General features: G+C 53.6%; 48 protein-coding genes, 2 pseudogenes and 1 riboswitch (1 of these 51 cut by a window edge). Of the genes and pseudogenes, 19 read left to right on the forward strand and 31 right to left on the reverse strand.

What is annotated here, in order from left to right:
- Nucleotides 1-121 precede the first annotated feature (121 nt).
- On the forward strand, nucleotides 122-730 hold the full coding sequence (locus AC2A1E_RS05790) for a transglycosylase SLT domain-containing protein (RefSeq protein WP_484382976.1): 609 nt from the start codon (nucleotides 122-124) through the stop codon (nucleotides 728-730).
- Between the two features lie 366 nt (nucleotides 731-1,096).
- Nucleotides 1,097-1,432 (forward strand): nuclear transport factor 2 family protein, encoded by a 336-nt coding sequence (locus AC2A1E_RS05795; protein ID WP_484382977.1) that lies wholly within the window; start codon nucleotides 1,097-1,099, stop codon nucleotides 1,430-1,432.
- 346 nt (nucleotides 1,433-1,778) lie between these two features.
- On the opposite strand, the pseudogene AC2A1E_RS05800 reads toward AC2A1E_RS05795, so the two are convergent.
- Nucleotides 1,779-2,226, reverse strand: a pseudogene (locus AC2A1E_RS05800) (tyrosine-type recombinase/integrase); the annotation flags it as partial.
- Nucleotides 2,227-2,394: 168 nt separating this feature from the next.
- On the opposite strand from AC2A1E_RS05800, the gene AC2A1E_RS05805 reads away from it, so the two are divergent.
- The 4 genes from AC2A1E_RS05805 (at nucleotide 2,395) to AC2A1E_RS05820 (ending at nucleotide 7,494) form a co-directional block, all read left to right on the forward strand.
- Entirely contained in the window at nucleotides 2,395-2,964 is a 570-nt protein-coding gene (locus AC2A1E_RS05805; protein WP_484382978.1) for a hypothetical protein, read from the forward strand.
- Nucleotides 2,965-3,494: 530 nt separating this feature from the next.
- The gene (locus AC2A1E_RS05810; RefSeq protein ID WP_484382979.1) at nucleotides 3,495-4,577 is read left to right on the forward strand and encodes an AAA family ATPase; all 1,083 of its coding nucleotides are present in this window, start codon (nucleotides 3,495-3,497) and stop codon (nucleotides 4,575-4,577) included.
- A complete protein-coding gene (locus tag AC2A1E_RS05815) occupies nucleotides 4,570-6,768 on the forward strand; it encodes a S8 family peptidase (RefSeq protein ID WP_484382980.1) in 2,199 nt (732 codons plus the stop codon). Before AC2A1E_RS05810 ends, AC2A1E_RS05815 begins: the two co-directional genes overlap by 8 nt.
- 168 nt (nucleotides 6,769-6,936) lie before the next feature.
- On the forward strand, nucleotides 6,937-7,494 hold the full coding sequence (locus tag AC2A1E_RS05820; RefSeq protein WP_484382981.1) for a hypothetical protein: 558 nt from the start codon (nucleotides 6,937-6,939) through the stop codon (nucleotides 7,492-7,494).
- Nucleotides 7,495-7,716: 222 nt separating this feature from the next.
- Here the strand turns inward: AC2A1E_RS05820 and AC2A1E_RS05825 are convergent, their stop codons facing one another.
- The 4 genes from AC2A1E_RS05825 to AC2A1E_RS05840 form a co-directional block, all read right to left on the reverse strand.
- Nucleotides 7,717-9,051: a type II toxin-antitoxin system HipA family toxin gene (locus AC2A1E_RS05825; RefSeq protein WP_484382982.1), complete on the reverse strand. Its 1,335-nt coding sequence runs from the start codon at nucleotides 9,049-9,051 to the stop codon at nucleotides 7,717-7,719.
- Nucleotides 9,051-9,320 (reverse strand): type II toxin-antitoxin system antitoxin HipB, encoded by a 270-nt coding sequence (hipB, locus tag AC2A1E_RS05830; protein ID WP_484383019.1) that lies wholly within the window; start codon nucleotides 9,318-9,320, stop codon nucleotides 9,051-9,053. Before hipB ends, AC2A1E_RS05825 begins: the two co-directional genes overlap by 1 nt.
- 352 nt (nucleotides 9,321-9,672) lie before the next feature.
- A complete protein-coding gene (locus tag AC2A1E_RS05835) occupies nucleotides 9,673-11,841 on the reverse strand; it encodes a YgiQ family radical SAM protein (protein WP_484382983.1) in 2,169 nt (722 codons plus the stop codon).
- A gap of 88 nt (nucleotides 11,842-11,929) precedes the next feature.
- Complete coding sequence (locus tag AC2A1E_RS05840; RefSeq protein WP_484382984.1) at nucleotides 11,930-12,664, reverse strand: GntR family transcriptional regulator; 735 nt, start codon at nucleotides 12,662-12,664, stop codon at nucleotides 11,930-11,932.
- A gap of 214 nt (nucleotides 12,665-12,878) precedes the next feature.
- Between AC2A1E_RS05840 and AC2A1E_RS05845 the strand changes: the two genes are divergently transcribed.
- From AC2A1E_RS05845 to AC2A1E_RS05855, 3 genes are read left to right on the forward strand one after another with little or no spacing between them, the layout of a single operon-like run.
- Nucleotides 12,879-13,895 carry an ADP-ribosylglycohydrolase family protein gene (locus AC2A1E_RS05845; RefSeq protein ID WP_484382985.1) on the forward strand — a complete coding sequence of 339 codons (1,017 nt, stop codon included), beginning with the start codon at nucleotides 12,879-12,881 and terminating at the stop codon, nucleotides 13,893-13,895.
- A gap of 6 nt (nucleotides 13,896-13,901) precedes the next feature.
- Nucleotides 13,902-15,299 (forward strand): purine-cytosine permease family protein, encoded by a 1,398-nt coding sequence (locus tag AC2A1E_RS05850; protein WP_484382986.1) that lies wholly within the window; start codon nucleotides 13,902-13,904, stop codon nucleotides 15,297-15,299.
- On the forward strand, nucleotides 15,296-16,225 hold the full coding sequence (locus tag AC2A1E_RS05855; RefSeq protein ID WP_484382987.1) for a PfkB family carbohydrate kinase: 930 nt from the start codon (nucleotides 15,296-15,298) through the stop codon (nucleotides 16,223-16,225). Before AC2A1E_RS05850 ends, AC2A1E_RS05855 begins: the two co-directional genes overlap by 4 nt.
- A 37-nt stretch (nucleotides 16,226-16,262) precedes the next feature.
- On the opposite strand, the gene AC2A1E_RS05860 is transcribed toward AC2A1E_RS05855, so the two are convergent.
- Both AC2A1E_RS05860 and xapA read right to left on the reverse strand, forming a co-directional pair.
- A complete protein-coding gene (locus tag AC2A1E_RS05860; RefSeq protein WP_484382988.1) occupies nucleotides 16,263-17,522 on the reverse strand; it encodes a nucleoside permease in 1,260 nt (419 codons plus the stop codon).
- An 83-nt stretch (nucleotides 17,523-17,605) separates the two neighbouring features.
- A complete protein-coding gene (gene xapA, locus AC2A1E_RS05865; RefSeq protein ID WP_484382989.1) occupies nucleotides 17,606-18,427 on the reverse strand; it encodes a xanthosine phosphorylase in 822 nt (273 codons plus the stop codon).
- 141 nt (nucleotides 18,428-18,568) lie between these two features.
- On the opposite strand from xapA, the gene AC2A1E_RS05870 reads away from it, so the two are divergent.
- On the forward strand, nucleotides 18,569-19,471 hold the full coding sequence (locus tag AC2A1E_RS05870) for a LysR family transcriptional regulator (RefSeq protein WP_484383020.1): 903 nt from the start codon (nucleotides 18,569-18,571) through the stop codon (nucleotides 19,469-19,471).
- Here the strand turns inward: AC2A1E_RS05870 and ftsP are convergent.
- The 3 genes from ftsP to parC all read right to left on the reverse strand — a co-directional run bounded on the left by ftsP (nucleotide 19,468) and on the right by parC (nucleotide 24,423).
- Complete coding sequence (gene ftsP, locus AC2A1E_RS05875) at nucleotides 19,468-20,883, reverse strand: cell division protein FtsP (RefSeq protein WP_484382990.1); 1,416 nt, start codon at nucleotides 20,881-20,883, stop codon at nucleotides 19,468-19,470. The two genes, AC2A1E_RS05870 and ftsP, sit on opposite strands and share 4 nt — an antisense overlap.
- Nucleotides 20,884-21,210: 327 nt before the next feature.
- Nucleotides 21,211-21,945, reverse strand: coding sequence for a 1-acylglycerol-3-phosphate O-acyltransferase (locus AC2A1E_RS05880; RefSeq protein ID WP_484382991.1), 735 nt, complete (start codon nucleotides 21,943-21,945; stop codon nucleotides 21,211-21,213).
- Between the two features lie 204 nt (nucleotides 21,946-22,149).
- Complete coding sequence (parC, locus tag AC2A1E_RS05885) at nucleotides 22,150-24,423, reverse strand: DNA topoisomerase IV subunit A (protein ID WP_484382992.1); 2,274 nt, start codon at nucleotides 24,421-24,423, stop codon at nucleotides 22,150-22,152.
- A gap of 356 nt (nucleotides 24,424-24,779) precedes the next feature.
- Here parC and AC2A1E_RS05890 point away from each other — a divergent pair, with 356 nt between their 5' ends.
- On the forward strand, nucleotides 24,780-25,361 hold the full coding sequence (locus AC2A1E_RS05890) for an NAD(P)H-dependent oxidoreductase (RefSeq protein WP_484382993.1): 582 nt from the start codon (nucleotides 24,780-24,782) through the stop codon (nucleotides 25,359-25,361).
- A gap of 78 nt (nucleotides 25,362-25,439) precedes the next feature.
- Here AC2A1E_RS05890 and AC2A1E_RS05895 read toward each other — a convergent pair whose 3' ends face one another.
- From AC2A1E_RS05895 to nudF, 6 genes are all read right to left on the reverse strand, one after another.
- Nucleotides 25,440-26,336: a LysR substrate-binding domain-containing protein gene (locus AC2A1E_RS05895; RefSeq protein ID WP_484382994.1), complete on the reverse strand. Its 897-nt coding sequence runs from the start codon at nucleotides 26,334-26,336 to the stop codon at nucleotides 25,440-25,442.
- A gap of 81 nt (nucleotides 26,337-26,417) precedes the next feature.
- Nucleotides 26,418-28,313, reverse strand: coding sequence for a DNA topoisomerase IV subunit B (parE, locus tag AC2A1E_RS05900; RefSeq protein WP_484382995.1), 1,896 nt, complete (start codon nucleotides 28,311-28,313; stop codon nucleotides 26,418-26,420).
- 85 nt (nucleotides 28,314-28,398) lie between these two features.
- Nucleotides 28,399-28,974 carry an esterase YqiA gene (yqiA, locus tag AC2A1E_RS05905; RefSeq protein WP_484382996.1) on the reverse strand — a complete coding sequence of 192 codons (576 nt, stop codon included), beginning with the start codon at nucleotides 28,972-28,974 and terminating at the stop codon, nucleotides 28,399-28,401.
- Nucleotides 28,974-29,801: a 3',5'-cyclic-AMP phosphodiesterase gene (cpdA, locus tag AC2A1E_RS05910; RefSeq protein ID WP_459400039.1), complete on the reverse strand. Its 828-nt coding sequence runs from the start codon at nucleotides 29,799-29,801 to the stop codon at nucleotides 28,974-28,976. The genes yqiA and cpdA overlap by 1 nt, the downstream gene beginning before the upstream one ends.
- 153 nt (nucleotides 29,802-29,954) lie before the next feature.
- The gene (locus tag AC2A1E_RS05915; RefSeq protein WP_484382997.1) at nucleotides 29,955-30,380 is read right to left on the reverse strand and encodes a DUF1249 family protein; all 426 of its coding nucleotides are present in this window, start codon (nucleotides 30,378-30,380) and stop codon (nucleotides 29,955-29,957) included.
- Nucleotides 30,381-31,013 (reverse strand): ADP-ribose diphosphatase, encoded by a 633-nt coding sequence (gene nudF / locus AC2A1E_RS05920; RefSeq protein ID WP_459400041.1) that lies wholly within the window; start codon nucleotides 31,011-31,013, stop codon nucleotides 30,381-30,383.
- A 285-nt stretch (nucleotides 31,014-31,298) separates the two neighbouring features.
- Between nudF and tolC the strand changes: the two are divergent.
- Nucleotides 31,299-32,663, forward strand: a pseudogene (gene tolC / locus AC2A1E_RS05925) (outer membrane channel protein TolC); the annotation flags it as partial.
- Between the two features lie 109 nt (nucleotides 32,664-32,772).
- Here tolC and dhaM read toward each other — a convergent pair.
- Genes dhaM through AC2A1E_RS05945 form a run of 4 tightly spaced genes read right to left on the reverse strand, consistent with a single transcriptional unit; the run spans nucleotide 32,773 to nucleotide 37,066 of the window.
- Entirely contained in the window at nucleotides 32,773-34,203 is a 1,431-nt protein-coding gene (dhaM, locus tag AC2A1E_RS05930) for a dihydroxyacetone kinase phosphoryl donor subunit DhaM (RefSeq protein ID WP_484382998.1), read from the reverse strand.
- Nucleotides 34,200-34,838 (reverse strand): dihydroxyacetone kinase subunit DhaL, encoded by a 639-nt coding sequence (gene dhaL / locus AC2A1E_RS05935; RefSeq protein WP_484382999.1) that lies wholly within the window; start codon nucleotides 34,836-34,838, stop codon nucleotides 34,200-34,202. The genes dhaM and dhaL overlap by 4 nt, the downstream gene beginning before the upstream one ends.
- 9 nt (nucleotides 34,839-34,847) lie before the next feature.
- Nucleotides 34,848-35,915, reverse strand: a complete 1,068-nt coding sequence (gene dhaK, locus AC2A1E_RS05940; RefSeq protein WP_484383000.1) for a dihydroxyacetone kinase subunit DhaK — start codon at nucleotides 35,913-35,915, stop codon at nucleotides 34,848-34,850.
- A gap of 50 nt (nucleotides 35,916-35,965) precedes the next feature.
- Nucleotides 35,966-37,066, reverse strand: coding sequence for a glycerol dehydrogenase (locus tag AC2A1E_RS05945; protein WP_484383001.1), 1,101 nt, complete (start codon nucleotides 37,064-37,066; stop codon nucleotides 35,966-35,968).
- Between the two features lie 345 nt (nucleotides 37,067-37,411).
- Here AC2A1E_RS05945 and AC2A1E_RS05950 point away from each other — a divergent pair, with 345 nt between their 5' ends.
- Nucleotides 37,412-38,071 carry a DUF1190 family protein gene (locus AC2A1E_RS05950; protein WP_459400047.1) on the forward strand — a complete coding sequence of 220 codons (660 nt, stop codon included), beginning with the start codon at nucleotides 37,412-37,414 and terminating at the stop codon, nucleotides 38,069-38,071.
- 3 nt (nucleotides 38,072-38,074) lie between these two features.
- Entirely contained in the window at nucleotides 38,075-39,235 is a 1,161-nt protein-coding gene (locus tag AC2A1E_RS05955) for a glutathionylspermidine synthase family protein (protein WP_484383002.1), read from the forward strand.
- 49 nt (nucleotides 39,236-39,284) lie between these two features.
- Here the strand turns inward: AC2A1E_RS05955 and ygiD are convergent, their stop codons facing one another.
- Nucleotides 39,285-40,067 (reverse strand): 4,5-DOPA-extradiol-dioxygenase, encoded by a 783-nt coding sequence (gene ygiD, locus AC2A1E_RS05960; RefSeq protein WP_484383003.1) that lies wholly within the window; start codon nucleotides 40,065-40,067, stop codon nucleotides 39,285-39,287.
- A 209-nt stretch (nucleotides 40,068-40,276) separates the two neighbouring features.
- Here ygiD and zupT point away from each other — a divergent pair, with 209 nt between their 5' ends.
- Complete coding sequence (zupT, locus tag AC2A1E_RS05965; RefSeq protein ID WP_473189851.1) at nucleotides 40,277-41,044, forward strand: zinc transporter ZupT; 768 nt, start codon at nucleotides 40,277-40,279, stop codon at nucleotides 41,042-41,044.
- 57 nt (nucleotides 41,045-41,101) lie between these two features.
- Here the strand turns inward: zupT and ribB are convergent, their stop codons facing one another.
- The gene (gene ribB / locus AC2A1E_RS05970; RefSeq protein WP_484383004.1) at nucleotides 41,102-41,755 is read right to left on the reverse strand and encodes a 3,4-dihydroxy-2-butanone-4-phosphate synthase; all 654 of its coding nucleotides are present in this window, start codon (nucleotides 41,753-41,755) and stop codon (nucleotides 41,102-41,104) included.
- A 110-nt stretch (nucleotides 41,756-41,865) separates the two neighbouring features.
- Nucleotides 41,866-42,026, reverse strand: a riboswitch (FMN riboswitch).
- Between the two features lie 127 nt (nucleotides 42,027-42,153).
- On the opposite strand from ribB, the gene ubiK reads away from it, so the two are divergent.
- A complete protein-coding gene (ubiK, locus tag AC2A1E_RS05975; protein WP_459400052.1) occupies nucleotides 42,154-42,429 on the forward strand; it encodes a ubiquinone biosynthesis accessory factor UbiK in 276 nt (91 codons plus the stop codon).
- A gap of 27 nt (nucleotides 42,430-42,456) precedes the next feature.
- Here ubiK and yjeH read toward each other — a convergent pair whose 3' ends face one another.
- The 4 genes from yjeH to AC2A1E_RS05995 all read right to left on the reverse strand — a co-directional run bounded on the left by yjeH (nucleotide 42,457) and on the right by AC2A1E_RS05995 (nucleotide 49,422).
- Nucleotides 42,457-43,710, reverse strand: coding sequence for an L-methionine/branched-chain amino acid transporter (gene yjeH, locus AC2A1E_RS05980; RefSeq protein WP_484383005.1), 1,254 nt, complete (start codon nucleotides 43,708-43,710; stop codon nucleotides 42,457-42,459).
- 18 nt (nucleotides 43,711-43,728) lie between these two features.
- Nucleotides 43,729-45,159 (reverse strand): bifunctional D-glycero-beta-D-manno-heptose-7-phosphate kinase/D-glycero-beta-D-manno-heptose 1-phosphate adenylyltransferase HldE, encoded by a 1,431-nt coding sequence (gene hldE / locus AC2A1E_RS05985; RefSeq protein ID WP_484383006.1) that lies wholly within the window; start codon nucleotides 45,157-45,159, stop codon nucleotides 43,729-43,731.
- Between the two features lie 67 nt (nucleotides 45,160-45,226).
- Nucleotides 45,227-48,064, reverse strand: coding sequence for a bifunctional [glutamate--ammonia ligase]-adenylyl-L-tyrosine phosphorylase/[glutamate--ammonia-ligase] adenylyltransferase (gene glnE, locus AC2A1E_RS05990; protein ID WP_484383007.1), 2,838 nt, complete (start codon nucleotides 48,062-48,064; stop codon nucleotides 45,227-45,229).
- Between the two features lie 50 nt (nucleotides 48,065-48,114).
- Complete coding sequence (locus tag AC2A1E_RS05995) at nucleotides 48,115-49,422, reverse strand: CYTH domain-containing protein (RefSeq protein ID WP_484383008.1); 1,308 nt, start codon at nucleotides 49,420-49,422, stop codon at nucleotides 48,115-48,117.
- 279 nt (nucleotides 49,423-49,701) lie between these two features.
- Here AC2A1E_RS05995 and AC2A1E_RS06000 point away from each other — a divergent pair, with 279 nt between their 5' ends.
- Both AC2A1E_RS06000 and AC2A1E_RS06005 read left to right on the forward strand, forming a co-directional pair.
- Nucleotides 49,702-50,319: a TIGR04211 family SH3 domain-containing protein gene (locus AC2A1E_RS06000; protein ID WP_459400057.1), complete on the forward strand. Its 618-nt coding sequence runs from the start codon at nucleotides 49,702-49,704 to the stop codon at nucleotides 50,317-50,319.
- Between the two features lie 117 nt (nucleotides 50,320-50,436).
- Nucleotides 50,437-51,672, forward strand: a complete 1,236-nt coding sequence (locus tag AC2A1E_RS06005; RefSeq protein ID WP_484383009.1) for a multifunctional CCA addition/repair protein — start codon at nucleotides 50,437-50,439, stop codon at nucleotides 51,670-51,672.
- A gap of 52 nt (nucleotides 51,673-51,724) precedes the next feature.
- On the opposite strand, the gene lldD is transcribed toward AC2A1E_RS06005, so the two are convergent.
- The 5 genes from lldD to folB all read right to left on the reverse strand — a co-directional run bounded on the left by lldD (nucleotide 51,725) and on the right by folB (nucleotide 57,155).
- Nucleotides 51,725-52,867 carry an FMN-dependent L-lactate dehydrogenase LldD gene (gene lldD / locus AC2A1E_RS06010; protein WP_484383010.1) on the reverse strand — a complete coding sequence of 381 codons (1,143 nt, stop codon included), beginning with the start codon at nucleotides 52,865-52,867 and terminating at the stop codon, nucleotides 51,725-51,727.
- Nucleotides 52,868-52,883: 16 nt separating this feature from the next.
- The gene (lldR, locus tag AC2A1E_RS06015; RefSeq protein ID WP_484383011.1) at nucleotides 52,884-53,654 is read right to left on the reverse strand and encodes a transcriptional regulator LldR; all 771 of its coding nucleotides are present in this window, start codon (nucleotides 53,652-53,654) and stop codon (nucleotides 52,884-52,886) included.
- The gene (lldP, locus tag AC2A1E_RS06020; protein WP_484383012.1) at nucleotides 53,651-55,306 is read right to left on the reverse strand and encodes an L-lactate permease; all 1,656 of its coding nucleotides are present in this window, start codon (nucleotides 55,304-55,306) and stop codon (nucleotides 53,651-53,653) included. Before lldP ends, lldR begins: the two co-directional genes overlap by 4 nt.
- 346 nt (nucleotides 55,307-55,652) lie before the next feature.
- Nucleotides 55,653-56,477, reverse strand: coding sequence for an undecaprenyl-diphosphate phosphatase (gene bacA / locus AC2A1E_RS06025; RefSeq protein ID WP_484383013.1), 825 nt, complete (start codon nucleotides 56,475-56,477; stop codon nucleotides 55,653-55,655).
- Nucleotides 56,478-56,795: 318 nt separating this feature from the next.
- A complete protein-coding gene (folB, locus tag AC2A1E_RS06030; protein WP_484383014.1) occupies nucleotides 56,796-57,155 on the reverse strand; it encodes a bifunctional dihydroneopterin aldolase/7,8-dihydroneopterin epimerase in 360 nt (119 codons plus the stop codon).
- 107 nt (nucleotides 57,156-57,262) lie between these two features.
- On the opposite strand from folB, the gene plsY reads away from it, so the two are divergent.
- Nucleotides 57,263-57,671, forward strand: partial view of a glycerol-3-phosphate 1-O-acyltransferase PlsY gene (gene plsY, locus AC2A1E_RS06035; RefSeq protein ID WP_484383015.1) — the 5' portion only. 230 nt of this gene lie beyond the right edge of the window; 409 of the gene's 639 nt are visible here — the first part of the coding sequence; the start codon lies at nucleotides 57,263-57,265; the stop codon falls past the right edge of the window.

The raw sequence follows: 57,671 nt of genomic DNA on the forward strand, positions 1-57,671 counted from the left end.
AATTTCTGCCTGTTTGGCATCACGGGTTACACTGGCAAACATGTTTAACCGTTTTTATTGCACTACACTGACGTTATCATGCTGTCTCAACGCACCCACTGAAACAACCGCATGGAGCACCATGAAACTCACCCTCTTAGCTCAGTCTCGCCTGATTATGATAAGCCTGGTGCTGCTTCTGGCAGGCTGTGCGGGCGAAAAGCCCCGCAGCAGCTATCACTACGAGCCACGCTCCTATCAAAGCGCGATTGAAGAGGCTGCGGCGCAATACGGTGTCGACAAGAAGCTCATTACCGCGATGATTCAGGTGGAATCGAGCTTTAACCCTGGCGCTGTGAGCAAATCCAACGCCATCGGTCTGATGCAGCTCAAGGCCAGTACCGCTGGCTGCGATGCTTACCGTTTCAAAGGCAAGAGCGGTTGCCCGGATGACGATGACCTGCGGGATCCGCAAATCAATATCGATCTCGGCACTGCCTATCTGGCCTCGCTACAGCGCCAACTCAGCGGCATCGATAATCCGGTCACGCTGCGCTATGCCACCGAAGTGGCCTACGTCAACGGCGCAGGTGCCCTGCTGCGTACTTTCTCCAGCGATCGTCAAAAAGCGGTCAGCATGATCAACAACCTGTCCCCAGAAGCCTTTAACTGGCACGTGCGCCAGCACCATCCTTCACCGCAGGCACCGCACTATATGGCCAAGGTCGAAGCGGCGTATGGGGGTTTGTAGCAGAAAGGGCTGTCTCTACAGTTTGATAAGCTTGAACTACTGGGAAAATCCATAAATTGGATAAGTCGTTGCTGAATCTGTCAGGCGGTTAAGGGCCTAGGCTGTGTGAAAACGTTTTTGATCGCATAAGCGGCCAAAAACAGAGCTGAAAACCGCGCTTGTATGTAAAATTTAACTCTACTAAGCAGTCGTTCAACTTCAGATTTTGCATAGGCGTGCGTACTTCAGTTTTGGTCAGAGTTTTCACACAGCTGCCTGAGCCAAAAGCGGACGGGGTTGAATGCAGATTGAGCTTTGGCTTGCACTTACTTTTTTTTGGTTTATATGCTATAAAATTGCATTAATATTCACTTTAAGGATGTTAACATGTCGGCAGAGTCGCTCGTTAAAGCACAGTTTGAAGCATATAATGCTCGTGATATTGAAGCGTTCCTATCTTGTTTTTCAGATGAGTTTAAAGGATATCGGATGCCAACCGAAAGCCCTTCAACCACAGGAAAAGAATCATTACGTGAATTTTACGTTAACAATCGTTTTAACAATCCGAAACTTAGAGCAGAGCTTATTTCCAGAATCGTACTGGGTGATAAAGTTTTCGACCACGAATTGATATATGGCTTGTCTCCTGACCCTTTGGAGAGCGTAGCAGTTTTCGAAGTTAAAAATGATCTCATTTCAACAGCATGGTTCTACTTCCCGTAACTAAAATTTTTACCGAGAACTCAATAAGGATCAGGTTAAAACGCATTATATCCCAGTAGGTTAGAGCTATGACAGGTCCGCCTCACGCTCATAGCAGCCCTATGACGGATTCGAGCGAGGCAGCTTTACATTGTGGTATGTTAGGTAACACTGAGCAGTTTGATTTGAAAAAACAGGATGTCCTCCCAGTGGAAACTAACAACTGCCTGACCTGCGGTCAGCCAATGAGCAAAATACCAGAAACTCTCAATCTTGATTGTGGAGGAGATTGTTTAAATTGCATGGCCTGGCATGGTGACCCTAACGCAATTGAGGTTATTGAGAGACTTACTGGCGATGAATGTGATGGAATATGTGCTGTAAAGCGAATCTTCGAGACCAAGCTTTGCTATCCACTCATGAAAAATTCTGTTGTATTACCGAGTTGATATATGTTGGCAAGAACCGACGCGTGATTGGAATAAATAGTCTTTATTGTGCAGCTTGCCCAGCTTTATCAATGCGGCAACAAATTCTCTCGTCCCTTTAGTTAACTCGAACTGAACAGGGTCACCGGTCTTCTGTTGCAGCACCGTCGCTCTGCTTGAAACAGAATTACCATATGAAACATCTGACACTTTTAGTTTAACCAGATCACAGCCACGCAGCTTGCTGTCCAAAGCCATGTTGAACAGAGCCAGATCGCGTATTTTACCTTCCAGTTCAAGTCTGATTCTGATTCCCCAGATATGAGATATCTGAAGCGGTCTTTTTTGGCCGATGGTACAATCTTTGTTCCAGGGTGATGTGTTCATACTCAAATCTCCTGCAATATCGGAGATCTGAGTATGGTTGTCCCTAAAGAGCGTGAAGCGGACGTTTAAAAATCAAGTCGAAAAAGATGGCATGCTCAGATTAATAAGTTAAAATAGCCGTGCACGGCAAGGCTATTATCATCTTTTGATACATACAAAAATATAATCATGAATAAAAGTTATTATTTCGAAAATAAATATAAGAAATGGTCCATTACAGCCGTGATATGCATCATTATGGGTGGATGGTTCTGGTATATGTTGTGGGCATCAAGTATCTCCCATAATACCATTTTACAAAAATCGGTACCTGAATGGATAACGTATATTTCTTTTGGCGCATTGATTGGAAGCTTCTCTTTTATACGCGCTTTTTATCTTCGCACTTTTAACAAAACATTAAAGTATCTTTGTAATGCATTTTTTGGCGGTTTTTGCCTGGGATTTGTATTGAGCTTAAACTGTTACGATGTCTATGTTTATCTCTTCCCAGACAAAATAATTGGCTATGAATCTGAATATGAGGTTGTCTTTCCAGGGCCATCGAGAGGTAAGCATGGGCATTGTGAAGCAGGTATCTGGTTAAAAGATCAGAACACCACCAGATGGATACAGCTTTGTACAAACAAAGAATTTCTGCGCAGCCATCGTAAGCAAGGAATGACAGGAGTATGGGTAACAGCTCGTGTAAATAAAATTGGAACTTACATTGTAAAATACGAATTTATTTATATTTAAATGAAAAAAATATTAATATATTACAATTACTTAGATCATTATCTTTTTTTTGCACCTGTGAAAATGAATGATAGCCAACACCTGCTCATCGCTCATAGCTGCCCGAACACCTTGCTATGGCAGCTTCGAGCGAAAAGCGGAAGTTGGCGTATAGGAACTCGGAGCGAGGAGCGGGCATCAGCAATGATCCTCACAACTAACGGAAGCATTACTAACATCACGATGCATTCGTGGTCATAAATGCTACCAAATACCCCGCATTCGTTTTGAGCTATCTCAGTAGGGGATTACTCCGCAACTCTGGGAGCTTAAGGTGTTAGCTCGCGGGGCTAAAGTGTGCCAGGCGATAGGTGCTTCGCTTACCCCGCCAAACTGAATGGGATTGCATTTCCAGAGAGAGTGCGAGTGGTCATAAAAAGCCATTTCCTGGTAAATATTCCTCCCTTATCTGGTAATTTTACTGGATAAATGGACAGGATGGTATATCATTCAGTGAGTTTTGGTTTGATTTTCCTTTGGAGTGGTTTTTTATGATTAACATCACTAAAGATTTATTTGTAGAAGTGATGAATGATGCATTACAGGGAAAGCGTGAAAATCTCGAAATGCGTTTACGCATCATGATAAAGAAACTTAAGAAAGACTCTCCGGAGCTGGCGTCTGAGCTTAGTGATGCACTTTTGAGAAATGCCGATTCTGTCAACGTAATGCGGGGAGCTACGGCAAACCGACAACCAGCGCCTGTTGATGCAGATACAAGGCAAAAATTATTGGTTGAGACTTACCCAGTCAGATTGACAGTTACTCCTCTTTGGCCTGAGCACATTTCTACCTCACTCAACCGTTTTGCGGCTGAATGGGATAAAAGGGATCAGCTTATCGAGAAAGGGTTGTTACCTTCTAAATCACTATTAATGGATGGCCCGCCTGGAGTGGGGAAAACGCTCGCTGCTAAATGGCTTGCAGAAAAAATGAATTTACCGCTTTTGACATTAGATCTTGCAAGTGTTATGAGCAGTTTCCTTGGAAAAACAGGGAACAATATACGAGCGGTGTTAGATTATGCTCGCTCTTTCCCGTGTGTTTTGTTATTGGATGAATTTGATTCAATCGCGAAAAAGAGAGATGATTCTTCCGATGTAGGGGAGCTAAAAAGATTAGTAACTGTATTATTGCAAGCCATTGATGAATGGCCTGCTACTTCAATTTTAGTTGCAGCTACTAACCATGGAGAGTTATTAGACCCTGCCGTGTGGAGACGTTTTGATCGAGTAATCAGTTTTGACTATCCATCACAAGGTCTTATAAAAGAATTTTTGCTTAGGAGCGATTTACCGCCTGGGTTGGCAATGTATATTAGCGAAAGTTTGGTTGGTAAGTCTTTTGCCATTATTGAACGTTCAATTAACCAAGCTAAGCGCAACTCTGTTCTGGAGAACATACCCGTTAATAAAGCTGTCATGGAAGAAGTTTTTGAGGGTAAACCCATCGCGGATTTAATTAGGTCAATGAATGAAAAGGGGCTATCGCAGAGGCAAATATCCGCTGAGCTTGCTATCTCAAGACCGCTGATTAAAAAAATAATTGATGCAGAAGGATTGAGTGATGAATAATAAAAACATGTTATTGGGTTACGGCGAAACTTTGACTGGTGAGGTTAAAGTTAAAAAAGGTAATGGCCCTAAAAATAAGCCATATACATACGAAGAGAACGCCCCCGTAATAATGCGTGAACTACAGGGCGTGTTAAAGAGTATGGATGCACTTCCTGATGAGGTTATGCCAAATGGCGAGGCTGTTGCGAAGATCACGCTGCATCCTGCATTTTTAGCAAAATCATATTTCCCAGTCTTACTTTTTAAAAAATTTGCTTTGCATAGCGTGGGTAGCAAATCAGTAAAAGTAAAACCACGGAAAATAGTTGAGGGGCGAGGCAAACCTAAGGATGAATTTTCTAGCGCTTGTATTTATGTATCTGGGAAAGTTAAAAACTTTTTAGCTCTTTATAATGCCTTAAATAGCGATCGTTTGAACAAGGGCGAAAAGAAAGAAATCATTACTTTCGAAGCTATTTCATTCTTTGATTCGAATGATAAGATAAAAACCATTGAGCCATCGCAGAACACGAGAAAGCTTGAAGTTGCACTGCACACCCCAGAGAGTAATAAAGATGTTTTACGTAGCTTTATTAATTACGCATTATCATGCGGCGCAACCATTAATGAAAATAAAATAATAAACATGAATGGGTTGACGTTCATGCCGATTATTGCCAATGCTCACGAAGCCACAATGGTCGCAGAATTCTCATTTTTAAGGGCTATTCGTGACTTACCTAGTCTGAGAATTAACAACCCCGTTTTTACACGCACATTAACTGAAAATAATGAATTAAAATTACCTACGGAGAAAGCGATTAATGATAATATTAAAGTCGCTATATTTGATGGAGGGATAGGTAACACTGACTTTGAACAATGGGTAGAAGAATACGCATTTAGTCAAAATTCAAAGACAAGTGGACAACTACTTTCACATGGTCAAGATGTTACCTCTACGGTATTGTTTGGTGCAATTGTTGAAGGGCAGAAGGAACTTCCCATTCCTTATACAAAAATAGATCACTATCGTGTTCTAGACAATTCGATTGATGGACAAGATGAAGATTTATTCGATGTCTTGTTAAGAATTAAATCTGTTCTAGATGATGAGGACTATGATTATATCAATCTGAGTCTGGGACCAAGATTCCCTGTTGATGACGATGATGTACATGTGTGGACATCAACATTAGAACAATATCTCTCATCCGGTAAAACATTATGTACTGTAGCTGTTGGTAACGATGGTTGCTTAGGTGATGGATTAAATCGCATTCAACCACCTTCTGACTTAGTAAACGCATTGGCTGTTGGTGCGGCTAACTCTTTGTCTGATAAATGGATGAAAAGTGATTATAGTTGTATTGGCCCAGGGCGAAGCCCCGGATTTGTTAAACCTGACGGTATAGCATTTGGGGGGTCAAAAGAAGAGCCATTTAAGCTTTATAGTCCATTTTTAGGGGGAGTAGTACAAACTGCGGGGACAAGTTTCTCTTCGCCATTAGTTTTACGCCAAGCTATTGGCTTGGCTGCAAGTTTGCAATATGACATCACTCCACTTACGGCTAAAGCACTGTTAATTCATCATGCAGAAAATAACGGTTCAGAACGTAGCCATGTTGGCTGGGGACGATTCCCTCACAACTTAGCTGATGTTATTTACTGTGATGACGATGAAGTAAAGGTTATTTACCAAGGTAAATTAAAACCATCTCAGCATCTGCGGGCTTCCATTCCATTTCCTGATATTCCCGTTAATGGGGGTATCGATTTAAAAGCTACATTCTGTTTTACTACTCCGGTTGATGTCGAGCACCCAGTTAACTACACCAAAAGCGGATTAGTTGTTACAATGAGGAAAACTCCAAAAGACAAAATTGGTGCAACCTTCCCTCTATTTAACAGTAAAAATATTTATGCAACAGAAGAAGAACTTCGTGAAGACTCCCATCGGTGGGAGACCACGTTAAGAAGTGAACATACGTTCAACAAAGACACTCTTAAAGACCCTTGTTTTGATGTGATCTATTATGGTCGTGATTGCGGTATGCCTGTAGAAGTTGAGGATTTACCAGAACTAGCTTATGTTCTAATCGTTTCACTCAAAGCGAAAGATACTCCTGAATTATATAATAATATTCGTCAACGTTATCAAACTTTACAACCAATTCAAATCAAACAACAAATTAGGCTGCGATCTTAATTCAATCGTAAAAATAATGTATTTTCGTGCATAGCAAAAAAATTAGCGTTTTGTCAAAGCTACGCCAGAACTGGCGCGGCTTTGATGCACTTGCATTAAAACTGCCCTATAATGCGGGCAGGTGTGACGGGGATATCAACTTTCGCTCTTGGTGCAAAGGAGAGAAAAATGGAAAGTAGTAGTCGACTTGCAATAACTAGCCTGATTGTATCGATATGCGGTGCCATCATCGCGCTCTGTGCGCTGGGACTTTCAATTTACATGGGCTGGCTACAAAAAAATAATTATGAGGTTTCAGTTCAACCTTACATTACACTTGTGCCAACTATTGATCCGGGAAAGAATGAGTATGGTTTTTATCTTTACAACGCAGGCATGGGAAAAGGGTATATTGAAAATATTGAATATTTTCTCGATGGAAGACAAGTTGAAGGTAGTAATTCAGATGTCCTGATACAGGTCGTTAATTTCTTTGGTTTAAATAAAGACTGTTTTGCTTATGGGAATCCAAGGAAGGGAGATTCGGTATCGCTGGATGAGATGAATATTCTTCTAACACTTGGCACGGGAGTGACTTCATTAGCGCAGTGTAAAAAAACGTATGAAGATTTTTATAAAGTATTAAGGGGCCAAAATAATGCCTTTACGATCAAGCTAAGATATAGATCAATTTACAATATATCTTATCTTTATGATTCCTTCAATAATTCTCAGGGAAAAATATGATGATTGCCATAGGGTTGCACGCTCCCGGGTCGTGATGCCGGTCATCCTCTGGTAGGCTTGTGGTTGAATGAATGTTTACGGCTTGCTTTCGATTTTGATTTTAAATGATAGATGAAACACACTGAATCGCCACGACTTAGGCAGCCATCTTATCGGTTGGCAGATAATCTCTGACTTCCGCTTCTGGCACTTAGCTGAAAGACAAGCTAATGAAGAACAGCCTTACTCCGGGCCAGAATAATCAGTAAGCCCCCTTTGTAGCCTGCCGTGGAGTTTCTGCAAGTTTGTCACTATTGAGCGATAAACATGTGTTGAAAAATCGCTAGGTAAGGATTTTGTTACAGCGTCGATTGCTCTCGGAATGTTTTCGGCAAAATAATGCAAGATCTCCATCATTTGCTCTTCAGGAAAGTGCACCTCTTTTGCCGTCGCCAAAAAGTGGCGGGGATAGAGAGTATTAACCTCGGTTTTCCTTCCCTTGCTCGCTTTCAGGCTCATTGCTAACTTAAGATCACTCATATGCAGACCTTGCCCACCCAGCACAGGAAATGCAGAAATAATATCGTAGAAGGGGGTTAATCTATAACTACCGCCAGCCTGGATAAAAATGGAGAAGTTTTTCGCATGCCCATCTGTTGCACCAAGCAACCATTGAAAAACCTGAAACTTCATAAAATCATATCGGTCTTTTAACGCAGCGCTGGAACCGAGCAAAAAGTCCATAATCCTGGGGATCCCTGGCCCCCCATCTGATTCATACTTGGCTGACGAGGGAAGACCAAATACTTGGCAAAGATCTTCTTGCGGTAATCGAAGCAATACCGATCCGCTCCCGGCCCAACGACGGTCAAACCGTTCAAGGGCCAAAGCCCTGATTGCCTCAGTTCTGATGATTTCTGTATCAGGAACCTCCAATCCCAGCTCACGAGCCAACGCTAAGCATAAATACTCATTATCAACACTCTCACGCAGATCCAGCGTAGCATTAGGCTGCTTTATTTCACCTATCGGCAGTTTAATAATATGAGTCGTCGGCGTAATCCCTCTCGGGATACACCAATCCGCATTGATCTTCAGCAGAGCCGTTTTTTCCTGGGCACCAGCAACCGATATTCTAAAATCATCGTCTTCATCAATCATGCCAAGCGGAATATCTGATTGGTATGCTGTCAGTAACGTTTCCAGTCTCTTTTCATCTAGCCGTTCCCAAGTTAATGCCTGGTTGGTAACACTCTGGCCTGGAAGAAGTAACGTCACCGCACCCACACTATCTCTTCCTATCTCAGCAAGAAGATCAAAGGGTTGCTTAGATTTGGCCTGAAACCTTTTAACAATACGATCCCGAACCTTCGGGCTGTCTGGCAACAGATTATCAAAGTAATTAATCACCGCGTCAGATGTAATGTTTCCATACTGCAAAGGTAGCGATAATGAAAGGGGTCTGGCACGCACATTCCGCATCCAGCTATCATCATATCTGAACGTATGCGCCCCGGTTGTCTGCTTCGTTAGCTCACCGACCAGCTCGTTGTTCATCCACGCAATAAGTTTTGCCATTACCAGTCAAGATCCTGTTGGCTATCCTTTTCACAGGTGGTTGTCACATCATTCTTTTCGAAAACAACTATAGACGTTTCAAGTGATTGCAATATTTTAAACAAGGTAGTCAGTGTTGTCTTTTCTGGGTTGTTTTCGAAGTTAGAAATCGTTGCCTGTTTAATACCAATCCGAGCTGCAAGATCACTTTGTGTCCAATGGTTTCTCTGCCGCACAAGTTTTAGATAGTTTGCCAGTTGGCCTGGACTATAAATCTTGGGTGGATTCATCACATTGCCTCCTCGGTAGCCACCGTTTGTGCAGTGGTGATTAGCCAACCGTATGGTCTGCACTCAGCATAATTATCCCTTTATGGGGATATGAAGGTTATTATACCCTTGTGAGGATAATGTCAATCTGAACCGTAAAGGGCAATGACTGGAGTATTCCCTGTAAGGATAAAAATCTCATTATCCGCACTAAAGGATAATTTATGATTTATACCCTCTAAAGGATAAATCGTGGATTCAAGATTCAATAGGCGGGATGAAGTTCTTTTATTTACGTTATCTCCCACCCGGATCAACCGCGATATGGAGATACATAGTAAGGGGGCTGTAGGCCACCAGCCCCCTCTGAATATTACGCCTTGCCGCTACGCGTTGGTTTACGCACTGGCGGTTTGTTCGATGGCGTGCGCTGGCGGGTGATATCGGTATGCTTGGTCAGCGCCGGGCGCGTATTGCGCTGCAAGCGTCTAGCCTCGCGCTGCTCGTCAAGGCTTGGCGCTGGCACCAGGCATTCACGGCGGCTACCGATCAGGTGTTTCAAGCCCATTTCTTCCAGCGCGCTGCGGATCAACGGCCAGTTGGCCGCATCGTGATAGCGCAGCAACGCCTTATGCAGGCGGCGCTGGCGATCGCCACGCGGGATATACACGTCTTCACTCTTATAACCCACCTTGCCCAACGGGTTTTTACCGCTGTAATACATGGTGGTGGAGTTAGCCATTGGCGAAGGATAGAAGTTCTGCACCTGATCGAGGCGGAAACGGTTTTTCTTCAGCCACAGTGCCATGTTCACCATGTCCTCATCGCTGGTGCCTGGATGCGCAGAAATGAAGTAAGGGATCAGGTACTGCTCTTTACCCGCCTGCTTGGAATACTGATCGAACAGTTGCTTGAAACGATCGTAGCTGCCCATACCCGGCTTCATCATCTTCGATAATGGCCCTTCTTCGGTATGTTCAGGTGCAATCTTCAGGTAGCCGCCCACGTGATGGGTTGCCAATTCTTTGATATAACGTGGATCTTCCACCGCCAGATCGTAACGCACGCCGGAGGCAATCAGGATCTTCTTGATACCGGTTAATTCACGGGCGCGGCGGTAGAGCTTGATGGTCGGCTCGTGGTTGGTATCCATGTAAGTACAGATTTCTGGATACACGCACGACGCACGGCGGCAGGTCTGCTCCGCACGCGGGTTGGTGCAGCGCAGCATATACATGTTGGCGGTAGGGCCGCCCAGATCGGAAATCACCCCGGTAAAGCCCGGCACTTTGTCGCGGATCTCTTCGATCTCGCGCACGATAGAGTCTTCGGAACGGCTCTGAATGATGCGCCCTTCATGCTCGGTGATCGAGCAGAACGAACAGCCGCCGTAGCAGCCGCGCATAATGTTCACCGAGAAGCGGATCATGTCATAGGCTGGAATACGCGCTTCACCATACGAAGGGTGCGGGATACGCTGGTAAGGCAGGGCAAAAACGCTGTCCATTTCCGGCGTGGTCAGTGGGATCGCCGGAGGGTTGATCCACACGTAGCGATCGCCATGCTTTTGCATCAGCGCACGGGCACAGCCGGGGTTGGTTTCGTGGTGCAGAATGCGCGAAGCGTGGGCATACAGCACTTTGTCCGCCTTCACCTTTTCAAAGGAAGGCAGCAGCACGTAGGTCTTTTCCCACGGCTTGGGCTTGGCGGCACGCACAACAACCGGTTTAGCCTCTGGCTCCGGCACGCTGCCGTCGGCACAGGGCAAATCTTCACCGTAAGGATTAGGGATCGGCTCAATGCGGCCCGGTTTATCCAGGCGGGTGGAATCCACCCCGCTCCAACCCGGCAGCGGCTGCTTGCGCATCACCGCAGTGTTGCGGATATCATGGATATCCTGAATATTTTCGCCTGCCGCCAGGCGGTGCGCCAATTCCACCAACGGGCGCTCGCCGTTGCCGTAAATCAGGATATCGGCTTTGGAATCCACCAGCACCGAGCGGCGCACGGTATCCGACCAGTAATCATAGTGCGCAATACGGCGCAGGCTGGCTTCGATACCGCCCAACACGATCGGCACGTCTTTATAAGCTTCTTTGCAGCGTTGGCTGTACACCAGCGTGGCACGATCCGGGCGTTTGCCCCCTTCGTTACCCGCCGTATAAGCATCGTCATGGCGCAGTTTGCGATCGGCAGTGTAGCGGTTGATCATCGAATCCATGTTGCCCGCGGTAATACCGTAGAACAGGTTCGGTTTGCCCAGGCGCATAAAGTCGTCTTTACTGTTCCAATCCGGCTGGGCAATGATCCCAACGCGGAACCCCTGCGCTTCCAGCATGCGGCCAATGATCGCCATGCCAAAACTTGGGTGATCAACATAAGCGTCGCCACTGATAATGATCACATCGCAGCTGTCCCAACCCAGTTGGTCCATTTCTTCTCGCGACATCGGTAAGAACGGCGCAGGGCCAAAACATTCCGCCCAATAGGGCTTATAGGAGAACAATTCACGTTCGGGTTGGATCAGGCTGGTGGTGCTCATTGCGGGTACTCTTGTGCAGGTTAATTTATCGCCGGGCGGCGATTATACGCACTCGTTGCCAAAAGAGCATGGTTATTTATCAGTTTGATTAGCTATTGACCTCAAACTCATACACATCGCTGCGGCACAGAGTTTCGCTGAGTTCAAGAACCTCGCCTTGGGCATTGCGACTGGTCTGCACAATCCGCAACAGCGGCATACCGCTGTGTACGTTGAGCAACTCGGCGATCTCGTCAGTGCTGGCAATGGCCTTTAAGCGAAAATGCCGCCCTTCTGGCACAATGCCGCGCGACTGCCACAGCGCATAAAGCGAATGCTCCAATACTTCAGGATCGGGCAGAAAACGCTGTGGGATATAGGTGGTTTCCAGTGAAACCGGGTTACCATCGACCAATCGCAGGCGGCGCAGCTTGATCACTTCGCTGTGATTGACCACTTCCAGCGTTTTGGCCACATCGGCAGGAGCCTCCATGCGGATACGCAGCAACCACTGGTTGCTGACGTTACTGCCATTACGCAGCACCTGAGCGGTAAAGCCGTGATCCTGATTGAGGGAGTAACCGATATGCATCGCCACCCGCGTGCCGATACCCTGCTGGCGCGAGATCAGCGCTTTTTCATCCAGCAACTTCATGGCATTGCTGACCGTCACGCGTGACACGTCCAGCGATTCAGCGATCAGGCGTTCCGGCGGCAGAAAATCCCCGACGGCCAGCACATGCTGTTTAATCGCCGCTTCAATCGTTGTGGCCAACTGGATATAACGTGGTGCCGCCGCAGCCTGCAAAAACTGTTGACGCAGCCAGGTAATAAAATCACTCATTGGATCCGCCTCTGCTGTCTGTACCCCTCTTCCAACCTCATTTTTACCATATTTGCCACCTTCAAGATAACCGCCTGACCTAGGTTTACAGTGGAGTTGGATTGGTATCACAGTTTTCACCAATTGGACTGCAATTGGCTTTATTTCGACTATAATGTCACTGCATTGATGTTCTATATCAATACGCACCAACACCAGGGAACAAAATAATTAAATGATAAATAAAAATAACACCTACCAAGCCATTCTCGGCGCGCTTTATGGGCAGGCCGTAGGTGATGCAATGGGGATGCCGTCTGAACTGTGGCCCTTGCAGCAGGTTCGTCACTATTTTGGTTGGATCACTCAATTTCTGCCAGGTCCAGAAGAGAATATCGCCGCAAACGAATTTACCGCTGGAGAATATACCGACGACACCCAACAGGCGGTAGCGTTGATAGATGCACTGTTAGCCGCCGATGGCCGCGTCGAACCGGAGCTCATCGCCCACCACATTATGTTATGGGCGGAGCGGGTGAATGCCTTTGATAAAAACATCCTTGGCCCGAGCTCCAAAGCCGCGCTGCTGGCAGTGCGTGCCGGTACGCCGGTGATGGAGATCCCCGCCAATGGTGTCACCAACGGCGCGGCGATGCGGGTGGCCCCCATCGGTTGCCTGATGCCCAGCGCCGATCTGCCCAGGTTTATCGATGCGGTACGGCTATCATGCAGCCCGACCCACAAGTCGGACATCGCCGTGGCCGGGGCTTTTACCGTCGCCTGGGCGATTAGCCGAGCCATTGAAGGAGCAGACTGGGCCACCATCAAGCAAGAACTGCCAGAACGGGTAGAACAGGTGCAACAGCAGCAGATCACCACCTTCAGCCCATCGCTCAGCCGCCGCTTGGTCTGGGCGTTGGAATGTGCCACTAAAGCCAGCGCGCTGCCCGATGCCGAAGCGTTGGCAGAGCTGTACCATACCGTCGGTGCCGGGATGGACAATATCGAGTCCATACCAATGACGCTGGCGCTGGTTGAACTGGCCGGAACCGATCCGCAACGTTGCGCGGTGCTGGCCGCCAATCTGGGTGGCGATACCGATACCATAGGTGCTATGGCAACGGCGATTTGCGGCGCACTGCACGGAATTGGCGCCTTCCCAGCGGAATGGATTGACACCATCAACCGTGCCAATCAGATTGATTTTCAGCCTTACGCAGCGGCTCTTACCAGGCTGCGCAACCAAGGATAGTGATAGATGAGTGAAATCAACCGCAATGAGACATGGAAAGTAGAAAGTACCGGGATCGATCGCGTACCTGATGCGGAACAGACCGGTAAACCTATCGAGCTGTTCTGGGTCTGGTCAGCTGCCAACATCGGCATTCTTGGCGTGGTGTATGGGGCGATTATCGTCGCCTTTGGCCTGTCGTTCGTTCAGTCGATCCTGGCTGCTCTGGTTGGCGTCGCCAGCTTTATTCTGGTGGGTTACACCAGCTTCGCCGGCAAACGCGGCCGTACCTCTACCCTGACCTTATCGCGGGTGATTTTTGGTCTGAAAGGCAATATTGCCCCTACCACCTTCAGTTGGGTCAACCTGATGGGCTGGGAGGCGGTCAACGTGATTACCGGCACGCTGACGCTAGCCGCCCTGTTCCAGGCGGCGGGCATGGGTGCCAGCCATTCTCTCACCGCCATCAGCCTGCTGCTGTTTGGCGGCCTGACCATCGTCGTCAGCCTGCTCGGCCAGAATACCGTGGTCTGGATGCAGAGTTGGTTCAGCCGGATTTTCGGCACCATGACGTTGATCGTGGTGTTGTATATCGTCTTTACCACCGAATGGGGCAAGGTGCTGTCGTTGCCTTCCGGCAGTTGGCTGAGCGGCTTCCTGCCAGCGGTTTCGGTGATCGCCGCCGGTACCGGCATCAGTTGGGCCATCGCCGGGGCGGATTACAGCCGCTACCAGAGCCCACAGTCTGCCGATAAAAGCATTTTTGCCGCCGTGGTAGGGGGGGCCTGCCTGCCGCTGATGCTGCTGATGTTCACCGGGATCCTGCTGTCGGTACAACTGCCGGATCTGGCTAGCTCCGCCAACCCGATTGCGCTGATCGGCTCGGTGCTGCCGAAATGGATGGCCATCCCCTATCTGCTGGCCGCCACCGCCGGGATCGTCACTATCGCCGTGCTCAGCCTCTACTCCGCCAGCCTGAACCTGTTAACGCTGGGCGTGAAGGTGAAGCAGTCTTTGGCAGTGTCTATCGATGCAGTGCTGGTGCTCGGCATTGCCATCTACGTGCTGTTTGTCTCTGAAGATTTCCTGGGGCCATTCATCTCGTTCCTGGTGTTCTGCGGCGTCTTCCTCGCGGCCTGGGCGGCGATTTTCATCCTCGATTACACCAAGCTGCGCCGCCACCACGGCTACGATGCCAACGCGCTGTATGGCCTGAACGGCCAGAATTGCGGCGTGCGTAAAGTACCGCTGCTCTGCTGGTTCCTCGGTGCTTTCTGCGGGCTGATGGTGACCAAAACCGGTTTTATCGATGGCCCATTGGCAAAAGGCCTGTTTGCCGACTCCAGCCTTGGGCTGTTCGTTTCCTTCCTGGTCAGCCTGCTCGGTTATGGCCTGTATCTGGCTAAGTGCGGAGCGCGCCAATGAGTGAGTTGTTAGCCGTAAAACCGATTCTGGTGGTCGGGGGAGCAGTGGGTGACCTGGTGCTCACGCTGCCACACTTGCCCAGCAGCGGTGAAGATATTGAAGCAGTGCCACAAGATCGGCAGATTGGTGGCTGTGCCTTTAACGTGGCGCGCGCGCTGCGCCGCCTGAATGTGCCAGTGATCAACGGTATGCCGGTCGGCAACGGAGATTGGGGTTCCACCATTGAAAGCGCGATGCAGGAGCTGGATCTGCCGGTGCTGCTGCGCCACGGTCAGATGGATAACGGCTGGTGCCTGGCATTAGTGGAACCCAACGGTGAACGCACGTTTATCACCATCACCGGCTGTGAGGCACAGTGGAATAAAGCCCAGTTGTCCACGCTGCCTTTAGATCCAGAAACCTTGGTGTATGCCAACGGTTACGAATTGGTGGGTGAACCGGGCGAAGCGTTACGTGACTGGCTGACGCGCCTGCCGTTCGATCAGCAGCGGTTGATCGACCCCGGCCCACGGGTTGGTCAGTTGGGTGCAGAGTTCTTTGCCATGCTCAGCGACAGCCATACCTTGCTGACCCTGAACCGCGACGAAGTGGCTATCTTGTGTGGCGAGGGCGATGCGGTCAGCGCCGCACAGCGCTTTGCCAGCGCACATAATATTACGTTGATCTGCCGTTTGGATCGTGACGGGGCCTGGATTTGCGACGGCCACCAGTCACCTCAGCATGTGCCGATCTATCCGGTTGAGGTGGTTGATACTATCGGTGCGGGCGATGCCCACTGCGCCGGTTTGCTGGCCGGGCTTTCTGCCGGTTGGCCGCTGCCGCAGGCGGTCGATCTCGCCAATCGCGTTGCCGCCTGCGTGGTCGCTAGCCGGGGAGCGGCAGGCGCACCAGACTGGCAACAGCTACAACAGCGCTTTCCTGCCTGATACGCTCATGGCCCGATATCTCGGGCCATGACACCGCTTAATGTGCCTTCTGCATCTCTCCAGCCACCTCTTCTGGCCGATGTTGATAGTTGAACGTCAGCGCGAAGATCACCCCCAGCACCAGCGTATAGGCCGCAAACACCAGCCAGATGCTTTGCCAGTTTTTCACGCCATCTTGGGTAAAGAAGTCCACCACTTCACCGCTGGCGATCGCCCCAACGTAAGCACCCGCACCGTTAACCATGCTCATAAACAGCCCTTGCGCGCTGGCACGAATGCGGTGGTCGGCTTCTTTTTCAACAAAGATCGCACCGGAAATATTAAAGAAATCAAACGCGCAGCCATAAACGATCATCGACAGCAGCAGCAACACAAAACCAAATCCAGCCGGGGTGCCATAGGCCAGGAACAGGAAGCGCAGCGTCCAAGCCGCCATGCTGATCAGCATCACCTGTTTGATACCGTATTTACGCAGGAAGAACGGGATCGTGAGGATGAAAAACACCTCAGAAATTTGCGACAGGGAAAGCAGCACGGAAGGATAACGCACGCTAAAACTGTCCTGATACAGCGGGTTGAGCGAGAAATCGTGCAGGAATGGGTTGCCGAAGGTGTTAGTGATCTGTAGCGCCGCCCCCAGCAGCATGGCAAACAGGAAGAAGACCGCCATGCGCTTTTGTTTGAACAATACAAAGGCATCCAGCCCCAGCAGGCTGACCCAGCTTTGCGAGCGCTTCACATTGTTGGTCGGGCAATGGGGCAACGTCAGCGAATAAGCGGCTAACACCAGCGATACCGCCGCAGCCAGGTACAGCTGCATATTGCTCAGTTCAATTTTGCCAAAACTGATCAGCCACATCGCCAGAATAAAGCCCACGGTTCCATAAACCCGCACCGGTGGGAAGTCTTTTACCGTATCGCAGCCGTGCCTTTCCAGGCAGAAGTAAGAAATGGCGTTGGACAGCGCGATAGTGGGCATATACACCATGGCGTTGAACAGCATCACCCAGAACATCACCATCGGTTGCTCGACCTGCGCCGCGCAGTACAGCGCCACCGCGCCAAGTAAATGGCACAGTCCGTAGAGGTAGTTGGCCTTGATCCAGCGATCGGCAATAATCCCTGCCAAGCTCGGCATAATCAGCGCCGCAATGCCTTTCGAGCTGTAAACCATTCCTACCTGCACCCCGCTGAAATGCAGGGTGTTGATCATGTAAGAACCGAGGGTCACTAACCAAGCCCCCCAGATAAAGAACTGGAGGAAGACCATCACTTTCAATCTGGTTTTTATTGCCATTACCATCACCTTGTTATTCTGATTTAACGATGATTTACGCGGCAAAGTAGGGTTTGCCGCGGGGTATCGGACGGAAATAATATTTACAGCGTTTTGAAGAACTCACGGATCAGGCGCATAAAATCGTCGGCCGCCATGGCGGCACAGCTCAGCGTCTGTTCGTGAGAAAGTGGGGTATCCGATAGCCCTTCGGCGTAGTTAGTCATCGCCGACACCACCAGCACCTTCAGGCTGCAATGGCGGGCAGAAAGCACTTCCGGTACGATCGACATCCCGACCACGTCGCAGCCCAGCGTCTGCATCATGCGGATCTCTGCCGGGGTTTCGAAATTCGGCCCGGTATAGGCAGCAAACACCCCTTCGGCCAGCGGGATCCCGACCTTTTCCGCCACCTGCGCCAACTGCGCACGCAAGTCACGATCGTAGGCATTGGCCAGGCTGAAGAAACGTGGGCCAAAGCGCTCGTCGTTGCTGCCCACTAATGGGGATTCCGGCATAAAGTTGATGTGGTCGGTCAGTGCCACCAGGCTACCCGGCGCAACCGACTTGCGCAGCGAACCGGCGGCGTTGGTCGCCAATAGGAACTCACAGCCCAGCAGTTTGAAGGTGCGTATTGCCGTGGTCATCACCTGCATACCCCGCCCTTCATAGAAATGCCCGCGCCCCTTCATGCACAGCACCGGCACCCCTTCCAGCCAACCGGCCACCAGTTGCCCAGCGTGGCCAACGACGCTGCTTACCGGGAAGCCCGGTAATTCGGTATAGTCGATGGTGACGGTATCCTTCATCACCTCGGCCAGCGCTCCCAGCCCGGATCCCAGAATCAAAGCAGCACGCGGCTGAAAGCCGGGCAGCCGGGTACGCAAAATATCCGCACAGGAAAAAGCATCTTCTTGATTAAACATAGTATTCTCTTCTGTGGAAGGGTGGAGTATTCCCCATAGTAGAGAGCGATTGAGGGCGGCGACCAATACATTATTGCCCGCAGATTTATTCCATTTACCTATAAATACCTGCCGGGAGGCGCACCACTGATGAAACAGCCCATGCCCGACCCAAGCCGGATTAATTTCCGTCTGCTGCATTATTTCCGCGTGGTGGCGGAAGAGATGAATTTCACACAGGCAGCGCGGCGGCTGAATATCTCGCAACCCCCGCTCAGCAAACATATCAAAGAGCTGGAAAGCCAGTTGGGCGTAGAATTATTTAAACGCACCACCCGCTCCATAGCGCTGACGCTGGCAGGCCGCACGCTGTTTCATAACGTTGAAATGCTGTTGGATCAGGCTGGCAACGCGCTCAATCAGGTGCAGCAACTGGGGCGTGGTGAGGCGGGCCATATGGTGATTGGTATGGTGGGCACGTCGGTGTGGGGTGGGCTGATCCCGGCGCTGAAACGTTTTACTGCACAAGCCGACAAGGTGACCTGGGTGCTGAACGAACAGACCCCCAGCCAGCAGATTATTTCACTGCAAAAGCGGCATATTGATATTGGCGTGTGGCGCGAAGCCAAGCAGCAGGCGCTGCCGGGCCTGGCGTGCCAGCTGTTGGCACGGGAGAAAATAGCGGTGGTACTGCCGGTTTCACATCCGTTGGCTGATGGCACGGCGATCCCGCTGCAAGCCTTGCAGCATGACAAATTTATCGTGCTGCCGCCGCACGAGGCCAGTTTGGGGCTGTATCTGCACAATTTGTGCCTGCAACAGGGTTTTGTGCCGGAGATTGCCCATCAGGTCAATGAACCGCAAACGCTGATGGCGCTGGTAGCGGAAGGATATGGTATTACACTGCTGCCGGACAGCTATGGGCGAATCCCATGGCCCGGCGTGCGTTTTTGCCCGCTGCTGGCGGCACCCTCGGCCGATCTGTATGCGATCTATCATGCCGAAAGTGCCACACCGGTCGTACGAGCGTTCCTGAAAATGCTGCGGACGCCGCAGGGTGTTTAAGGTGCCGCTTGCACCACAAACTGGCCGGTAGAACCGCGATCGGCCATTTCCAGCGTTTGGCTGTAGTACAGGAACGGGAAATGCTCTGAGGAAACCTGGTTGAAATACACCAACAGTTCGACATCGCCATCCACCCAAACGGTATCCTTCCAGCCGCGATCTTCCGCCATCGGCTGAGCGCCGTTGACACGTTTCACCAGGAACTGCACGCCCTGGATGTGGAACGCCTGCGGGGTGTCGGCATGGATCGTCCAGCGCTCCCAGGTGCCCTGCTGCGCTTGCACATCAATGCGGTTCATATCCCAGATCACGCCGTTAATTCCGGCCATCTTGTCGCCTAACGTGAACTCACGCGAACGGATTGCGTTCCCCTCCAGCAGTTGATCCGGCAGCAGGCGCGCTGGCAGGTTATCGGTGACCAGCGGCAACAGACCAGTGGGTTTCAAGGTCAGCACCTGGGTGGAAACCAGCAGGTTGGAAGGCTCAAACAGACCACGCAGGCGATCCATCATGCTCGCCGCTTCACCGGCAGTAATGGTCACATCATCACCTTTCGACATGTCGATCAGCACTTCGCGGCGCTCCCCCGGAGCCAAAGAAAGCTGTTGTACCGACACCGGAGCAGGCAGGAAGCCCTGATCGCTGGCGATCACGCTGATCGGCCGACCGTCGCTCAACTGCAACTGGTAACGCCGTGAGTTGGAAGCATTCAGCAAACGCAGCCGCACCCAGCCGCGAGAAACTTCAACATAGGGGTTTTGCACACCGTTCACCAGCAGCGTATCCCCCACAAAGCCCCCGTGTGCGGGCGGATTGTATTCAGGGGTCCCGAAGTTATCCAACCGCTTGTCCTGAATGATCAGCGGGAAATCATCCACACCATAATGGTTTGGCAACGGTAGATTTTTGCCGATCTCATCTTCGACCAACCATAAACCAGCCAGGCCGTTGTAAACGTGCGGTGCCATCCGATTGGGGGTGTTAGCGTGATACCAGCAGGTGGCTGCCGCCTGGCGGATCGGAATCACCGGCGACCAATCTATATTCGGCGACATCATGCGCGCCGCGCCGCCCATTAGAGTGCCTGGCACTTGCAGGCCGCTGATGGTCATCGATACCGGCTCGGTCAGGCGGTTACTGTAGATCAGTTTGACGTCGTCACCGCTGTATACCCGCACCGTTGGCCCCAGGTAGGTGCCGTTAATGCCCCACACCGATGTTTTGCGGTTATCCATAAAGGCCCAGTGGGCGCGTTGCAGCGTTAAAAACAGAGGCTGCCCACGGCGGGATTCCAACAGGGGTGGAATGGGTAACGGGGTCTGCGTTCCGCTCGCCTCAGCCCTCAGCGGCACCGCTCCAGCGCACAGCGCCAAGCCCGATGCCTGAATAAACTGACGTCGACTGAGTGACATATTTTCTCCATGGAAACCAAACTAAACCGTATGAAAAGCCCCGGCTGACCGGGGCATAAGTGTAATGCCTAATATCGCGCGCCCTATGGGTGGGCCGGGGTGAGGGACTTTAGTTCAGTGAATTCCCCTCACCCTAACCCTCTCCCCGAAGGAGAGGGAACTGATTACAGCTGACCCGAGCATAGGTGCAGTGCCCACCGTTCCCCTTTGGGAGAGGGCCGGGGTGAGGGACTTTAGCTCGGTGATATTCCCTTCACCCTAATTCTCTCCCCCGAAGCAAGGGAACTGGCCAGCCTTAAATTATCTTCACTAGCCTGCTGAATGCTTTTATTTTTTTGTGGCATCCAGTTGGGCAACTTCTACATCCAACTGCTCAATTTTCGCCTTCATCAGATCGCGGCAATGGGCCGCCAACTCACGCACCTGCTCTTTGCTGTAAGCACTCGTATCGACCGGTTCCAGCATCTCCACGATCGCATGACCGTTATTCCAGCGATTGAGGTTGATCTTGCCGCTGGTGGTAGAAACGCAAATCGGCACAACCGGCACACCTGCCGCAATTGCCGCATGGAATGCACCGGTTTTGAACGGCAACAATCCACGGCCACGGCTGCGGGTGCCCTCTGGGAACATCCAGACAGAAATGTCTTTTTCCGCCAGTGCTTCAACCACCTGGGCAATAGTGCCGTGCGCTTTGGCACGGTTATTCCGATCGATCAGCAGATTACCGGCCAGCCAATAGAGCGGGCCGAAAAATGGGATCCACGCCAGGCTTTTCTTGCCAACCGTCACGGTGCGCGGCTGCACAATATTGGAAACCGTCACCATGTCGTAGTTATTCTGATGGTTGGCAATATAAATGCACTTGCCGTTATTGGCCGCACTGGCAGGTTTACGCACTTCGACCTTGATACCCAATACCGTCGACAAACGGCCAAACAGGTGGCCAAAAGTCGCCACATGACGAGGGTTACGCGGGCTGAACAAACAGTAAATCGAACCAAAAATACAGACCAGAATACAATATATCGCGACAATAATCGCACGTAATATCAATAACATAACCACCTCATTAGCACACTGCTGGCGCAGCATTTTACGTCCCTGCTGTTTTCGCTATTTTCTCGCCAGCAGACGATCGGCACAATACATTTATGCAGCGAACCCCCACAATTTGGAATCTACCCCACCACTCCAAACATTTAGGGGACACAGGTAAAAAAGCGGGCGCAGCCTGCTACGCCCGAATGATCTCCTGGTACCGGCTTACTCTTCGCTATCGCCCGGCAATACTCGCTCCGGCATATCCAGCTCAACCCGGTCAATGCGTTGCAGGCCGCGCGGCAGCAAGGTGCCTTTACGGCCACGCTCAGCGCGGAATTTCTGCAGGTCCTCCGGCCGCAGCGTCAGTTTGCGCTTGCCTACGTGCAGGGTGACGGAAGTCTGCGGTGGCAGCACGAACAGCCAGATCAGCTTATCTTCACCCGACGCCGCCTGCGCCGACGCTATCGAAACAATCTTGTTGCCCTTACCCTTCGACAACTGCGGCAGATCGGCCACCGGGAACATCAGCATGCGGCCCGCGGCGGTAATCGACAGCAACATGTCATCAGCACCGTGGATCTCCATCGGCGGCAGCGCCTTGGCGTTATCCGGCAGAGTGATCATCACTTTACCAGCACGGTTGCGTGCCACCAGATCGCTAAAGGTACAGACGAAGCCGTAACCGGCATCGGAAGCCATCAGCAGTTTCTGATCGTCAGCCGCCATCAGTACCTGTGAGATCGTCGCACCCGGCGGCGGCGTCAGTTTACCGGTTAACGGTTCACCCTGCCCGCGCGCAGAAGGCAGCGTCAGCGGATCGAGTGCATAGCTGCGCCCGGTGGAGTCGATAAACACCACTGGCTGGTTACTCTTGCCACGCGCGGCGGCACGGAAGCTGTCACCGGCTTTGTAGCTCAACCCCGTTGGATCGATATCATGGCCTTTGGCGCTGCGCACCCAGCCCATTTCAGACAGCACAATGGTCACAGGTTCAGAAGGCACAAAGTCGTGCTCGCTCATCGCCTTGGCTTCTTCACGCTCGGTCAGCGGTGAACGACGATCGTCGCCATAAGCTTGCGCATCAGCCTGAATCTCTTTCTTAATCAGCGTATTCAGTTTGCGCTCGGACGCCAGCAGCGCTTGCAGGTGATCGCGCTCTTTCGCCAGTTCATCCTGTTCACCGCGGATCTTCACTTCTTCCAGCTTGGCCAAGTGGCGCAGTTTCAGTTCGAGGATCGCTTCAGCCTGGGTGTCGGAGATGCCAAAACGCTGCATCAGTACCGGCTTCGGTTCATCTTCACTGCGGATGATGTGGATCACTTCATCGATATTGAGGAACGCAACCAGCAAACCTTCCAGAATGTGCAGGCGTTTCAGCACTTTTTCCAGGCGGTAGTTCAGGCGGCGGCGCACCGTATCGCGGCGGAAAACCAGCCATTCGGTGAGGATCTCCAACAGCCCTTTGACCTGCGGGCGGTTATCCAGGCCGATCATGTTCATGTTGATGCGGTAGCTGCGTTCCAGATCGGTAGTGGCAAACAGGTGGTTCATCACCTGATCCAGATCGATACGGTTGGAACGCGGCACGATCACCAGGCGGGTTGGGTTCTCGTGATCCGACTCATCACGCAGATCTTCCACCATTGGCAGCTTCTTGGCGCGCATCTGGCTGGCGATCTGCTCCAACACCTTGGCACCGGAAACCTGGTGCGGCAGTGCGGTAATCACCGCGCTACCGTCCTCCTTCTTCCAGATGGCACGCATGCGTACCGAGCCACGGCCATTCTGGTAAATTTTGCGGATTTCGTCGCGCGGGGTGATGATTTCTGCTTCGGTCGGGAAGTCTGGCCCTTGTACAAACTCCAGCAGATCCTCAAGCGAGGTATCCGGTTTGTCGATCAGCGCGATAACCGCCGCCGCCACTTCGCGTACGTTGTGCGGTGGGATGTCGGTGGCCATACCGACGGCAATGCCCGTCGTGCCGTTGAGCAGGATGTTCGGCAAGCGCGCCGGTAACATCTTGGGTTCCTGCATGGTGCCATCGAAGTTTGGCACCCAATTGACCGTGCCCTGACCCAGTTCACCCAGCAATACTTCGGCGTATTTCGACAGGCGCGATTCGGTGTAACGCATCGCGGCGAAGGATTTCGGATCATCCGGTGCCCCCCAGTTCCCCTGACCATCCACCAGCGGATAACGGTAAGAGAACGGCTGTGCCATCAGCACCATCGCTTCATAGCAGGCACTGTCACCGTGTGGATGGTATTTACCCAAGACATCGCCCACGGTACGGGCCGATTTTTTGAATTTAGCGTTGTTGCTCAGCCCCAGTTCCGACATGGCATAGATGATACGGCGCTGTACCGGCTTTAAACCATCGCCAATATACGGCAACGCCCGATCCATGATGACGTACATGGAATAGTCCAGATAGGCTTTTTCAGTGAATGTGTGCAGCGGTAAACGCTCAACACCGTCATGAGTCAGTTCACTCATTACTCAAATATCCTCAGACCGTAGTTTGGCTATCCCTGATAATGGGGCGCAGTGTATGGTGCATAACAACAGCGCCCACAATTTAATGGGTTGTCGATTCTGGTCGCGATAGTAACTCATCTGCAGGGTAGCTGTCACAGATGGCGCAGTGATCGCCCAGCGGCATCGATAATTTATCTATTTTATGCAAAACCCTGCCATCGACGGCTCTCTTTATTGACTCACAGTCAACACTGTTGTGCGCCAGTTCGCATTTTTCCCTGAGGTGTAAAAGATTACACTCCGTTTCAGCAATATGGCGACCCTACTAGGCGGTGGTCATAACCTATTCTGATTCTGACAGGGGCAGTGAACCGATGAGCAATATCCTGATTATTAACGCCAAGAAACAATTCGGCCATTCCAACGGCGAACTAAACCAAACTCTGAGCGACGTAGCGGAAAGCTTTCTGCGCGATGGCAAGCACGATGTGCAGGTCACCGTGGTCGATGATGGCTACGACATTGAAGCCGAAGTACAGAAATACCTGTGGGCCGATGCGGTGATCTATCAGATGCCTGGCTGGTGGATGGGTGAGCCCTGGATCCTGAAAAAATACATCGATGAAGTGTTCACCGCTGGCCACGGTAGCCTGTACGCCAGCGATGGCCGCACCCGCGCCGATGCGGCGAAAAAATACGGTTCAGGCGGCCTGATTAAGGGTAAAAAATATATGCTGAGCCTGACCTGGAACGCTCCGCTGCAAGCCTTTACCGATCCGGAGCAGTTCTTCGAAGGCGTGGGTGTTGACGGGGTTTACCTGCACTTCCACAAAGCCAACCAGTTCTTGGGAATGGACGCTCTGCCGACCTTTATCTGTAATGATGTGATTAAGCAGCCGGATATTGCGGGTGATATCGCACGCTTCCGCACGCATCTGGCTGAGGTTTTTGCTTAAGCGTCGCCCCTAACCCTCTCCCACAGGGAGAGGGTTAGGCTTAAAGGTTAGCAGCATGTCCCTATCTCTCACACAGATCTACAGCGTCTGCACATCAAGGTTTGCGCTGACATAATCCAGAAAACAGGTAATGCGTGCGGCCAATTGTGTATTGCGGTAATACACCGCGTTAATCGGTTGGCGCACGTCCAGCGTTTCCTCTTCCAGTAGCACTATCAACCGCCCTTCCCGCTGATCTTCCCGCGTCATAAAATCCGCTAACTGCACGATCCCTACCCCACTTAGTGCCAGTTGCCGCAGCGTTTCACCGCTGGACGCCGACAGCGTTGGGGTAATGGCAAAATGCTCCGCCTGCTGGTTGCGCAACGGCCATAGATTCAGCGATTCTGGCTGGGTGAACCCCAACAGGCAATGCTGATTGAGTTCGTCAACGCTCTGCGGAGCACCGAAGCGGGCAATATATTCCGGGCTGGCGAGAATACGTAACCGGCTAGCCCCAAGAAGGCGCGCGTGGATGGTCGAGTCGCGCAATGTGCCGATGCGAATGGCGATATCGGTGCGCTTCTCCAATAGATCGATAATCTGGTTATCGGTATGCAGTTCCAGATCAATCTGCGGAAAACGTTGGCGAAAACCCGCCACCAACGGCACGATCACGCGATCCATAAAGGGTGCCGCGGCGTTGACCCGCAGCCGACCGGCCGGGATTTGGCGGCGCAACGCCATCTGCTCCTCGGCATTCTCCACCGAGTTGATAATCTCACGTGCGTGCACAAGAAAACTCTGCCCCTCTTCGGTCAGTTCCAGGCGGCGAGTGGTACGGCGTAATAAGGTGGTGTTGAGTTTTTTTTCCAGGCGGCTTAGCGCACGACTGATGCCAGAAGTGGTCTGGCCAAGCTGTTCCGCAGCGGAGGTGATGGAGCCGCTATCGACCACCGAAGTGAACGCGAGCAATTCGTCGAGGGTAATTTTCATGCTTTCCGCCCTGAATATCGGGCGCAGTCTGCCGCGCCTCTACGGGATTGAGGCAGGGGCCGGTATCCCGGCCCCTGGGCATCAGACCGACAGGTCGGCCATGTCACCTTTATCCTGCAGCCAGTTGCGGCGATCTTCCGAACGCTTCTTCGCCAGCAGCATATCCATCAGCGCCATGGTTTGATCCGTATTCTCGTCATCGATGGTTAACTGCACCAGACGGCGAGTGTTGGGATCGAGCGTGGTTTCACGCAGTTGCAGCGGATTCATCTCGCCCAACCCTTTGAAACGCTGAACGTTCGGTTTGCCTTTCTTGCGCTTCAATTGCTCCAGCACACCGGCTTTTTCCTCTTCGTCGAGGGCGTAATAAACCTCTTTACCCAAGTCGATACGGTACAACGGCGGCATCGCTACATAGACGTGCCCACCTTTAACCAGCGCACTGAAGTGGCGCACAAACAGGGCGCACAGCAGTGTGGCGATGTGCAGGCCATCGGAGTCCGCATCCGCCAGGATACAGATTTTGCCGTAACGCAGTTGGCTGAGATCTTCACTGTCTGGATCGATGCCGATCGCCACTGAGATATCATGCACTTCCTGCGAGGCCAACACTTCGTCAGAAGAGACTTCCCAGGTGTTCAGGATCTTCCCTTTCAACGGCATGATCGCCTGATATTCACGATCGCGCGCCTGTTTGGCCGAGCCACCCGCAGAGTCCCCTTCCACCAGGAACAGTTCGGTCATGCTCAGATCCTGCGAGGTGCAATCCGCCAGCTTGCCCGGCAATGCAGGCCCGCTGGTCAGTTTTTTACGCACCACTTTTTTCGCCGCACGCAAACGGCGCTGGGCGCTGGAGATCGCCAGTTCAGCCAGTTGTTCGGCCGCCTGCACGTTCTGGTTCAGCCACAGGCTGAAGGCATCTTTCACTACGCCGGAAACAAACGCCGCACACTGGCGCGACGACAAACGCTCTTTGGTTTGCCCGGCGAATTGTGGATCCTGCATTTTCACCGACAGCACGTAAGCACAGCGATCCCAGATATCTTCGGCAGAAAGCTTCACGCCGCGTGGCAGAATATTGCGGAACTCGCAGAATTCACGCATCGCATCCAGCAAGCCCTGACGCAAACCGTTGACGTGAGTACCGCCCTGCATGGTCGGGATCAGGTTGACGTAGCTCTCCGTCAGCAGTTCCCCGCCTTCTGGCAGCCACAGCAGCGCCCAATCCACCGCCTCGGTGTCACCGGCAAAGTTACCGACAAACGCTTTTTCCGGCAGGGTAATCAGGCCGTTCACCGCCTCCATCAGATAATCGGTGAGGCCATCCTGATAGCACCAGCGCTGCTCGGTGTTATTCAGCTTGTCGATAAAGTAGATTTCAACGCCGGGGCACAGCACCGCTTTAGCTTTCAGCAGGTGCGACAGGCGGGAAACCGAGAAGCGCGGGCTGTCGAAGAACTGCTCGTCAGGCCAGAAGTGAATACTGGTGCCGGTGTTGCGTTTGCCGCAGCTACCGGTCACCGCCAATTCCTGCACCTTGTCGCCGTTCTCAAAAGCGATGCTGTAGACGTTACCGTCGCGCTTAACGCTGACTTCCACCCGTTTGGACAGGGCGTTAACCACCGAGATGCCCACGCCGTGCAGGCCGCCGGAGAACTGGTAGTTTTTATTGGAGAATTTACCGCCCGCGTGCAAACGGCACATGATCAACTCAACCGCCGGTACGCCTTCTTCCGGGTGGATATCCACCGGCATGCCGCGGCCGTCGTCGATCACTTCCAGTGACTGATCGGCGTGCAGAATCACATCGATACGCTTGGCGTGGCCCGCCAACGCTTCATCGACGCTGTTATCAATCACCTCTTGGCCGAGGTGGTTCGGGCGCGTCGTGTCGGTATACATACCGGGACGGCGGCGCACTGGTTCTAGACCGCTGAGTACTTCAATGGCATCAGCGTTATAGCTGGATTGAGTCATCGTTGATTATTTTTCGTGGTTAAGGGGAGGTGCTGGAACCGCCTGCCTCTTCAGTATACCTGCGGCACGTGAAGTTGCAGCGGTGTTATAGCCCTAAAAAATCCACAATCTGGGAGAAGTAGTGTTCGAAACCGACGAAGGCGTGGTTTCCACCAGATTCCACCGTTTGCCGACAGGCGGTGTAATAAGCCACAGCCTGACCGTAATCGAGGATTTCATCGCCCGTTTGTTGTAGCAACCAGATTAAATCCGGCGACTCCAAGGGATCGATCTGCATCACTTTCAGATCGTAAACGTGGCGTGACTCTAACACATATTGTTGGCCGGTGTAGGGGTTCTCGTTTGGCCCGAGATAGTCGAGCAGCAGCTCAAACGGCTTCACCGCCGGGTTAACCACCACCGCTGGCAAAGCAAAACACTGGGACAACCAGGTGGCATAATAGCCCCCTAGTGAAGAGCCCACCACGCCCAGCGTATGGCCAGCACGCTCCATAACCAGATTTTCCAGCATTTCGGCTGCGTCTTCCGGGTAAGGCGGCAGCTGCGGCACCAGCATGTCGATCTCTGGGTGATGTTCAGCCAGCCACGCCTTGAAAGACGTTGCCTTGGCCGAGAGCGGCGAACTGTTAAAACCGTGTAGGTAGAGTAATGTTGAAGGCATCAGTAGCCGTCCGAGTCCATGTCGGGGCGGAAATCGTCGTTCTCCAAGCGGAATACCTGGGTTTCCACGCGGCCATCGGGCAGCAGGTCAAGGTAGCGCCAGCCAGGGGAGACTTCGTCGATAGTAAAATTGGTGCAGTGTGGTTTGAATTGCACACAGGTAGAGGGAGAAGCCAACAGGCGACGCCCATGCCAGTCGAGATCCAGCTCCTGGTGAATATGCCCGCACAACAGGGTGTTCACTTTTGGATAATTCGCCAGCACCGCAGCCAGTTGATGCGAGTTGCGCAGGCTGTGCTGATCGAGCCAGCTACAGCCACAAGGGAATGGATGATGATGCAGCAACAGCAGCGTATAACGCTCTGGGTAAGCCGTGAGGCAACGCTCCATCCATGCCAACTGGTAGTCGCTCAATTCGCCGTGCGGCACGCCGAACACCTGGCTGTCCAACAGCAGCACCTGCCAGCTATCCCCCAGCAAAATATGCTTTGACGGGGTGATCCTGGCAGCCGCCAGTGCGTCAACCATCGCCGGTTGGAAATCGTGATTGCCCGGCAGCCACACGCAGGGAGCTGGCAAGCGAATAATACCCTCAGCAAAATGCCGGTAGGCGGCCAGCGAATGATCCTGCGCCAGATCGCCAGTTGCCACGATCAGATCGCTCTCCCGCTGCTGGGCGATGATCGCATCCAGCACGGCGTGATAGCTGGAATAGGTATTGATGCCCAGCAAGGTCTCATTTTTGCCGGCAAACAGGTGGGTATCTGTTATTTGCAGGATCCTGACCCTGGCCCCACTCGCCACAGGCAGTTTCAACAGGCTTTCCAAATGGTGTCCTTTGTTATTACAGTCTGTCTTTACCTGTCGTCTTTCAAGCTGCAACGTTGTTGACCGCGCTCGTTCACCTCAGTCACTTAGCAATCTAAGCTTCTGAGGACTCACGAGCTTGTCGCCTAGTTGCAACTTGAAATCCATAGGGTATTACATAACCGGAACCGCCACCGCTCCATGCGCTAAACAATAGCGCAACCAATCAGCAAGAAACTGGTTAATTTGATGCTTTTCGTCACGTTGATGCAACTTTTTATTCGGATAATCATAACGCGCTTTAAAGCGGTAGATCTGCTGACTGGAACACACTTCCGCAACCATCGCGTCATAATACAGACGCACCGTCATGGCAGGCAGGCTCCAGTAGCTGACCGCAGGCGCAATCTGCTCAATTTCCACCAGCGAGGTATAACGCGTAGATTCAACAATAGTCAGACGATAACTGGCGCCGTTCACCTGATAAGTCACGATTTCACCCACTTCGTCGTTGCGCGGCAGCAAACGGCGTAATTGTGCGAAATTGGTTTCACACAATCTCATCATTTCCGGAAAATCAGGGGTATAGCGCTTTTGCATTTAGTCGACCCACTCTGCTTTGAGCGATTGATGGTGCAGCGCCAGCCACTGCAATGCAATCACTGATGCGGCGTTGTCAATCGCGCCCTCTTCAACCCAGCGGTAAGCCTGTTCACGGCTAACCACATGGACACGAATGTCTTCATTCTCCTCCTCCAGTCCATGGATCCCTTCCGCCGTCAGGGCATCGACCTCACCCACCATAATCGACAGGCGTTCACTGGTGCCACCGGGGCTAGCCAGGTAACTCAGCACCGGCTTGCAGCGCCCGACCACCACGCCTGCCTCTTCCAACGCTTCGCGGCGGCAGACGTCCTCAACGCTTTCCCCGGTTTCAATAATGCCTGCGACCATTTCCAGCAGCCAAGGGGAAACCGAGGTGTCGATCGCCGCAATACGCAGTTGTTCAATCAATACGACTTCATCACGTACAGGGTCATAGGGTAGCAGCACAGCCGCATGGCCGCGCTCAAAAATCTCGCGTTTTACCTCGCCGCTCATTTCACCATTGAACAAACGGTGACGAAACCGGTATAAATTAAGTGAAAAAAAACCACGATATAGCGTCTCACGTGCAATAATTTCTACATCATTTTCATCAAAAGTAACGGGCGAAGGTTGCAAGCGGTTCATCTGGCGAATTCTCCTGTGTCAGTATGCGGGCAAAATAAACAGTTTCGATGACAGAAACGGCAAGGTCATCTTTCCCGGCTTTGTGATAGATTGTGAACCATGATATCAGGTGATGCATGTGCAAACAGTCAAGCGTAGGTCAACGTAGCGTCCTGAAAGGTAAAAGTTCTGTGAGATGGCACATTAAGCCAACTTAAGCCATCAGCGGACTCTGCTAGAATCGGCAACTATTTCGTCTATCGTCAGCGCTAACATAGCAATATTGCTGCACAACAAGGAATGCAAATGAAGAAACTGCTCCCCCTTCTTATCGGACTGAGCCTGGGTGGCTTCAGTGCCATGAGTCAAGCAGAAAACCTGTTGCAGGTTTACAAACAGGCGCGGGAAAGTAACCCTGATCTGCGTAAAACGGCTGCTGACCGTGATGCGGCGTTCGAAAAGATCAGCGAGGCACGCAGCCCGCTGCTGCCACAGCTTGGATTATCTGCCGGTTACAGCCATAGCAACGGTTTCCGTGATTCAAACGGCGTCAACAGCAATGCCACCAGCGGTTCCTTGGCGCTGACACAGACCATTTTTGATATGTCCAAATGGCGTGCGCTGACGCTGCAAGAAAAAACCGCCGGTATTTCGGATGTCACTTTCCAAACCGCGTCTCAGAAGTTAATCCTTGATACTGCTACCGCCTATTTCAACGTGCTGCAGGCGATTGATTCGCTGTCTTACGTTCAGGCCAACAAACTGGCGGTTTACCGCACTCTGGATCAGACCACCCAACGCTTTAACGTCGGCCTGGTGGCAATTACCGACGTGCAAAACGCCCGTTCCAACTACGATACCGTGCTGGCCAATGAAGTGACCGCACGTAACAATCTGGATAACGCGGTTGAAAGCCTGCGCCAGATCACCGGTACTTTCTACCCGGAACTGGCTTCGCTCAATACTGACAAATTCAGCACTCAGCGCCCGGATGCGGTGAATAACCTGCTGAAAGAAGCCGAGAAGCGCAACCTGAGCCTGCTTTCTGCACGTTTAAGCCAGGATCTGGCCCGTGAGCAGATCAAATCGGCACAAACCGGCTATATGCCGACTATTGATGTGTCTGCATCTACCGGTATTACCAATACCAGAAATAGCGGTTCCAACAACCCTTCACCTAACAGTGATAATGGTCAAAATCAGGTCGGCGTCAGCTTGAATCTGCCACTGTATAACGGCGGTGTGACCAATTCTCGGGTGCAACAGGCGCAGTACAACTTTGTTGGTGCCAGTGAGCAGTTGGAAAGCGCACACCGCAGCGTAGTGCAAACCGTGCGTTCTTCTTTCAACAACGTCTCTGCCTCTGTCAGCAGCATCAACGCTTACAAACAGGCGGTGATCTCTGCCCAGAGTTCACTGGACGCGACCGAAGCCGGTTATGAGGTGGGCACACGTACCATCGTCGACGTGCTGAATGCTACCACCACGCTGTATAACGCCAAGCAACAGCTTTCCAGCGCGCGTTATTCCTATCTGATCAATCAGTTGAACATCAAATCGGCACTCGGTACGCTGAATGAAAACGATCTGATGATGATGAATGGCGTGTTGGGTAAACCTACCTCGACCTCCCCGGATGTCGTAGCACCCGAAACTGCGGCAAAGCCCGCAAGCGGCAATATGACGCGTAACTGATCGTTGTAAGCATCACGGGGCTTGGCCATGCCGGCCCCGTTTTTTATTCCCCTGCCAAAATTGATTGTCTCCCCGTCACCATCAACTAATGGCTTAGCTGTAACACTCCACGCGCGGCATCCAGCATCGCTTTCTGCCCGGTGCGGGTTTTGCTCATGCAATCGTGCATGCCCACCACCATCGGGATCCCCATCGCTTTCGCCAGAATGGCGGAATGCGATAACGCATTGCCACCGCTTAGGCAGATACCGAGTACCATCCGCCGATCGAGCATCACCACATCCGAAGGCATCAACTCATCCATCACCAGAATGGATGGCGCACTGAGAGCGATCGGCAGGATTGGTTGCTGCTGTAAGTGGCTCAACGTGCGGCGCAATATGTCGCGCACATCTTGCTCACGCGCGCGCAGATACTCATCCTCCAGTGCTCGGTATCCAGCAGCAACCTGATCCAGTTCCTGTTGCCACGCCTGTTCGGCACTGCAGCGTTCCTGGGCGATACGGGTATAAGCTGCCTGTTGCAGTTCCGGATCGTCCAGCAACATGCAGTGTGCTCCGAATATGGCCGCCTGCGGTTTACCCACCAGCGTAGCGGTGCGATCCACCAGCTTGTTAAGATCGCTCAACGTGTGCTGCACGGCGCTGCGCAACCGCTGCTGCTCATGCAGTGCATCGTCTGACGCCGCCAGCCGCACGCTCATCTGCGGCCAAAAGCTGAAAACCTGCCAGATCGGGCCGCTGCTGACGCTATCTTCTACCGGGATACCATGCAACGAAGGTTGCTGTTGCTCAGAAATAATCTCGCCAAAATGCTGCTCTGCCAATGCCTTGAAAGCGGCCAGCGCGGCATCCGCCTGCGGGCCATTGGCGATCAGGCGGATGGTGTCGCCCTGATGGATTTGCAACAGTGCTAGCTGATTCAGGCTCAGAGGGCTGGCGCATTGGCCGTGTTTTTCCAATACCAGCTCAGCGTCAAACGGGGCTAATACCTCTGCCAAACGTGCCGCCGGGCGGGCGTGTAGACCATGCGGGTTGCGTATTTTCCAGCTCAGGCTTTTGCCCTCTTTCAATGGCAAATCCACCGGTGTGCTGGCGGGCTTGCCCTCGCCAAGTTGCACCTGCTTGATCTGCAAAGCCCCCTGCGCTTCTGCCAGTACCTGTTCCAAACTGCCACCGGAGTTAGCCGCCACGACCGCCGCCAACGTGCCTTCCACCAGAGGGGCAGAGCACAGCACCACCTTGGCGGCCAGTTCAGGATCCAGCAGATCAAGCGCCGTTTCCGCACTCAACAACGCGCTGCCAAGATCCATCAGCACCAGGATCCCATCCCCCTCGGATACCGACTCGATCGCTGCCATGACTTTGATCGCATCCGTGCCGATCGGGTGATCGGCATCGTCGATCCCCGCAGCCAGTGCCAATTTGCAGCCGTCGCCACGCATCATCTGCCGGGCAAGCTCCTCTACACCACGCGCCAGTTGAGCACTGTGTGAAACGACAACGATATTGATCATCCGGCCTCCTCCACTACCTCAGCCAGCGCTTTTATCATCAACATGACCGAGGTCGCCCCCGGATCCTGGTGACCGATACTGCGCTCGCCCAAGTAGCTGGCCCGCCCTTTACGCGCTTGCATGGGGATCGTGGCCTGCGCGGTTTGTTCGGCACACAAGGCGGCCTGCTGTAGAGCCTGCGCCATACCAAGCTGTTGCTGCACCGACTGGCCTAGACTGGCTAACACCGGCCACCAGACGTCACACAAAGTTTTATCCCCCGGTTCCGCCTTGCCGCGCATCACCACTCCCGCAACACCTTCCTGGATCACCTGTTGCAACTCCGCCAGATCCAGACTTTGCTTGGCATTGGCTGCCTGTGCCGCACGGATAAAAAAAGTGCCGAACAAGGGACCACTGGCACCGCCGACGCTGGAAAGCAGTGTCATACCGGTAGTCTTCAAAATAGAACCGATATCTTGCTCCACCACCGCAGGCAGCTTTTCCACCACTTTGTTAAAACCACGGTTCATATTCAGGCCGTGGTCACCGTCGCCAATGTCGGTATCCAACTGGGTTAAAAAATCACGCTCATGGGTAAAAACCTCGGCGCAACGCAGCAGCCAGTCCACTACCTGTTGTTTGCTTAATGTCATGCTCCCTCCTCAGCCCCAGCGCAGCGCAGGGGTTTTGACCGGTGCGTCCCACAGCGATAGCAATTCGTCATCGACTTGCAGCAAGGTGATAGAAACCCCCTGCATATCCAGCGAAGTGCAGTATGAACCCACCAGATTACGTTCGATGATGATCCCGGCCTCCGCGCAGCGCTCTGCTAGGCGGTGGTAAACACCATACAATTCGGAAAGCGGCGTGGCCCCCAGATTATTCACCAACGCAATGACCCGATCGCCGCGTGCTAGAGCCCGCTTGCTCTGGCTTTCATCGCGCCACTCCCCAGGTTTGCGATCCCAAACGCGGATCTGGCGCTGATAGGGGCCGTGTTCTATCAGGGTATGGAACATATCATCGACGGCCTGGTTGAGAGTCGTGAATGGCCGCCGTTCAATGCCCGGCTCGCCATGGATCCCCACACCAAACTCCATCTCGTTGTCTGCCAGAATAAACGATGGCCTGCCAGCAGCCGGAACGGTACAGGCACCGAGTGCGATACCGATCGAATGCCCCTGGTTGTTGATTTTGTGGCCCAGCGCCACCAGAGCATCCAAGTCATCGCCCCTTACCGCCGCTGCGCCAAGCAGCTTCTCCATCAGCACCGTGTTGGCCACACCACGCCGCCCGGCGGTAAATAGGCTGTCTTTGACCGCCACGTCGTCATCTACCAACACGGTTGCCACCATCATGCCGCTGTCGTGTAACAATTCGGTCGCCGTCTCAAAATTCATTACGTCGCCGGTATAGTTCTTGATGATCAGCAAGACGCCAGCACCGCCGTCGATAGCCTGACCGCATTCGTACATATTATCTGGCGTCGGTGAAGTGAAAATCTCCCCAGGGCAAGCGCCATCCAGCATTCCTTCCCCGACAAAACCACAGTGCATCGGTTCATGGCCACTCCCGCCGCCGGACAGGATCGCCACTTTGCCGGGAATCGGTCCTGCTGCACGGGTCACAAATACCGGCTCCTGATGCACCAGCAGTTCCGGGTGGGCTTCGCCCATGCCCAGCAACTGTTCGTTCAGTACCGACTCAACCTTATTGATCAGCTTTTTCACGATTCACTCCTCTGTGAGATACACCAGGCGTGGCAAGCACGCCCAGGAATTCAGGCTCGTTGCAACCACGCGCTGCCCAGTTTGTCTGCTGTCAGAATAGCGGCCAGAACGCTGTCAGGAGTCACTTTGAATGGCATGTTGTGGATGGTTTCACCTTTGACACAACTGGCCTCGGCTACTTTCCTGATTTTTTCTTTCAGTTCGCCGGTTACGCCCATTTCCGCCAAGGAGATCGGTAACCCGACGCGCTGGCAGAAATCCATCACCGTTTCAATCTGGGCCATCGAGCTGTTTTGCAGCACCAACTGCGCCAGCGTGCCAAACGCCACTTTCTCACCGTGATACAGGTGGTGGCACTCCTCCAGCACGGTGAATCCATTATGAATAGCATGTGCCGCAGCCAAGCCACTGCTTTCGAAGCCGAGACCGCTCAGGTAAGTATTGGCTTCAATGATACGCTCCAGCGCCTCGGTCACGACCCCAGACTCTGCTGCCAGCTTGGCCTTAACGCCTTCTGCCAACAATGTTTCATAGCAAAGACGCGCCAGATTGAGTGCTGCCAGCGTTGATTTACCACCGGCCATGCTGGTGGCTTGAGCATCAAAGCAAGCCTGAGCTTCAAAATAGGTAGAGAGCGCATCCCCCATACCAGCGACCAGCAGCCGCACCGGGGCTTTGGCAATGATCGCGCTGTCCATCACCACCATATTCGGGTTAGTGGGATAGATCAGATACTCTTCAAACTCCCCGCTTTCGCTGTAGATCACCGACAACGCGCTGGTTGGAGCATCCGTCGAGGCAATGGTCGGTATCAGCACCACCGGAACCTGCTGGTAGTAGGCAACCGCTTTGGCGGTGTCCAGCGTTTTGCCCCCGCCAATACCGATCACTCCTTTGCAGCCCTGGTTTTTTAATTCATGCCCGAGGCGATCGATTTCCTTGTGGCAACATTCACCATTGAAGTGGCAAGCGTGGTACTGCACACCCTGCTGCTGCAAGCTACCCATCACGGCATCACCTGCTAGTTTCATCACGAAATCGTCGGCAATCACAAAGTAACGATCGGCAAGTGGCTTAACGTATTCGCCTACAGACGCTAAGGCATTTGCCCCTTGGATGTATTTGTTGGGTGACTGAATGATTCTCAACATAACCGGTTCCTTAATAGGGAATTTGGCGATGGTAACGTTCAGATCTCAGGTGAAAATACGCTCGGTACGATGCCGGTACGTTGTTATTGGCTTTGACTATACGGGCCAAGCACCCGTTGACGAGCAGGAGAAAGGCGCAACATAGCCTGTTCATGATGTTGCATAATGGCACGCAGATAAAGCTTTCTCCCGCCGTAAAGCGAACTGGCGCACATCACAACGTATAGCTGCGTAAAGAGTGGATTCTATGGGTATTTTCGCTTTAATTGTGACCATCTTTCCCCTATCCTTACGGCCTACTACTGGGTAAGGGCGAATACAGCCCAAATGATGGGATTACTAACGATGAAACGGACAAAAAACATCAACCGAGATACATTCCGCAAATCCTGGCGTGTTGCGCCCGTGGCTTTGGCGATCAGCGCAGTCTTTATGCTGGCCGGCTGCGAACAGGCGGATGAAACGGTTTCTCTATATCAGAATGCCGACGACTGTTCGCGCGCCAACCCTTCGATGAGCGAGCAATGCACCACCGCGTACAACAACGCGATGAAAGAAGCCGAAAAAACCGCGCCGAAATACGCCACCCGTGAAGATTGCGTAGCCGAATTCGGTGAAACGCAATGTGCGCAAACTCAGGCTCCTGCCCAGGCAGGTATGGCCGCAGAGTCGCAAAGCAGCGGCAGCATGTGGATGCCACTGATGGCGGGCTACATGATGGGCCGGATGATGGGCGGTTCGGGTTTCGCCCAGCAGCCGCTGTTCACCTCTAAAAATGGTGCCAGTCCGGCAAATGGCAAGTTCGTTGATGCCACCGGCAAGAGCTATGGCCCGGCAACCGCAGGCGGCCGTACCATGACCGTGCCTAAAACCGCCATGGCCCCTAAACCGGCGGTGACTAAAACCATCACCCGTGGTGGTTTCGGTGAAAGCGTTGCCAAACAGACCAGCATGCAGCGCAGCAGCGCCACCTCCAGTTCTAGCTCGCGCAGCATGGGCGGTTAAGGCATGAAACGCGTTGCGATTACCGAGCGCCCGGACTGGCGCGAAAAAGCCACTGAATTTGGTTTCCAGTTCCACACCATGTACGGCGAGCCGTACTGGTGTGAAGACGCCTATTACCAGTTCACCCTGGCACAGATCGAAGAGATCGAAAACGCCACCGCAGAATTGCATCAAATGTGCCTGAAAGCGGTGAAGCGAGTGGTCAACAGCGACGAGTTGATGACCAAGTTCTGTATTCCAAAGCATACCTGGGAGTTTGTTCGCAGTTCCTGGCGCACCAATCAGCCTTCGCTGTATTCGCGCCTCGATCTGGCTTATGACGGTGTGAATCCACCCAAGTTGCTGGAAAACAACGCCGATACGCCCACATCGCTGTATGAAGCGGCCTTTTTCCAATGGCTGTGGCTGGAAGATCAGCTCAACGCCGGCAAGCTGGATCCCGAGTCCGATCAGTACAACAGCCTGCAAGAAAAACTGATCGAACGCTTTGCCGATCTGCAAGCCAATCACGGTTTTAACCTGCTGCATCTGGCCTGCTGCCAGGACAGCGAAGAAGATCGCGGTACGGTGCAATATCTGCAAGATTGTGCGCTGGAAGCCGGTCTGCCGACCGAATTCCTGTTTATGGAAGAGATCGGCCTTGGGGAAAGAGGCCAGTTTACCGATCTGCAAAACCAGGTTATCGGTAACCTGTTCAAGCTTTATCCGTGGGAGTTCATGCTGCGCGAGAACTTTTCTACCAAGCTGGAAGACGCCGGCGTGCGCTGGCTGGAACCGGCCTGGAAGAGCATTATCTCCAACAAGGCGCTGTTGCCGCTGCTGTGGGAAATGTTCCCCAACCATCCCAACCTGTTACCGGCTTACTTTGCGCAAGACGATCATCCGCAGATGGATCACTACGTCACCAAACCGCTGTTCTCACGCGAAGGGGCGAATATCCAGATCGTACAGAACGGCCAGGAAGTGGCGCGTGTTGAAGGGCCATACGGCGAAGAAGGCATGATTGTGCAGCAGTTCCATCCGTTGCCGCAGTTTGAGGGCAGCTATACGCTGATTGGTAGCTGGCTGGTTAACGATCAACCTTGTGGTATCGGCCTGCGGGAAGATCGCGAGTTGATCACTCAGGATCTGTCACGCTTCTATCCGCATATTATTCTTGGCTGATAACCCGTTGTAATAGATTGGGCGTAGCGCTCGGTTACGCCCAATCATCTTATCCTACCTGTACCGACAGCATGCTCAACGCGCCCATTTCGATGCCATCGACCGGGATTGAGATCGGCTCTTTACCGTCCCAACCCCCCAGCACATACAGCAACGGCAGGTAATGTTCCGGCGTCGGGTTCGACAACGCAGCACCTTCATGCTGCATAAAGTTCACCAGTGGATGATTCTCACCCTGATAATTCAGGTTATCGCGCACGTACTGATTGAATGATTCTGCCCATGGGTACGGGCTGGCATTCCCCTGCCATTTCACCATCCGCAGGTTATGCACCACGTTACCGCTAGCAACGATCATGATGCCTTGATCGCGCAACGCTGCCAGCTTGCGACCAAGCTCATAGTGATATTGCGCAGGCTGAGTACCATCAATGCTGAGCTGCACCACCGGGATATCCGCTTGCGGGTACATTTTGATCAGTACGCCCCAAGTGCCGTGATCCAATCCCCATTCACCGGTATCCGCCCCCACCTCGATCGGAGCCAGCAAGGTTTGCAATTGAGCCGCCAGTTCGGGTGAACCGGGTGCCGGATACTGGGTATCAAACAATGCCTGAGGAAAGCCACCAAAATCGTGAATGGTTTTTGGCTGTTCCATCGCCGTCACAGCGGTGCCCCGGGTATACCAGTGGGCAGAAACAGCAACGATCGCTTTCGGACGCGGTAACTGTTCACCCAGCGCACGCCATGCCTGGGTGTAACGGTTCTCTTCCAGCACGTTCATCGGGCTACCGTGACCAAGAAACAGTGCACGCATACGAGAGGTGGTCATAAGTTATCCTTTGGTTAGCGTAATAGGCTTTCTGCTGACTACATTACGCCCTTTGCTTTACGGAGACAGCCGGATAACCATGATAATGATCTTCAATAAATTTGAACGGCTAGCTCAATGGAAGCAATCAGCCAAATCCGCTCGATTTATGCCGTTACTCTGTTAGTATCGGAGCATAAACAATAATCATTAGCGTAAAGGAACCTATCTTGTCAGTACCGCTGATTCTGACCCTGCTGGCCGGTGGCGCAACCTTTGTCGGTGCCCTGTTCGGCATTATTGGCCAGAAGCCATCCAACCGCCTGCTGGCGTTTTCCCTCGGTTTTGCCGCCGGGATTATGTTGCTGATTTCATTGATGGAAATGCTGCCTGCCGCATTGCATACCCCTGGGGTGTCACCCGTGCTCGGCTATGGCATGTTCATGCTCGGGCTGCTGGGCTATTTTGCGCTCGATCGCATGTTGCCACACCAGCATCCACAGGATCTGATGCAAAAGCCGATTAAGCCGCACAACCTGAAGCGCACGGCAGTCCTGCTGACGTTGGGTATCAGCCTGCACAACTTCCCAGAAGGCATCGCCACCTTTGTGACGGCCAGCGCCGATCTAGAGCTGGGCATGGGAATTGCCTTGGCCGTAGCGATCCACAATATTCCCGAAGGGCTAGCGGTCGCCGGGCCGGTGTATGCGGCGACCGGTTCCAAAACCAAGGCGCTGCTGTGGTCAGGGATCTCCGGCTTGGCAGAAATTCTGGGGGGCGTTATGGCCTTCCTGTTGCTGGGCCCGATGATCTCACCGGTAGTGATGGCATCGATTATGGCTGCGGTCGCAGGGATTATGGTGGCACTGTCGGTAGATGAGTTAATGCCGCTGGCGAAAGAGATCGATCCACACAATAACCCAAGTTATGGCGTGTTATGTGGCATGGCAGTGATGGGGTTCAGCCTGACGCTGCTGCAAAGCGGCGGGATTGGTTAAGCTCACTAGGCGTAAAAAAGCCGCTGATAAAGCGGCTTTTTCATACCAATCAACGTATTAACTGGCTTTTTTTTCCTGCGCCTGACGGTAGGCCACCAGATCTTCGATGGTCAATACAACCATTTCGTGTTGTTTGGCAAACGCGATCACTTCCGGCGCATGCGCCATGCTGCCATCATCGTTGGTCAGTTCACACAGCACACCGGCAGGTTTGAAACCGGCCATAGAGACCAGATCGATCGTCGCTTCGGTGTGACCACGGCGGCTCAGTACGCCACCCGGCTGGGCACGCAGTGGGAACACGTGGCCTGGGCGGCTCAAATCGCTCGGCTTGGCATGGTCGGCAATGGCTGCGCGAATGGTGGTCAGGCGATCGGAAGCCGATACGCCGGTAGTCACGCCCTGCGCGGCTTCGATGGTCACGGTGAACGCCGTCTGGAACTGACTGGAGTTGTTGGTGACCATCATCGGCAGCTCAAGCTGCTGGCGGCGATCTTCGGTGATACACAGGCACACAATACCGCTGCCGTGGCGAATGGTCAGCGCCATCTGCTCAACGGTCATGGTTTCTGCGGCGAAGATCATATCGCCTTCGTTTTCACGATTTTCATCATCGAGCACCATCACACCGCGCCCATTGCGCAATGCATCGAGCGCGCGTTCAACGCGTTCCGCTGGCGTGCCGAAATCTGAAAGTAGAGTCTGATTCATGGTAAAAAACCTCATTAAAATTATGGATTACCAGAACCAGGGCTAGCTTGAGGAGTGGCTATAACCATAGCCGAAAAAATAACGCAAGCGGGCATAAGCCCGACAGGTGTCGTTACTCTCTCCCATCCGGACTATAACCGTCGGCCCCGGAATTACACCGGATCTGCTGACCTCTAACCGATTCCTGAGAACAGGTTGAGCGCTCGCGGGCTTTCACCGTAGAAGGTGATTTACCGCCGGTGGGGACTTTCACCCCGCCCTGAGAATAAGCCCTTCGACTATAACGCCATCACCCCCGTCTTTCAAGCCATGACGTTAGATGACGAGTATTGGTTTATCCGGCGGGCAACTCGCATTACACTAGGCATCAGCCACTCAATATCAGAAAGGGAAATGCCATGATTGACCCGAAAAAAATTGAACAGATCGCACGCCAGGTACAAGAATCTCTGCCTAAAGGCGTACGGGAATTCGGGGAAGACGTTGAGAAAAAGGTTCGCCAAGTGTTGCAATCGCAGCTGACCCGTTTGGATCTGGTTAACCGCGAAGAGTTCGACGTGCAGACCCAGGTGTTGCTGCGCACCCGTGAGAAACTGGCATTGCTGGAACAGCGTTTGGCCGAGTTGGAAGGCAAGCTGAATGCCGCGCCAGCCACCAAACCCGCAGACGAATAAGATTGACGAGGGCGCGGTTACGCGCCCTTATTGCTTCCTGACAACCACCTGCGGCTTGCGCGGCAGCACCAGCCAGATCAGCGCCAGCATCACCAACGCATACAGGCTTTTCCAGCCGATAATCACCAGCAGCAACAGACACAGTATTGAACCAATCACCGCCATCAGCCGCGAACGGCCCTGCAAGATCCGGCAGCCCGCCAGCATACACAGCAGATAAATCAGCACGAAAATCCCATTGGCATACACCAGCAGCGTATCGAGCGGCAGATTCAAGGTATAGATCAGCAGGGTGAAAATCAGGCAACAACCGACTACGGCGCTCAAGGCATTCACCGGCACCCGACCTGCGGAAAGTTTGGCCAGCGCGCTTGATGGCCTGGTCTGCGCCTGCGACCACACCAGGCGGGCAAAGCTTTGGGTATAGATATTCACACTGGCAAAACAGGCCAGATAACCGATGATGCAGGCAATCCACAGCGCGCTTTCACCAAACAGCTGTACAACCACGCCGGGCAGTGAAGCGGCGGCGGCCCGATCGGCACCATAGGCATGGAAGTGCAACACCGCCACGGTGCAACCCCAATAGACGGCACCGGCCACCAGCATGCCAATCAGCAGCGCGCGCGGGAAATCCCGCTCAGAGTTGCGGAACTCGGTGGCCAGATGGGCAAAGGCCTCCAGCCCAACAAAGCACCAGAACATCACGGCCAAAGCGTGGAACATATTGGGCGGGGAAATATCGCTGACTAACGGCCAAGGGATCTGTGCAGGCGTAATGGCGCCTTTCCACCAGATCGCCACCACCAGCGCGACAACCAGAACAGCGATCAGCGTCTGAATATTGGCGCTGGAACCGGCGCTGCGCGTGCCGAGCAGCCAGATCACCACCAGCGTGGCGATCTGCACCAGCAGCAAACCGTTGGCGCTCCAGCCAAACGCGGATTGCCAGAAGCCTGCCGCAATTTGCAATGCGGCAGGCAACCCAACGGGGATCACTGAAAGAAACAGCCAGCCGGTCACTTTAGCCATGCGCGGCCCGAAGGCCAAACCGACAAAGTGCGCCGCACCGCCCGCGCTGGGAAAATGGCGGCCTAACGCCGCAAAAGCGATGGCAATGGGGAACACCAGCGCGATCAGGATCGGCCAGGCCCACAGGCTATCATTGCCAGCAACCTGCGCCGCCAGTGCCGGAACGGCAAACACTCCCGTCCCCAGCAGCGAAGTGGACAACAGCCCAACGCCCTGCGCCAAACTCAGATCCTGTTTTAATCCACTCACGCTAAGCCTTATTGAGCGTTAATCACGCCCATCCTTGATGGCCTTGATAATGTTGGTTGTCGACAACCCATCTTCAAAGTTCAGCACTTTCACATCACCGCCGTTGGCCCAGACCTCGGCACTGCCAGCAATGTCCTGCGGCTTGTAGTCACCGCCTTTTACCAGTAAATCGGGCAGGATGTCGGCGATCAGGCGCTGCGGCGTATCTTCTTCAAACGACACCACCCAATCCACGGCCCCTAGGGCCCCCAGCACGATCATGCGGTTTTCCAGCGGGTTGATCGGGCGAGTTTCCCCTTTCAGGCGCTTGGTGGAAGCATCGCTGTTAACCGCGACGATCAGGCGATCGCCCAGCTTGCGGGCATTCGCCAAGTAGGACACGTGGCCAGCGTGCAGAATGTCGAAGATGCCGTTGGTCATTACCACTTTCTCGCCGCGTTGCCGAGCCTGCGCCACCGCATTTTTCAGTTCGGCTTCGGTCATCACGCCAAAACCAATCTCGGCACGGCCGCGAATGGCGTTTTCCAGCTCGATAGGTGAAACAGTCGAGGTTCCCAGCTTGCCCACCACCACGCCTGCGGCAGCGTTCGCCAGGAAACAGGACTCTTCCAGCGAGTTGCCCGCCGCCAGCGCCGCCGCCAGCACGCCAATCACCGTATCACCGGCACCGGTGACATCGAACACTTCCTGCGCCTGGGTCGGCAGATGCAACGGCGCATGGCCTGGCTGCAACAGCGTCATTCCCTGTTCTGAACGAGTGACCAGCAAAGCTGAAAGCGCGTAATCCGCCACCAGCTTCATGCCCCGCTCGACCAGCTCATCGTCATTTTTACAATGACCGACCACCGCTTCGAACTCAGACAGGTTTGGCGTCAGCAGCGTGGCCCCACGGTAACGTTCAAAGTCGGTGCCTTTCGGGTCGATCAGCACCGGCACTTTGGCCGCACGCGCCAAGGCGATCATGCCCTGCACTTTACTCAGCGCACCTTTGCCGTAGTCCGAGAGCACCAGTGCGCCAATCTGCGGCAACGCCTGCTGGATACGTTCCAGCATCGGCTGCGGATCAACGTCGGAGAAGCCCTCTTCGAAATCCAGGCGGATCAACTGCTGGTTGCGGGAAAGCACGCGCAGCTTGGTGATGGTCGGATGCGTCGGCACCGAGACAAAATCACAGCGCACGTTGACTTCGTTCAGCTTGGCGCTCAGCGCACGCGCCGCATCGTCAATACCGGTCAGCCCCACCAGGCGCGAATTGGCACCGAGTGACGCGATATTCATCGCGACGTTAGCCGCACCGCCGGGACGCTCTTCGATAGTATCTACCTTGACCACCGGCACCGGCGCTTCCGGTGAAATACGGCTGGTCGGCCCATACCAATAGCGATCCAACATGACGTCACCAACCACCAACACACCGGCGCGGCGAAAATCAGGCAGTGTAACTTTCATCCGATAACTCCAAACAAGTCATAAAAATAAATTCGGCAGATATTACCATAGGAGCCAGTAATACCGATTAACTTAACCATTTCTTCCAACTGGCACGCACCTGCTCGCGTTCGGCAACAAACAGCGCGTTGCTGACCTTGCTGGAGTGCTCCTGCAGTGCCAGATGGTGAATTTCATCACGCATGGTGACGTAGGCCTGGGTCAGCGCCCGCGCTTCCTGCTCCGGCATGATGTCGTAGTTGGCCATCAGCTCAAAGATGCGCACGTTATCCGACCAACGCGTCAGGCGTGGTTCTTCGCTCGCGTAACGTAAGACCAGATATTGGGCGATAAATTCGATATCGGTGATCCCATCTTCGTCCGCTTTGATATCAAACAGATCGCGCTGTTTATTGCCCAAATGGCTGCGCATTTTCTCGCGCATTTCGCGCACTTCCTGCTGCAATTTTTCTGCCTCACGCACTTTGCACAGGATCTCGTGGCGGATAACGTCAAACTGCCGATGCAATGCCGGATCGCCATACACAATACGTGCGCGCACCAGTGCCTGATGCTCCCAGGTCCAGGCCTCATTGTGCTGATAATCAGCGAAGGCCTCCACGGTGCTGACCAGCATTCCGGCGGCACCGGAAGGGCGCAGGCGCGCATCCACTTCGTAAAGAATGCCGGAAGAGGTGCGGGTGCTGAACAGATGCATCACACGCTGGGCCAAACGCAGATAGAACTGACGGCCATCGATGCAGCGAGCGCCATCGGTCATCACTTCCGGCGGGCAATCGAGCAGGAACACCAAGTCGAGATCGGAGCTGTAACCCAGTTCCCAACCTCCCAGTTTGCCGTAGCCGATCACCGCAAAACCGCGCCCTTCACGTTCATGCAGATGCGTCGGCTGGCCGTAACGCGCCACCATGTCTTTCCACGCCTGCTGCACCACCGCATCAATCATCGCTTCTGCCAGATAGGTTAAGTGATCGCTCACTTTCATCACCGGCAGCGCTTCGGCGATATCCGCAGCGGCAATACGCAGTTGTTGTGCCTGCTTGAACTGCCGCAGCGCTTCCAACTGCTGTTCTTCGTCGTCTTCCGGCACGCGCAGGCGGTATTGGCGCAGTTCACTGCGATAGGCATCCGGGGCCACCGGTTGATACAGCGTGGCGGTATCCAGCAGTTCATCCAGCAGCAACGGATAGCGCGCCAGTTGGCTGGTGACCATCGGCGAAGCCGCGCACAGGCGAATCAAATGGCTGAGGGCGGCGTGATATTCCACCAGCAGTTCAAGATAAGTGGTGCGGGTAACAATGCTCAGCAGCAGTTGGGTTAAGCGCACCAGCGCGGTGGGCGCATCGTTGCGCGGGCAGACTTCTGCCAGCAAGCGCGGCATCAGTTGATCCAGCACATCGCGGCCACGTGGGCCGATGGTGCGTTTGTCCACGTCGCGGCGGAATTCAGCGATCGTACGCAGCATCTGGCGGCGGGGTTCTTCGGTCAGATGTGGCGTCAGCGGAGCGAGTTCGTTTTCTTCCAGCTCATCCTGCCACAGGCTGTGATAGTGCTGATAGTTGGGATCTTCGCCTACGTCAGGGCTGTCGTCGCCAATCAGATCATCAAACACGGCGCGCACATGCTGCATATGCGTTTCCAGCGCCGCCATCAGTGACGGCCAGTCCGGCTGATCCATCCCCCAGGCGAGGCGTGCCTGATCCAACGCATCCTGCGGCAGCGTTTGTGTTTGCTGATCGGCAATGGCCTGCAACAGATTCTCCAGCCGCCGCAGGAACAGATAACTGGCGCTCAGATCCGCCACCTGCTGCGCTGTCAGCAGCCCCAGTTCGCCCACCGCCTGCAACGTGGGCAGCAGTGAACGCCCTTGTAGGCTAGGCTCACGCCCGCCACGAATCAGTTGGAATACCTGGGTGATAAATTCAATTTCCCGAATGCCACCAGCACCCAGCTTGATATTGTCCTTCAGCCCGCGCCGCCGCACTTCACGGGCGATCATGCCTTTCATATTGCGCAGCGACTGGATCACGCTGAAATCAATATAACGGCGGAATACGAACGGCCGCAGGGTGTTACGCAGTTCCTGGCTGTACGGATCTTCATCTCCGCCCATCAGGCGCGCTTTCACCATGGCGTAGCGCTCCCAGTCGCGCCCCTGCTCCTGATAATAGTCCTCCAGCGCGGCAAAGCTCATCACCAGCGGGCCGCTGTCGCCAAACGGCCGCAGGCGCATGTCAACCCGGTAGACAAAACCGTCGATGGTTTGCTGATCCAGCGCTTTGATCAGACGTTGCCCCAAACGGGTAAAGAACTGAGCGTTATCCAGCTCACGCCTGCCGCCTTGCGTCTGGCCGTTTTCCGGGTAGACGAAGATCAGATCGATATCCGAAGAGAAATTCAGCTCACCGCCGCCCAGCTTGCCCATCCCCAGGATCAGCAGCGGCTGCGGCACACCTGCGGCATTGCAGGGGGTGCCCCACTCACGGCAACAGGTCTGGTATAACCAATCGCGAGCGCTAACGATCAGCGTTTCCGCCAGCGCACTCAACTGCTGCAAGGTTTGTTCTGTGGTACAGAGCTGCTGGGCTTGTGCCCAAGCAATCCGCACTAGACTCTCACGGCGAAACAGGCGCAGAACCTGCATTAAGTGCGCTTCGTCGCGCACTTCTTCAAGTTCGTCCTGCAACCAGGCCGCATAGTGCTGCCACTCTTCAGGAACCGGTGGCTGTTGGCGCAACCTTGCCAACCATTCGGGGTGGTTGAGCAACATATCACTGACAAAATCGCTCGACGCCAAAACGCCCTGTTCCGCAGCGCTGAGCAGCATCCCAGCGCCTTGAGTTTCCTGAAATCGCTGCACGATGTTCTGTGCCTGAACCTGTAACGCAGCAGAGAGTGGCAACATAAGTGAGTGACCTATTCTGCGGCCTGCAAGCGAGCAGGCCCGCGGTGTGATTAACGAACTGCGCCGTTTAACCAGAACGGCGCATGGGATAAGGCCTGTTTGCGGCTGCCTTCATACCAGCCCTGACGGCGTTCCGCGACCGCCAGTTGCAGCTCGCGCCAGCTGTCAATGTACGGCCCGGATTCGCTGTCCGGGTAGGCACCGGAAAGCAGCATGAAAGCCAGCACCTGACGCGTCAAACGCGGCAACTGCTCCTGATATTCATCTTCATTTAGGGGGCGCGTAAAGGCTTCTTTCAGCTCGGCAGCGCTGCGCCCCAGCATGATATCGCTGAAACGCTTGAATGAACCATCCAGTTTGGCCTGCGCTTTGGCATCGACAAACGGCCGCCATGCGCCGGTAATCAACCATGATGTGAGCGCCAACTTACATTGCAGATACTCTGCGCTATAACACAGCACCTGCGGCTCGGTGGTTTTATCCTCCAGCAGCGGCTCAAGCGCCGTCAGGCGGGCGCGCAGATCGGCACTGGCCTTGCGCGGCACCAGGCCACCAAAAATCACCAGCGCCTGACGAATCAAGGCGATCGCTTCCATTACCGAGTGGCGTGCGTGCTTATCGCCACGCAGCCACAGCTCTTCGTGATACTGCCAGTGGCTCAGCGCCAGCTCAAAAGCGGCAACCATGCCTTGTTCCACCGTGGATTTGGCGGCCGGCTTCAGCACGGCCAGCGGACGACGCTCACGCTCGGCATTGCCCTGCGCCAGATGATAACCCCGCGCCGCTTTACTCAGGCTGCCCTGACGCAAGCCCCCCTGTTCCGCCAATACCGTTGCCAAGGCTAACAGATCGCTGGCCTGACCCTGTTTCAGTTCCAGCTCAAGCTCACACAGCGTTTCACTCAGTTCACCGGCATGAACTTCGCCCTGATCGAGCGCAATCTCAATCTCGCTTTCACCGTAAGTGACCACCCACTTTTCCCGCACAAAGTCAGTACGGAACAGCGGTTGCAGCGCCTTTTGCAATGGGGCCAGCTTGCAGCCTTCCGGCCAGATATCGGCAGGGAATTTTTTCAATGCCAACACTGGCTTGCTGATGGCAACGTTATATTCTGGCCGCTGATGCAGGCCGCCCACCACCGAACCCGCAGTTTTGATGGTCATTTCATAGCTGTCGTCAAAGCCACGAATACGCAGACCCATATCGTGGTTGCGCAGGAAGTTATCGGCGGTTTCAAAGTAAATATTGGTCAGCTTCTGCGGTGCAGAATGCTGATGCGGCCAAGCGGCCAGCCGAGCCGGGAGTGTGGCGATCGCTTCAGGGGAAACAATAAACTTCAGTTCTATTTCAACGCTCATAATTCTTCTGCACCAATAGGTTAGGCATTCCCGTGGATCTTCACGGCGGCGGAGTCACCGGCCATGAACTGCCCGACAACGCACAATGGCTATTATCTTACCGCGATTCCCCCCGGCTTGACTCTGCCGACTGTAGAAAAAACCTGTTAGGCTATAAAATGCCGCGCAACACAGAGAATCCATGATACTAAGAGTGTTCTTACTTCCGGCTTTAGCGTTGCACCATCTGACTGAACGCTCTACTATCATTCCATTAATTCACCTAAAAACGATTAACTCATGCAGAAATTACGCCTGATTTACCTTGCCGTGCTGAGCTTCAGCATCACTTGGGGCGCACATGCCGAAGATAAGCGCTATATCTCCGATGAATTAAATACTTATGTCCACAGTGGCCCCGGTACGCAATACCGTATTGTTGGCACCTTGAATGCGGGTGAAGAAGTCACGCTGCTGAGCGTGAACGAAAACAACACCTATGGCCAGATCCGTGACTCTAAAGGGCGCACCGTGTGGATCCAACTGGAGCAGTTGAGCCAGACGCCGAGCCTGCGGACTCAAGTGCCGGAACTGGAACAACAGGTGAAAACCCTGACCGACAAGCTGGCCAATATCGATAACAGCTGGAACCAGCGCACCGCCGAAATGCAGCAGAAAGTGGCCGCCAGCGACAGCACCATCAGTGGCTTGCGCCAAGAAAACCAGGATCTAAAAAATCAGCTGGTTGTCGCCCAGAAGAAGGTGAACGCGGTTAATCTGCAACTCGATGACAAACAGCGCACCATTATCCTGCAATGGTTCCTGTATGGCGGCGGCGTTGCCGGTGCTGGCCTGTTGCTTGGCCTGCTGCTTCCGCGCCTGGTTCCGCGCCGTAAAAATAATCGCTGGATGAACTGATCTCATTCTCAGCCAGCTCAGGCGCCTGCGGGCGCCATTTTTATGGGTTTCAGCATCAGCCCCCTAATTCATGTAAGCTGATCAAACCAGCTATCGAATACATTCAGGAGTTAAACCGTGAAGATTTACCTGGTCGGCGGCGCCGTTCGCGACAATCTGCTCAATATACCGGTGGTCGATCGCGACTGGGTGGTAGTCGGCGCTGAGCCTGCCGATCTGCTGGCGCGCGGCTACCAGCAGGTAGGTAAAGACTTCCCGGTATTTCTCAACCCAGAAACCCATGAAGAGTATGCGCTGGCGCGAACAGAACGCAAATCTGGCCAGGGTTATACCGGGTTTACCTGCTATGCCGCACCGGACGTAACGCTGGAAGAAGATCTGCTGCGGCGCGATCTCACTATTAATGCCATGGCACAAAGTGACGATGGCGAACTGGTCGACCCTTACCACGGCCAGGCCGATCTTGCGGCACGGGTCTTACGCCATGTTTCCGTTGCCTTTGGCGAAGATCCGTTGCGCGTACTGCGCGTGGCGCGTTTCGCGGCCCGTTTTGCCCATCTGGGCTTTACCGTCGCACCAGAAACCGCCGCACTGATGCAAAAGATGGCAGAGAGCGGCGAACTGGCGGCGCTGACGGCAGAACGCGTATGGAAAGAAACCGAAAAAGCGTTACAGAGCCAAAGCCCGCAGGTTTATTTCCAGGTATTGCGCGACTGTGGCGCGCTGAAGGTGCTGTTCCCAGAGATCGACGCGCTGTTTGGCGTCCCCGCGCCAGAAAAGTGGCACCCGGAGATCGATACCGGTGTGCATACCCTGATGACGCTGGCGATCGCCACGCAGCTCAGCCCTGAAGTAGATATCCGCTTTGCGGCACTGTGCCACGATCTCGGTAAGGGCAAAACGCCACCGGAGCTGTGGCCACATCACTATGGTCACGGGCCTGCCGGGGTCAAATTGGTTGAAGCCCTGTGCAAACGGCTGCGCGTGCCTAATCCCGTGCGCGAACTGGCCAAGCTGGTGGCTGAATACCACGATCTGATCCATACGGTGAATAAACTGCGCCCGGAAACTCTGCTGAAGCTGTTTGATGCCATCGACGTATGGCGTAAACCGCAACGGCTGGAACAGATGATCCTCTCCAGCGAGGCTGATGCCCGTGGCCGCACCGGTTTTGAAAACAACCCCTATCCACAGGGAGATTACCTGCGTGAGGCGTATCAAGTTGCCAACGCCGTGTCGATCAAAGAGGTGGTAGAAAGCGGCCTGCAAGGTTTAGCGATCCGCGATGAGCTTAAACGCCGTCGCCAACAGGCGCTGGCTGAATGGAAAAAAACGCAGGAACCGCAGGCCTAAGCCGGTTGTTCAGCTCCTCTTTCCCACTTTTGGGAAAGAGGAGCGGTCTAGCTTAAAAACCCTCCCTCACCAATGAATCACGGCTGATTTCAGCGATACTTTTCGCCCCGGTCAGCGTCATCGCCACGCACATCTCTTTTTTGATCAGATCGAGCAGGTTTTCCACCCCTGCCTGGCCTGCGGTTGCCAACGCATAGAGATAAGCGCGCCCCAGCAGTACGCTATCAGCGCCGAGTGCGATCATCCGTACCACGTCTAATCCGCTGCGCACTCCGCTATCGGCAAGGATGGTAATATCGCCCTTTACCGCATCGGCGATCATCGGCAACGCACGCGCCGAGGAGAGCACACCGTCCAACTGGCGGCCACCGTGGTTGGAAACCACAATGCCGTCGGCTCCAAAGCGCACGGCATCGCGCGCATCGTCAGCGTCGAGAATGCCTTTAATCACCATTGGCCCCTGCCAGAAATCGCGGATCCACTCCAGGTCACTCCACGAGATCGAAGGATCAAAGTTGGATCCCAGCCAGCCGATGTAATCTGCTAATCCGGTGGGTTTACCAAGATAGGTTGAGATATTCCCCAGATCGTGCGGACGCCCGTTCAAGCCAACATCCCACGCCCAGGCAGGATGGGTAACCGCTTGCCAATAGCGCCGCAGTGCAGCATGCGGGCCACTCATGCCCGAATGCGCATCGCGGTAACGAGCCCCCGGTATCGGCATATCCACGGTGAATACCAAGGTGGTACAACCGGCAGCTTTCGCACGCTCTAAGGCGTTACGCATAAATCCGCGATCTTTCAGTACATACAGTTGAAACCACATCGGGCGCTTAATGGCTGGCGTCACCTCTTCGATCGGGCACACGGAGACGGTAGAAAGCGTAAAAGGAATGCCTTTCTGCTCTGCGGCCCGCGCGGCCTGCACTTCGCCACGGCGAGCGTACATGCCGCACAGCCCTACCGGACCCAGAGCGACAGGCATTGATAAGGTTTCGTTAAACAGTTTGGTTTCCAGGCTGAGCGCCGACATGTTTTTCAGAACACGCTGCCTTAGCGCCACCTGCGCCAGATCTTCTACGTTGCGCCGCAAAGTATGCTCGGCGTAAGCGCCACCATCGATGTAATGAAACAGGAACGGTGGCAGTTTACGTTGTGCCGCAGCGCGGTAGTCGCTGGCTGCTGAGATAATCATGAAACGATCTCCCTTATTACAGTGAATTTTCATCTGGCAGGCGGGTAATGCGCGCCAGCCTAGCCTCATCTTCATGCAGGCTTTTAATGGTGGAATGAACAAATCCCAGATGGGATTTCGCCGCCTTGCCCGCGCGCTCGGGGTCACCGGCCAAAATAGCCTGTAGCATTTCCTCATGCTGTTCAGTCAACCGCGTGAAAATGGTCGGCACGGTATACATACGCTGGCGGCTATGCATGACGGAGGACTGCATTAAATCGAAAAAACCGCGCATGGTTTGCAGTAAGACCACGTTGTGTGAAGCTTCAGCAATCGCCAAGTGGAAACGTACATCCGCCTGCGCCGCCAGATCAGGGTTATCGCTCTCCTTAAACTCTAACGTAGCATCAAAACAAGCCTGCAACTTCTCCTTGTCTGCGGCAGTGGCACGCATCGCCGCGTGCCAAGCGGTGCTGGCCTCAATAGCGTGGCGGGCTTCCAGAATGTCGTAGCGATAGTCAGGATCGTCGGCCACCAAGGTTCTCAGCGGCTCCACGATGCTTTGCTCCGACCAAGGGGAAAGCTCGTCGCAAACATAGGTGCCGCCGCCGCGTCGGCTGATGAGCACCTTTTCGCTGATCAGCTTTTGGATCGCTTCGCGCAAAGAAGAACGCGAGACGCCCACCTCGTTGGCCAACTGGCGTTCGGCGGGCAAACGCATACCCGCCTCCAGTTTACGTTCGTGAATCATCGCCTTAAGGCGCTCAGCCAAGCGATCGGCCAAGCGCGGTGGATGAGACGCGGTCATGGGATCATCCACGTCAGCCAGTAGGCCTGTAGCGTGGTGATCACCCCCACCATGCAGGTGAAGATCAGGCTGTGCTTTACCGTAAAGCGGAACAGGTCTGACTCTTTCCCCACCAAGCCAACGGCGGCGCAGGCGATGGCGATAGACTGTGGCGAAATCATTTTCCCGGTGACCCCGCCGGTGGTGTTAGCCGCCACCAGCAACACATCCGAAACGCCAATCTGCTGCGCAGTGGTGGCTTGCAGGGCGGCGAACAGCGCGTTGGACGAGGTATCAGAACCGGTAAGAAACACCCCCAACCAGCCAAGGAACGGCGAGAAAAAGGTGAACGCCTTGCCAGTATGCGCTAATGCCAACGCCAGCGTTGCCGACAAGCCGGAATAGTTAGAAATAAAAGCAAAGGCCAGCACCATGCCGATGGAATAAATCGGCAGCGCCAACGACTTTATTGTTTCAGCGAACGTAGTGACCGCGTCTTTCGGCTTCATCCGCAGGTAGGTCACCGAGGCGATCGCCGCAACCATAATCGCGGTGCCGGTAGCCGAGAACCAGTCAAGTTTGAACACCGCGGCGTAGGGCGTGATCTCTGCCACCACCGGTGGCACTTTCGCCACCAGCTTATCCAGGAATGGCACCGGGAAATTGAACACCCAATCTTGTAACGCGCCGCCTTTGGCAAATAGCGCTTTAAACGGTGGAATGCTCCACAAGGTGACCGTGGCAGTCAGGAAAATAAACGGCATCCAGGCACGAATAATCTGCCCTAGCGTATAGCCGTGCTGCGTCAACGTTGGCTCGGTAGCCGGGCCTTCAGCGTCCTCAAAACGGAAAATGCGTTTTGGCTGCCAAACGCGCAGAAACAGCGTCAGGCACACCAGTGAAACCAGCGAGGAGATGATGTCTGGCAGTTCCGGCCCAAGAAAGTTGGAGCTGAGATACTGCGCCAAGGCAAAGCTCCCGCCAGCCACCACCACCGCAGGCCAGGTTTCTTTGATACCGCGCCAGCCGTCCATAATCGCCATGATCCAGAACAGCACGATGATCGTCAGGAACGGCAATTGACGCCCAACCATCTGGCCGATCTCGAAGCTGTCCAGCCCGGTGACCTGACCAGCCACGATAATCGGGATCCCCATCGCGCCGAAAGCCACCGGCGCGGTGTTAACGATCAGGCAAAGCCCCGCCGCATACAGCGGATTAAAACCCAGCCCAACCAGCAACGCAGCGGTAATGGCTACCGGCGCGCCAAACCCGGCGGCCCCTTCCAGAAATGCGCCAAAACAGAAGCCGACGATCAACATCTGTAAACGTTGATCGGGGGTGATCGAAAGAATCGAAGAGCGAATGATGTCAAACTGCCCGGTCTTAACCGAGATTTTGTAGACAAACACCGCCGCGATAATGATCCACGCAATCGGCCATAGCCCGTAGAAAAAGCCGTAAACCACTGCGGCGATCGCACGGTCAATGGGCATGCGGTACAGGAATAACGCCACCAGCAGGGCAATCCCCACGGTGAATGTGGCAGCAATGTGCCCCTTGAGTTTGAGTTTAATCAGAGCAAAGAAGAAAAACAGAATAGGCAGCGCTGCGATCAGGCTCGACAGCCAGATATTACCAATAGGATCATAAACTTGTTGCCAGGCTTGCATGCAGGTATCTCCAGCGATTTTTTCGCACTTATCCCCGCTTAATTGGTCCGACCAATATAGTGGAGTAATATATTTGATATGCGATAGTTAATTTACTGTTAATGACATGCAATGCTTATGTACTGTATTTTGCTATTTTGTGTAGAAGATTCACATTTCTTATTGATTGGTAGGACCAAACGGCGAGAAAGAGGGGGATTCAATCTGAGAATAGTGGGCAAAGCCCACTATTCAGACTGCTGGCAAAGTCAGATATTAGGGAGAGCGTGCCGAAGGGGCGCTAGGCCCAGGTATCTCGGGTTCAAAAGCGACTTTGTCATCAGTTTCACTATTAAAATTATGGTTATTACATAAACACCATGTACACCACGGCCGCAACAATAAAGCGATAAATGGCAAACGGCACAAACGAAATACGCTTGATCAGTTGCAGGAAGGTTTTAATCGCGATCAACGCAACGACGAAGGCGGTAATAAAACCGACGGCGAACATCGGCAAATCACCCAGCGTCAGGAAGTGCAGGCTCTTGTACAGATCCAGCGCGCTGGCCCCCATCATCATCGGCACCGCCAGGATAAAGGAAAACTCAGACGCCGCGTAACGGCTCACGCCCACCAGCATACCGCCGGAAATGGTGGCACCTGAACGGGAAAAGCCCGGCCACAGCGCCAAACACTGGAAGCAACCGATGGCAAATGCCTGACGGTAAGTGATGTCATCCAGCCCCACTGCCGGAGGATTCTTCGGCTTCAGCCATTCAGCCACCAGCAGCAACACACCACCAACAACCAGCGCATACATCACGTTCTTCGGTTCAAACAGCGATTTGATAAAGTCGTGAAACGCCAACCCCATCACCACCGCCGGGATCATCGCCAACAGAATATGGCTCAGCTTTAAGCGCCCGGCCGTTTTACCTTCATGCTCCACCGGCTTGCCGCCGAAATGAATGCCGATCAGGCCAAACAGGCGACGCCAGAACACCACCACTACCGCCAGAATCGATCCCAATTGGATGATCACTTCGAAGGTTTTGGCTTTATCGCCGGTAAAACCCAGCCATTCACCGACGATAATCATATGCCCGGTAGAGGAAACCGGCAGGAATTCGGTCAACCCTTCAACCACCCCAAGAACAAACGCTACAAACAACGAATGCATGTCAGCCATGATCCCGTCTTACCCCATGTCAAGTTAAAGGCTCTATACCCCATCGTTTTCAAATCACAGCCCATATACCCTTGATACTTCAAGTTGCTTGGGTGTTGGCTGCCTTCACTCACCCCGGTCACTTACTTGAGTAAGCTCCTGGGGATTCGTTCAGTTGCCGCCTGCAAGCAACTCGAATTATTTTGGGTATACGCACAACCAACCATTGAAAAATCAAGGAGATAAACGTAAAAAAGCGGCAGTGCTCAATACATTGCCGCTTCAACCAATATTATCTACCGCTCAGAATAACCTTTCTGCGTTGCATCTGGATGACAATCACACACCACGCGTGCCACGTTCAATGATCACACCAACCCGGTTGGCCTGTGCAACCGCTCCCGGCTTGCTGACCTTAATACGGACCCACGGAGATTTAAAGCGCTGTAGTAAAATTTCGGATACCTCCTCTGCCACACGCTCCACCAGCGCAAAACGCTTCGGCTGCACATGCTGAATGATCGCATCGCTGATATCCGCATAGCTCAGGCAATGGTTCACATCGTCACTGGCCGCCGCTTGGCGGTTATCCCAAGCCATTTCGATATCGAACACCAGCTTCTGCTGAATGGTTTGTTCCCAGTCATAAACGCCAATGGTGGTGATTACGGTAAGCTCTTCGATAAATACGATATCCATCACGTCATTCTCAGTTTTTGGCCCTGCCGGATACCACTTCCAGCGGAATGTGCGTATTATCCATAGATATTGCGAGTAAAACGACCATTATTAAACGGAACCGCGTTATGAGTGCTACCGCGCTTGGCATGATTATCTTCGCGTATCTGTGTGGCTCAATTTCCAGTGCGATCCTGGTTTGCCGGATCGCCAGGCTGCCAGATCCGCGTGAACATGGATCAGGAAATCCCGGGGCGACCAACGTCCTGCGCATTGGTGGCAAGCTAGCCGCAGCAACCGTGCTGGTCTTTGATATTCTGAAAGGGATGTTGCCGGTCTGGCTGGCCTACGTACTGAATGTTCCACCGCTGTACCTTGGCCTGACGGCGATCGCCGCCTGCCTCGGCCATATTTACCCGGTGTTTTTTCACTTTCGCGGTGGCAAAGGGGTTGCTACCGCCTTTGGTGCCATCGCCCCGATCGGCTGGGATCTCACCGGCCTGATGACCGGCACCTGGCTGCTGACGGTGCTGCTGA

Source organism: Serratia sp. HNCC26DJ206 (assembly GCF_057180605.1).

Excerpts from the sequence above, each read along its gene's own strand:
- AC2A1E_RS05790 (WP_484382976.1), top strand. The coding sequence starts at position 122 with ATGAAACTCACCCTCTTAGCTCAGTCTCGCCTGATTATGATAAGCCTG.
- AC2A1E_RS05795 (WP_484382977.1), top strand. The coding sequence starts at position 1,097 with ATGTCGGCAGAGTCGCTCGTTAAAGCACAGTTTGAAGCATATAATGCT.
- AC2A1E_RS05805 (WP_484382978.1), top strand. The coding sequence starts at position 2,395 with ATGAATAAAAGTTATTATTTCGAAAATAAATATAAGAAATGGTCCATT.
- AC2A1E_RS05810 (WP_484382979.1), top strand. The coding sequence starts at position 3,495 with ATGATTAACATCACTAAAGATTTATTTGTAGAAGTGATGAATGATGCA.
- AC2A1E_RS05815 (WP_484382980.1), top strand. The coding sequence starts at position 4,570 with ATGAATAATAAAAACATGTTATTGGGTTACGGCGAAACTTTGACTGGT.
- AC2A1E_RS05820 (WP_484382981.1), top strand. The coding sequence starts at position 6,937 with ATGGAAAGTAGTAGTCGACTTGCAATAACTAGCCTGATTGTATCGATA.
- AC2A1E_RS05825 (WP_484382982.1), bottom strand. The coding sequence starts at position 9,051 with ATGGCAAAACTTATTGCGTGGATGAACAACGAGCTGGTCGGTGAGCTA.
- hipB (WP_484383019.1), bottom strand. The coding sequence starts at position 9,320 with ATGAATCCACCCAAGATTTATAGTCCAGGCCAACTGGCAAACTATCTA.
- AC2A1E_RS05835 (WP_484382983.1), bottom strand. The coding sequence starts at position 11,841 with ATGAGCACCACCAGCCTGATCCAACCCGAACGTGAATTGTTCTCCTAT.
- AC2A1E_RS05840 (WP_484382984.1), bottom strand. The coding sequence starts at position 12,664 with ATGAGTGATTTTATTACCTGGCTGCGTCAACAGTTTTTGCAGGCTGCG.
- AC2A1E_RS05845 (WP_484382985.1), top strand. The coding sequence starts at position 12,879 with ATGATAAATAAAAATAACACCTACCAAGCCATTCTCGGCGCGCTTTAT.
- AC2A1E_RS05850 (WP_484382986.1), top strand. The coding sequence starts at position 13,902 with ATGAGTGAAATCAACCGCAATGAGACATGGAAAGTAGAAAGTACCGGG.
- AC2A1E_RS05855 (WP_484382987.1), top strand. The coding sequence starts at position 15,296 with ATGAGTGAGTTGTTAGCCGTAAAACCGATTCTGGTGGTCGGGGGAGCA.
- AC2A1E_RS05860 (WP_484382988.1), bottom strand. The coding sequence starts at position 17,522 with ATGGCAATAAAAACCAGATTGAAAGTGATGGTCTTCCTCCAGTTCTTT.
- xapA (WP_484382989.1), bottom strand. The coding sequence starts at position 18,427 with ATGTTTAATCAAGAAGATGCTTTTTCCTGTGCGGATATTTTGCGTACC.
- AC2A1E_RS05870 (WP_484383020.1), top strand. The coding sequence starts at position 18,569 with ATGCCCGACCCAAGCCGGATTAATTTCCGTCTGCTGCATTATTTCCGC.
- ftsP (WP_484382990.1), bottom strand. The coding sequence starts at position 20,883 with ATGTCACTCAGTCGACGTCAGTTTATTCAGGCATCGGGCTTGGCGCTG.
- AC2A1E_RS05880 (WP_484382991.1), bottom strand. The coding sequence starts at position 21,945 with ATGTTATTGATATTACGTGCGATTATTGTCGCGATATATTGTATTCTG.
- parC (WP_484382992.1), bottom strand. The coding sequence starts at position 24,423 with ATGAGTGAACTGACTCATGACGGTGTTGAGCGTTTACCGCTGCACACA.
- AC2A1E_RS05890 (WP_484382993.1), top strand. The coding sequence starts at position 24,780 with ATGAGCAATATCCTGATTATTAACGCCAAGAAACAATTCGGCCATTCC.
- AC2A1E_RS05895 (WP_484382994.1), bottom strand. The coding sequence starts at position 26,336 with ATGAAAATTACCCTCGACGAATTGCTCGCGTTCACTTCGGTGGTCGAT.
- parE (WP_484382995.1), bottom strand. The coding sequence starts at position 28,313 with ATGACTCAATCCAGCTATAACGCTGATGCCATTGAAGTACTCAGCGGT.
- yqiA (WP_484382996.1), bottom strand. The coding sequence starts at position 28,974 with ATGCCTTCAACATTACTCTACCTACACGGTTTTAACAGTTCGCCGCTC.
- AC2A1E_RS05915 (WP_484382997.1), bottom strand. The coding sequence starts at position 30,380 with ATGCAAAAGCGCTATACCCCTGATTTTCCGGAAATGATGAGATTGTGT.
- nudF (WP_459400041.1), bottom strand. The coding sequence starts at position 31,013 with ATGAACCGCTTGCAACCTTCGCCCGTTACTTTTGATGAAAATGATGTA.
- dhaM (WP_484382998.1), bottom strand. The coding sequence starts at position 34,203 with ATGATCAATATCGTTGTCGTTTCACACAGTGCTCAACTGGCGCGTGGT.
- dhaL (WP_484382999.1), bottom strand. The coding sequence starts at position 34,838 with ATGACATTAAGCAAACAACAGGTAGTGGACTGGCTGCTGCGTTGCGCC.
- AC2A1E_RS05945 (WP_484383001.1), bottom strand. The coding sequence starts at position 37,066 with ATGTTGAGAATCATTCAGTCACCCAACAAATACATCCAAGGGGCAAAT.
- AC2A1E_RS05950 (WP_459400047.1), top strand. The coding sequence starts at position 37,412 with ATGAAACGGACAAAAAACATCAACCGAGATACATTCCGCAAATCCTGG.
- AC2A1E_RS05955 (WP_484383002.1), top strand. The coding sequence starts at position 38,075 with ATGAAACGCGTTGCGATTACCGAGCGCCCGGACTGGCGCGAAAAAGCC.
- ygiD (WP_484383003.1), bottom strand. The coding sequence starts at position 40,067 with ATGACCACCTCTCGTATGCGTGCACTGTTTCTTGGTCACGGTAGCCCG.
- ribB (WP_484383004.1), bottom strand. The coding sequence starts at position 41,755 with ATGAATCAGACTCTACTTTCAGATTTCGGCACGCCAGCGGAACGCGTT.
- ubiK (WP_459400052.1), top strand. The coding sequence starts at position 42,154 with ATGATTGACCCGAAAAAAATTGAACAGATCGCACGCCAGGTACAAGAA.
- hldE (WP_484383006.1), bottom strand. The coding sequence starts at position 45,159 with ATGAAAGTTACACTGCCTGATTTTCGCCGCGCCGGTGTGTTGGTGGTT.
- glnE (WP_484383007.1), bottom strand. The coding sequence starts at position 48,064 with ATGTTGCCACTCTCTGCTGCGTTACAGGTTCAGGCACAGAACATCGTG.
- AC2A1E_RS05995 (WP_484383008.1), bottom strand. The coding sequence starts at position 49,422 with ATGAGCGTTGAAATAGAACTGAAGTTTATTGTTTCCCCTGAAGCGATC.
- AC2A1E_RS06000 (WP_459400057.1), top strand. The coding sequence starts at position 49,702 with ATGCAGAAATTACGCCTGATTTACCTTGCCGTGCTGAGCTTCAGCATC.
- lldD (WP_484383010.1), bottom strand. The coding sequence starts at position 52,867 with ATGATTATCTCAGCAGCCAGCGACTACCGCGCTGCGGCACAACGTAAA.
- lldR (WP_484383011.1), bottom strand. The coding sequence starts at position 53,654 with ATGACCGCGTCTCATCCACCGCGCTTGGCCGATCGCTTGGCTGAGCGC.
- lldP (WP_484383012.1), bottom strand. The coding sequence starts at position 55,306 with ATGCAAGCCTGGCAACAAGTTTATGATCCTATTGGTAATATCTGGCTG.
- bacA (WP_484383013.1), bottom strand. The coding sequence starts at position 56,477 with ATGGCTGACATGCATTCGTTGTTTGTAGCGTTTGTTCTTGGGGTGGTT.
- folB (WP_484383014.1), bottom strand. The coding sequence starts at position 57,155 with ATGGATATCGTATTTATCGAAGAGCTTACCGTAATCACCACCATTGGC.